The sequence below is a fragment of the Streptomyces odontomachi genome (genome assembly GCF_024435355.1).
Classification (GTDB): domain Bacteria; phylum Actinomycetota; class Actinomycetes; order Streptomycetales; family Streptomycetaceae; genus Streptomyces; species Streptomyces odontomachi.
The window spans coordinates 1-56,167 of sequence record NZ_JAMJWG010000023.1; the positions used below are offsets into that span (position 1 = coordinate 1).

At 69.4% G+C, this 56,167-nt stretch carries 51 protein-coding genes and 1 pseudogene (1 of these 52 cut by a window edge); 20 read left to right on the plus strand and 32 right to left on the minus strand.

Features of this window, described 5'->3' with window-relative positions; translation table 11 throughout:
* The first annotated feature begins 107 nt into the window (after positions 1-107).
* Complete coding sequence (locus tag NQO67_RS34635) at positions 108-656, plus strand: GNAT family N-acetyltransferase (protein WP_255954397.1); 549 nt, start codon at positions 108-110, stop codon at positions 654-656.
* A 48-nt stretch (positions 657-704) separates the two neighbouring features.
* Here the strand turns inward: NQO67_RS34635 and NQO67_RS34640 are convergent, their stop codons facing one another.
* From NQO67_RS34640 to NQO67_RS34670, 7 genes are all read right to left on the minus strand, one after another.
* Positions 705-2,615 (minus strand): type VI secretion protein, encoded by a 1,911-nt coding sequence (locus NQO67_RS34640; RefSeq protein ID WP_374119233.1) that lies wholly within the window; start codon positions 2,613-2,615, stop codon positions 705-707.
* A 1-nt stretch (position 2,616) separates the two neighbouring features.
* Positions 2,617-4,032 carry an ATP-binding protein gene (locus NQO67_RS34645; protein WP_255954398.1) on the minus strand — a complete coding sequence of 472 codons (1,416 nt, stop codon included), beginning with the start codon at positions 4,030-4,032 and terminating at the stop codon, positions 2,617-2,619.
* A 282-nt stretch (positions 4,033-4,314) separates the two neighbouring features.
* The gene (locus NQO67_RS34650; protein WP_374119238.1) at positions 4,315-5,856 is read right to left on the minus strand and encodes an SCO6880 family protein; all 1,542 of its coding nucleotides are present in this window, start codon (positions 5,854-5,856) and stop codon (positions 4,315-4,317) included.
* A 38-nt stretch (positions 5,857-5,894) separates the two neighbouring features.
* A complete protein-coding gene (locus NQO67_RS34655) occupies positions 5,895-7,208 on the minus strand; it encodes a hypothetical protein (protein ID WP_255954399.1) in 1,314 nt (437 codons plus the stop codon).
* Positions 7,198-8,109 (minus strand): DUF8175 domain-containg protein, encoded by a 912-nt coding sequence (locus tag NQO67_RS34660; protein WP_255954400.1) that lies wholly within the window; start codon positions 8,107-8,109, stop codon positions 7,198-7,200. The genes NQO67_RS34655 and NQO67_RS34660 overlap by 11 nt, the downstream gene beginning before the upstream one ends.
* A 376-nt stretch (positions 8,110-8,485) precedes the next feature.
* Complete coding sequence (locus NQO67_RS34665; protein ID WP_255954401.1) at positions 8,486-8,794, minus strand: DUF8827 family protein; 309 nt, start codon at positions 8,792-8,794, stop codon at positions 8,486-8,488.
* A 409-nt stretch (positions 8,795-9,203) separates the two neighbouring features.
* The gene (locus NQO67_RS34670) at positions 9,204-11,060 is read right to left on the minus strand and encodes a hypothetical protein (protein WP_255954402.1); all 1,857 of its coding nucleotides are present in this window, start codon (positions 11,058-11,060) and stop codon (positions 9,204-9,206) included.
* A gap of 396 nt (positions 11,061-11,456) precedes the next feature.
* Between NQO67_RS34670 and NQO67_RS34675 the strand changes: the two genes are divergently transcribed.
* The gene (locus NQO67_RS34675) at positions 11,457-12,059 is read left to right on the plus strand and encodes a cysteine hydrolase family protein (RefSeq protein ID WP_255954403.1); all 603 of its coding nucleotides are present in this window, start codon (positions 11,457-11,459) and stop codon (positions 12,057-12,059) included.
* Positions 12,060-12,163: 104 nt separating this feature from the next.
* Here the strand turns inward: NQO67_RS34675 and NQO67_RS34680 are convergent, their stop codons facing one another.
* Complete coding sequence (locus tag NQO67_RS34680; RefSeq protein WP_255954404.1) at positions 12,164-12,403, minus strand: DUF397 domain-containing protein; 240 nt, start codon at positions 12,401-12,403, stop codon at positions 12,164-12,166.
* Positions 12,404-12,685: 282 nt separating this feature from the next.
* On the opposite strand from NQO67_RS34680, the gene NQO67_RS34685 reads away from it, so the two are divergent.
* A complete protein-coding gene (locus NQO67_RS34685) occupies positions 12,686-13,681 on the plus strand; it encodes a C40 family peptidase (protein ID WP_255954405.1) in 996 nt (331 codons plus the stop codon).
* A 359-nt stretch (positions 13,682-14,040) separates the two neighbouring features.
* Positions 14,041-14,868 carry a phosphatase PAP2 family protein gene (locus NQO67_RS34690; protein WP_255954406.1) on the plus strand — a complete coding sequence of 276 codons (828 nt, stop codon included), beginning with the start codon at positions 14,041-14,043 and terminating at the stop codon, positions 14,866-14,868.
* A gap of 468 nt (positions 14,869-15,336) precedes the next feature.
* Here NQO67_RS34690 and NQO67_RS34695 read toward each other — a convergent pair whose 3' ends face one another.
* On the minus strand, positions 15,337-16,908 hold the full coding sequence (locus NQO67_RS34695; protein WP_255954407.1) for an FAD-binding oxidoreductase: 1,572 nt from the start codon (positions 16,906-16,908) through the stop codon (positions 15,337-15,339).
* Positions 16,909-17,036: 128 nt separating this feature from the next.
* The gene (locus NQO67_RS34700; protein ID WP_255954408.1) at positions 17,037-17,234 is read right to left on the minus strand and encodes a hypothetical protein; all 198 of its coding nucleotides are present in this window, start codon (positions 17,232-17,234) and stop codon (positions 17,037-17,039) included.
* A 118-nt stretch (positions 17,235-17,352) separates the two neighbouring features.
* Here NQO67_RS34700 and NQO67_RS34705 point away from each other — a divergent pair, with 118 nt between their 5' ends.
* Together NQO67_RS34705 and NQO67_RS34710 are read left to right on the plus strand one after the other, a co-directional pair.
* Positions 17,353-18,183: an SCO4651 family lipoprotein gene (locus tag NQO67_RS34705; RefSeq protein ID WP_508493693.1), complete on the plus strand. Its 831-nt coding sequence runs from the start codon at positions 17,353-17,355 to the stop codon at positions 18,181-18,183.
* A gap of 300 nt (positions 18,184-18,483) precedes the next feature.
* Positions 18,484-18,675 (plus strand): hypothetical protein, encoded by a 192-nt coding sequence (locus NQO67_RS34710; protein ID WP_255954410.1) that lies wholly within the window; start codon positions 18,484-18,486, stop codon positions 18,673-18,675.
* A gap of 370 nt (positions 18,676-19,045) precedes the next feature.
* On the opposite strand, the gene NQO67_RS34715 is transcribed toward NQO67_RS34710, so the two are convergent.
* Positions 19,046-19,483 (minus strand): metal-sensitive transcriptional regulator, encoded by a 438-nt coding sequence (locus NQO67_RS34715; protein WP_255954411.1) that lies wholly within the window; start codon positions 19,481-19,483, stop codon positions 19,046-19,048.
* Positions 19,484-19,901: 418 nt separating this feature from the next.
* Between NQO67_RS34715 and NQO67_RS34720 the strand changes: the two genes are divergently transcribed.
* Together NQO67_RS34720 and NQO67_RS34725 are read left to right on the plus strand one after the other, a co-directional pair.
* The gene (locus NQO67_RS34720) at positions 19,902-20,522 is read left to right on the plus strand and encodes a DUF47 domain-containing protein (RefSeq protein ID WP_255954412.1); all 621 of its coding nucleotides are present in this window, start codon (positions 19,902-19,904) and stop codon (positions 20,520-20,522) included.
* 6 nt (positions 20,523-20,528) lie between these two features.
* Entirely contained in the window at positions 20,529-21,527 is a 999-nt protein-coding gene (locus NQO67_RS34725; protein ID WP_255954413.1) for an inorganic phosphate transporter, read from the plus strand.
* A 333-nt stretch (positions 21,528-21,860) separates the two neighbouring features.
* Here NQO67_RS34725 and pstB read toward each other — a convergent pair whose 3' ends face one another.
* The 4 genes from pstB to pstS form a co-directional block, all read right to left on the minus strand.
* Positions 21,861-22,637: a phosphate ABC transporter ATP-binding protein PstB gene (gene pstB, locus NQO67_RS34730; protein ID WP_255954414.1), complete on the minus strand. Its 777-nt coding sequence runs from the start codon at positions 22,635-22,637 to the stop codon at positions 21,861-21,863.
* Between the two features lie 133 nt (positions 22,638-22,770).
* Positions 22,771-23,850, minus strand: a complete 1,080-nt coding sequence (gene pstA, locus NQO67_RS34735; RefSeq protein WP_255954415.1) for a phosphate ABC transporter permease PstA — start codon at positions 23,848-23,850, stop codon at positions 22,771-22,773.
* A complete protein-coding gene (gene pstC, locus NQO67_RS34740; protein ID WP_255954416.1) occupies positions 23,847-24,863 on the minus strand; it encodes a phosphate ABC transporter permease subunit PstC in 1,017 nt (338 codons plus the stop codon). Before pstC ends, pstA begins: the two co-directional genes overlap by 4 nt.
* Positions 24,864-25,014: 151 nt before the next feature.
* On the minus strand, positions 25,015-26,139 hold the full coding sequence (pstS, locus tag NQO67_RS34745; RefSeq protein WP_255954417.1) for a phosphate ABC transporter substrate-binding protein PstS: 1,125 nt from the start codon (positions 26,137-26,139) through the stop codon (positions 25,015-25,017).
* Between the two features lie 270 nt (positions 26,140-26,409).
* On the opposite strand from pstS, the gene NQO67_RS34750 reads away from it, so the two are divergent.
* Positions 26,410-26,841, plus strand: coding sequence for an NUDIX hydrolase (locus NQO67_RS34750; RefSeq protein ID WP_255954418.1), 432 nt, complete (start codon positions 26,410-26,412; stop codon positions 26,839-26,841).
* Positions 26,842-27,025: 184 nt separating this feature from the next.
* On the opposite strand, the gene NQO67_RS34755 is transcribed toward NQO67_RS34750, so the two are convergent.
* The 7 genes from NQO67_RS34755 to NQO67_RS34785 all read right to left on the minus strand — a co-directional run bounded on the left by NQO67_RS34755 (position 27,026) and on the right by NQO67_RS34785 (position 35,798).
* A complete protein-coding gene (locus NQO67_RS34755; protein ID WP_255954419.1) occupies positions 27,026-28,345 on the minus strand; it encodes a CHAD domain-containing protein in 1,320 nt (439 codons plus the stop codon).
* A gap of 279 nt (positions 28,346-28,624) precedes the next feature.
* Positions 28,625-31,057: an RNA degradosome polyphosphate kinase gene (locus NQO67_RS34760; protein WP_374119234.1), complete on the minus strand. Its 2,433-nt coding sequence runs from the start codon at positions 31,055-31,057 to the stop codon at positions 28,625-28,627.
* 178 nt (positions 31,058-31,235) lie between these two features.
* Positions 31,236-32,198 (minus strand): mycothiol synthase, encoded by a 963-nt coding sequence (mshD, locus tag NQO67_RS34765; RefSeq protein WP_255954421.1) that lies wholly within the window; start codon positions 32,196-32,198, stop codon positions 31,236-31,238.
* 172 nt (positions 32,199-32,370) lie between these two features.
* On the minus strand, positions 32,371-33,588 hold the full coding sequence (locus tag NQO67_RS34770) for an NAD(P)/FAD-dependent oxidoreductase (protein ID WP_374119235.1): 1,218 nt from the start codon (positions 33,586-33,588) through the stop codon (positions 32,371-32,373).
* A complete protein-coding gene (locus NQO67_RS34775) occupies positions 33,585-33,779 on the minus strand; it encodes a ferredoxin (RefSeq protein WP_255954422.1) in 195 nt (64 codons plus the stop codon). The genes NQO67_RS34770 and NQO67_RS34775 overlap by 4 nt, the downstream gene beginning before the upstream one ends.
* Positions 33,780-33,853: 74 nt before the next feature.
* Complete coding sequence (locus tag NQO67_RS34780; protein ID WP_255954537.1) at positions 33,854-35,035, minus strand: cytochrome P450; 1,182 nt, start codon at positions 35,033-35,035, stop codon at positions 33,854-33,856.
* Between the two features lie 202 nt (positions 35,036-35,237).
* Complete coding sequence (locus tag NQO67_RS34785) at positions 35,238-35,798, minus strand: MarR family winged helix-turn-helix transcriptional regulator (RefSeq protein WP_255954423.1); 561 nt, start codon at positions 35,796-35,798, stop codon at positions 35,238-35,240.
* 432 nt (positions 35,799-36,230) lie between these two features.
* Between NQO67_RS34785 and NQO67_RS34790 the strand changes: the two genes are divergently transcribed.
* Entirely contained in the window at positions 36,231-37,958 is a 1,728-nt protein-coding gene (locus NQO67_RS34790; protein WP_305126641.1) for a bifunctional metallophosphatase/5'-nucleotidase, read from the plus strand.
* 186 nt (positions 37,959-38,144) lie between these two features.
* Here NQO67_RS34790 and NQO67_RS34795 read toward each other — a convergent pair whose 3' ends face one another.
* A complete protein-coding gene (locus tag NQO67_RS34795) occupies positions 38,145-38,498 on the minus strand; it encodes a DUF4333 domain-containing protein (protein WP_255954425.1) in 354 nt (117 codons plus the stop codon).
* A 168-nt stretch (positions 38,499-38,666) separates the two neighbouring features.
* On the opposite strand from NQO67_RS34795, the gene NQO67_RS34800 reads away from it, so the two are divergent.
* Entirely contained in the window at positions 38,667-39,380 is a 714-nt protein-coding gene (locus tag NQO67_RS34800; protein ID WP_255954426.1) for a hypothetical protein, read from the plus strand.
* A gap of 58 nt (positions 39,381-39,438) precedes the next feature.
* Here NQO67_RS34800 and NQO67_RS34805 read toward each other — a convergent pair whose 3' ends face one another.
* The 3 genes and pseudogenes from NQO67_RS34805 to NQO67_RS34815 form a co-directional block, all read right to left on the minus strand.
* Positions 39,439-39,954, minus strand: a complete 516-nt coding sequence (locus tag NQO67_RS34805) for a hypothetical protein (RefSeq protein ID WP_255954427.1) — start codon at positions 39,952-39,954, stop codon at positions 39,439-39,441.
* Between the two features lie 48 nt (positions 39,955-40,002).
* Positions 40,003-41,307, minus strand: a pseudogene (locus NQO67_RS34810) (putative T7SS-secreted protein); the annotation flags it as partial.
* Between the two features lie 17 nt (positions 41,308-41,324).
* On the minus strand, positions 41,325-41,573 hold the full coding sequence (locus NQO67_RS34815) for a hypothetical protein (protein WP_255954429.1): 249 nt from the start codon (positions 41,571-41,573) through the stop codon (positions 41,325-41,327).
* 480 nt (positions 41,574-42,053) lie between these two features.
* On the opposite strand from NQO67_RS34815, the gene NQO67_RS34820 reads away from it, so the two are divergent.
* Positions 42,054-42,380: a hypothetical protein gene (locus NQO67_RS34820; RefSeq protein WP_255954430.1), complete on the plus strand. Its 327-nt coding sequence runs from the start codon at positions 42,054-42,056 to the stop codon at positions 42,378-42,380.
* Positions 42,381-42,455: 75 nt separating this feature from the next.
* On the opposite strand, the gene NQO67_RS34825 is transcribed toward NQO67_RS34820, so the two are convergent.
* Positions 42,456-42,794, minus strand: coding sequence for a hypothetical protein (locus NQO67_RS34825; protein ID WP_255954431.1), 339 nt, complete (start codon positions 42,792-42,794; stop codon positions 42,456-42,458).
* Positions 42,795-42,929: 135 nt separating this feature from the next.
* Between NQO67_RS34825 and NQO67_RS34830 the strand changes: the two genes are divergently transcribed.
* From NQO67_RS34830 to NQO67_RS34850, 5 genes are all read left to right on the plus strand, one after another.
* Complete coding sequence (locus NQO67_RS34830; RefSeq protein WP_308295724.1) at positions 42,930-43,862, plus strand: helix-turn-helix domain-containing protein; 933 nt, start codon at positions 42,930-42,932, stop codon at positions 43,860-43,862.
* Complete coding sequence (locus tag NQO67_RS34835; RefSeq protein ID WP_255954432.1) at positions 43,850-44,056, plus strand: DUF397 domain-containing protein; 207 nt, start codon at positions 43,850-43,852, stop codon at positions 44,054-44,056. Before NQO67_RS34830 ends, NQO67_RS34835 begins: the two co-directional genes overlap by 13 nt.
* 758 nt (positions 44,057-44,814) lie before the next feature.
* Complete coding sequence (locus tag NQO67_RS34840; protein ID WP_255954433.1) at positions 44,815-45,300, plus strand: hypothetical protein; 486 nt, start codon at positions 44,815-44,817, stop codon at positions 45,298-45,300.
* Between the two features lie 12 nt (positions 45,301-45,312).
* Positions 45,313-47,613 carry a hypothetical protein gene (locus tag NQO67_RS34845; RefSeq protein ID WP_255954434.1) on the plus strand — a complete coding sequence of 767 codons (2,301 nt, stop codon included), beginning with the start codon at positions 45,313-45,315 and terminating at the stop codon, positions 47,611-47,613.
* 3 nt (positions 47,614-47,616) lie between these two features.
* Complete coding sequence (locus NQO67_RS34850; protein ID WP_255954435.1) at positions 47,617-48,135, plus strand: hypothetical protein; 519 nt, start codon at positions 47,617-47,619, stop codon at positions 48,133-48,135.
* Between the two features lie 75 nt (positions 48,136-48,210).
* Here the strand turns inward: NQO67_RS34850 and NQO67_RS34855 are convergent, their stop codons facing one another.
* From NQO67_RS34855 to NQO67_RS34865, 3 genes are all read right to left on the minus strand, one after another.
* The gene (locus NQO67_RS34855) at positions 48,211-49,623 is read right to left on the minus strand and encodes a sensor histidine kinase (protein ID WP_255954436.1); all 1,413 of its coding nucleotides are present in this window, start codon (positions 49,621-49,623) and stop codon (positions 48,211-48,213) included.
* Positions 49,624-49,979: 356 nt separating this feature from the next.
* Positions 49,980-50,705 carry a response regulator transcription factor gene (locus NQO67_RS34860; protein ID WP_255954437.1) on the minus strand — a complete coding sequence of 242 codons (726 nt, stop codon included), beginning with the start codon at positions 50,703-50,705 and terminating at the stop codon, positions 49,980-49,982.
* A 234-nt stretch (positions 50,706-50,939) separates the two neighbouring features.
* Positions 50,940-52,199, minus strand: coding sequence for a S1C family serine protease (locus tag NQO67_RS34865; protein WP_305126642.1), 1,260 nt, complete (start codon positions 52,197-52,199; stop codon positions 50,940-50,942).
* 255 nt (positions 52,200-52,454) lie between these two features.
* On the opposite strand from NQO67_RS34865, the gene NQO67_RS34870 reads away from it, so the two are divergent.
* Both NQO67_RS34870 and NQO67_RS34875 read left to right on the plus strand, forming a co-directional pair.
* Entirely contained in the window at positions 52,455-52,700 is a 246-nt protein-coding gene (locus tag NQO67_RS34870; protein ID WP_255954438.1) for a hypothetical protein, read from the plus strand.
* 5 nt (positions 52,701-52,705) lie between these two features.
* A complete protein-coding gene (locus NQO67_RS34875; RefSeq protein WP_255954439.1) occupies positions 52,706-53,248 on the plus strand; it encodes a Clp protease N-terminal domain-containing protein in 543 nt (180 codons plus the stop codon).
* Between the two features lie 76 nt (positions 53,249-53,324).
* Here the strand turns inward: NQO67_RS34875 and NQO67_RS34880 are convergent, their stop codons facing one another.
* On the minus strand, positions 53,325-54,350 hold the full coding sequence (locus NQO67_RS34880) for a LacI family DNA-binding transcriptional regulator (RefSeq protein WP_255954440.1): 1,026 nt from the start codon (positions 54,348-54,350) through the stop codon (positions 53,325-53,327).
* A 186-nt stretch (positions 54,351-54,536) separates the two neighbouring features.
* Positions 54,537-55,313: a response regulator transcription factor gene (locus tag NQO67_RS34885; protein WP_255954441.1), complete on the minus strand. Its 777-nt coding sequence runs from the start codon at positions 55,311-55,313 to the stop codon at positions 54,537-54,539.
* A gap of 329 nt (positions 55,314-55,642) precedes the next feature.
* On the opposite strand from NQO67_RS34885, the gene NQO67_RS34890 reads away from it, so the two are divergent.
* On the plus strand, positions 55,643-56,167 hold the 5' portion of the coding sequence (locus NQO67_RS34890) for an alpha/beta hydrolase (protein WP_255954540.1). The gene runs 456 nt beyond the window's last position; only the first 525 of its 981 coding nucleotides appear in the window; its start codon is at positions 55,643-55,645; its stop codon lies off the right edge, out of view.

Here is a 56,167-nt window from a genome sequence, read left to right on the forward strand (position 1 = left end):
CTGCGTTTTACGGCGAGGTCTGCGGCGGGTGGATCCACGGGCATGGCGTGCCGTCGGCTCGGGGAAATCAGGTTGCCTCGGTCCGCCGATGCGCGGACGATCGGCCTATGGATCACGTCGTACGTATCGTCCTTCCGGAGGAATGGCCCGCGCTCAGGCAGTTGCGGCTTGCCGCACTACAGGATCCGGCCGCGCCGGTCGCGTTTCTGGAGTCCTACGAGGATGCGGCCGAGCAACCTGACGCCTTCTGGATGCAGCGAGCGTTCCGGGGCGCAGCGGAGGACTCAGGCGTACGACAGTTCGTGGCGGAGGCACCCGATGGTGGCCTGTCAGGGTCCGTGACCGTGATCGTGGAAGAACCAGGTGCCGCGACGCCGTTCGGAGGCCAGGTCCAGCAGCGTCAGGCCCAAGTGGTCGGGGTGTACGTGCGGCCTGAGTACCGCGGGGGCGGGCTCATAGAGGCGCTGTTGGAGGCCGCGTTGGAGTGGTCCTGGACGCTACGGGACGTGGCACGGGTACGGCTCTTCGTCCACGAGCGCAACGCCCGTGCGGAGGCTGCGTACCGCAAGGCCGGATTCGCCCGAACGGGGGTGACCTCGCCGATGCCGGGCGGCAGTTCCGGCCAGGAGGTCGAGATGGTGGTGGAGCGGCCCTGACCAGGGCACTATCCCTCCACAGCGGTCTTGGAGCGCTCCTGAGCCCTACTAGAGCGGCAGGTTCGCGTGGGGCCAGCGAGTACGGGCCTGTTCGCGGGAGCGGAGCAGAACGAGGGTCGGCATGCCCCGGTCGGTGCCGGTGCCGGTGCCGGTGCCGGTGGCGAGCAGGGCTGGCAGCTGGGGCAGGGGGGCGACCGCTGCCACGTCTTCGAGGACGAGGGTGAGTGGTGGGTCGAGCCGACCGGAGGATGACCGTTCGGCCATGCGCCGGCCGTGCTCGACCACGCTTGATGCCAGTGCGGTCAGCAATGGCATGGCTCCTGGGCGGGATTTGGGGTCCTCGACGGCCTCACCCACCAGATAGAGCGTGCCCCCTTCCGTGAGGAAGGAATCCAACGTTGCCGTGTCGGCTCTGTTGGGTGTGCATGCGTCCCGGATGTGGACGGAGGACAGTGCGGACAGGGCGCGCGCGGTCAGTTCCTGGGCGATGTCGCGCCGCTCGGGGTGCGCGGTGAGCGCGGCCTCCAGCTCGCCGGCGGTGCCCGAGGCGGCCTTGGGATGGCTGCGTAGCGTCCGTACCGCGTCCTGGACCTGCGTCCCCTGCGCCCAGCGGTGCACATGGCGGAACTGGCGGCCGTCCACTGCTGCGGCGTGCAGGAAGCAGCGCAGCAGGGTTTCCGCGGTGTCGGCCACCGCGGTGTCGATCTTCGCGGTGGGGCGTACGGGGGCGAGCAGTGCCCTCGCCCGCTCGGCGGCGGTGTCGCGGTCCGTGCATCCGGCGCTCGGTGACCAGTGCAGCCGGGCCGGGGTGTCGCAGCGGTGGGTCGGGTCGTAGAGGAGCACGGGCCCGAGCTTGGCCCGGGCGTCCTTGGTCTGGACCCAGATGCTGGGATCGGACGTGATGACGAGGGCGGGGCCCGTCGCGTCCGCCACGGCCTGAACGGCGATCGGGCGTCGGGCGTCCGGAGTGCCGATGAAGACGGAGGGCTGGGTGCCCAGGTCGTGTGAGGGAGTTGGTGCGCCGGGGGCGTGCGGGAATGGCGTGCGTGGGGACGGCAGCGGGAAGCCGGCGAGTCCGGCGGAGGGGTCTGCTGCCGGCTGCTCCTTGGCCAGGCTCGGGCCGTCGCCCAGTGTTCTGGCTGATGTGTCCGGAGCCGTTGGAGAAGCGTCAACCGTTGCCTGGGCGGCCGTTGCGGGCACGGGTGCCGCGTCTTGGGCGGGGGCCGGCGAGGTGTCCGGGGTTTTCGCCGGGACGTCGGCTGTGGGGGAGGCGTGTGCCGGCGCGGTCGGGTCGGTGGGCGCCGGTGTCGGTTGCTGGGCCGGGGCGTCCACGGTCTTGCTTGTCCGCCCGAGCGCTTCTGCTTCCGGGGTTGCCGCTCGGCCCGGTACCCGGCGGCCGGCGTGCGCCGTGCGCCGTTGGAGGGCTCGGTGGGCACGCCAGCGGGCCAGGGTGCCGATGGCGAAGATCACCAGGACGAACAGCACCATCAGCTGTCCGATGAACAGGCCCCACAGCAGGCCGTAGCCCGAGAGCTGGGCGCGGGGGGTCTGGGGCCAGGCGCCCGGCACGTCGTGCGGGTGGGCTATGAGGTGGTGCATGGCCAGGGGCGTGTGGGAGAACGAGACGCCGGTGGGCCAGGAGCCGTGTGCGAGGAGGCCGGCGAGTCCGGTGGAGGTCCACACCAGCATGGCCGTGCCCAGGAGGAAGGCGAGGAGGCCCACCAGGAGGCCGTCCGGGATCCCTCCAGGGCTGCCGCCGCCCCGCGTACGCGGCGCGAGCCCCGGCGCGCGGTGACCTGCTCCACGCCGGTCGGGGTCTTCCTCGCCGTAAGCACCGTCGTAGGCGCCGGAGCGGTCGTCGTAACCCTCCTGTCGCCCGCGCTGCCCGTACGCGCCGCTGTGGTCTCCGATCGGGCCCGGTCCGTCCACCGGGCCGCCGTCCCCGTTGCGCCGTGGCATGTCAGGCCACCGTCGATTCCGACTCGTCGGTGAGTCGCTGTTCGACGAAGGCGGCTGCGCGCTGCTCTGCCTCCCGTTCGGCGGCTCTCAGGGCGTCGTCCTCGTGGACGCTACTCGCGGACTCGGTCATGGCGCGGTCGGTGAAGACGAGGGGGCGCTCGGACTCGGTGACGAGGTGTTTGACGACCTGGACGTTGCCGTTCACGTCCCAGACGGCGATGCCCGGGGTGAGGGTGGGGATGATCTCGACGGCCCACCGGGGCAGGCCGAGGACACGGCCTGTGGCGCGGGCCTCGTCGGCCTTCTGGGCGTAGATGGTGCGGGTGGAGGCCATCTTGAGGATGGCGGCCGCTTCTTTCGCTGCGGCGCCGTCGACGACGTCGGACAGGTGGTGCACGACCGCGACGAACGACAGGCCGAGGCGGCGGCCGAACTTGAGGAGGCGCTGGAACAACTGGGCCACGAAGGGCGAGTTGATGATGTGCCAGGCCTCTTCGACGAGGAAGATGCGCTTCTTGCGGTCCGGGCGGATCCAGGTGTGCTCCAGCCACACGCCGACGATCGCCATCAGGATCGGCATGGCGATCGAGTTGCGGTCGATGTGCGAGAGGTCGAAGACGATCAGCGGGGCGTCCAGGTCGATGCCGACGGTGGTGGGTCCGTCGAACATGCCGCGCAGGTCGCCGTCGACGAGCCGGTCGAGGACGAGGGCGACGTCCAGGCCCCAGGCGCGGACGTCGTCCAGGGCGACGTTCATCGCCTCGGCGGACTCCGGCTTGGGGTGGCGCAGCTGCTCGACGATGTCGGTGAGGACGGGCTGGCGGTCGGTGATCTGCGTGTTGACGTAGGCGTGGGCGACCTTGAGGGCGAAGCCGGAGCGTTCGTCCAGGCCGTGGCCCATGGCGACTTCGATGATGGTGCGCAGCAGCGCCAGCTGGCCGGTGGAGGTGATGGACGGGTCGAGGGGGTTGAGGCGGATGCCGGTGTCCAGGGCGGCCGTGGGGTCGAGCCGGATGGGGGTGATGCCCATCTCCTGGGCGACCAGGTTCCATTCGCCGACGCCGTCTTCGCCCTGGGCGTCGAGCACGACGACCTGGCGGTCGCGGAAGCGCAGCTGGCGTAGGACGTAGGTCTTCTCCAGGGCCGACTTGCCGTTGCCCGACTCGCCGAGGACGAGCCAGTGGGGGGCGGGTAGCTGCTGGCCGTAGAGCTGGAAGGGGTCGTAGATGTAGCCCTTGCCCGAGTACACCTCGCGGCCGATGATCACGCCGGAGTCGCCCAGGCCGGGGGCGGCCGTGGGGAGGTAGACGGCCTGGGCCTGGCCGGTCGAGGTGCGCACGGGGAGCCGGGTCGTCTCCACCTTCCCGAACAGGAAGGCGGTGAACGCATCCGTGAGCACCGAGAGTGGATCCCGCATCGCCATCACCACATCAGCCCCTGCTCACCTCTCGTCACCTTTCTTGCCTGCCCGTCCGTCGCATCCCGTACGCCGCCCGGCGCTTGAGCGCCCGCCGTGCTCCGTGCCTTCGCTGCCATGCGCCGTCTGGTGCGCCCACCCTCCCCCACTGCCATGAGGGCGTGGGAGGTACCCCCATCCCACCACCACCCTCAACGGAGCTTCGCGCCCCTTCGAGCCCCGCTGCCCTTCGCGGGGTGCGCCGTGGGCGCTCACCACTGGAGTTGGTCCAGCGTCGGCCGGTTAACGGCGGATTCCGGTCGCAAAGGGCAGCGTATTGACGAAGGCGCGGTGGTGTTCGCGGTCGCACCACTCCAGCTTCAGATACGACTTGCCGGCCGAGGCCCTGATCGTGCGCTTGTCTCGGGCCAGGGCTTCGGGGGAGCGGGCGGAGACGGTGATGTACCCGACCAGGTTGACGCCGGCGGCGCCGCTGGCGAGGTCTTCGCCGCGCTGGTCGAGCCGTGAGTGGGCGGCGACGTCGCGGGGGTCGACCGTGCGGTTCATCTTTGCGGCGCGGCTTGCCTCCGCCACGTCGTTGGTCTTTTCGGTGAGCATCCTTTCGATGGCGACCTCGGTGGGTTCCAGGTCCATTGTGACAGCGACGGTCCTGATCACGTCGGGAGTGTGGACAAGCAGCGGGGCGAGGAAGTTGACGCCGACCGGCGTCATCGGCCACTCCTTGACCCAGGCGGTGGCGTGGCACCAGGGCCTGCGGGTGGCCGACTCGCGGGTCTTGGCCTGGAGGTAGGTGGGCTCGACCGCGTCGAGTTCGGCGGGCCAGGCGTTGCGCTGGGACATCGCCTGGATGTGGTCGATGGGGTGGTCGGGGTCGTACATGGAGTGCACGAGCGAGGCGAGGCGGCTCTGTCCGAGTGGTTGGCGGACGCGGATGTCGGCTTCCTGGAGGCGTGAGCAGATGTCGGTGAGCTCGCGGGCCATGACGATGGCGAGGCCGGCGTCGCGGTCGACGCGGCGGGTGCCCTTGGGGCGGGCGGCGCGGGCCAGGGCCTGTGCTTCGGCGGCCAGTTCGCGGGTGTAGTGCATGCAGGCGACCAGGTAGGCGCGGTGTTGCTCGCTGCTGGTGGAGACCATCGACTGCAACTGGTCGTAGGACTGCTGGAGCCAGCGGGGTGAGCGGTCGTCGCCGCGCTGGGCGACGTCCTTGGCGTGGGCGTCGGGGTCGGCGGGCAGGGTGCGGGCGAGCATCTGGAGGCGGGTGACGAAGCCGTCGCCGTTGGCCACGTGTTTCAGCAGGGTGCCGAAGCGGTCGACGAGGGCTTCCTGGTCCTCCGAGTCGCGCAGGCCCACGCCGGGGCCTTCGATCTCGATGGCGGCGGTGACGGTGCGCCGGTCGGCGTGCAGCAGGACGGCGATCTCGTCGGGGCCGAAGGGTGCGGCGAGCCAGCTGATGCGGCCGATGCCGGGCGGCGGGCCGATCTCGACCTCGCGTCCGTCGAACCGGGTGCCGGCTTCCATGGCGCTCGAACGGTAGGCGGTGCCCTGCCGGAGCAGCCTTCGGTAACTGCGGTTGATTTCGTACCACCTGTAGAAGGTGCGGTGCCGGTAGGGCACGTAGACGGCTGCGAGGGCGAGCAGTGGGAAGCCCATGAGGAGCACGATGCGCACCGGGAGTACGGGGACCAGCAGCCCGCACATCATGCCGAGGAACGCGCCTCCGATGATCAGGGCGATCTCGCCGGTCTCCCTGTTGCGGCCGACGATCGCGTTGGGGCGGGCGCGGCCGATGAGATAGGTGCGGCGTGGCGAGATGGCGTGGGACATGTGGGAGACATGACCCAAATGCGACGCGGAGTCGGTGCTCAACGCCCCTCACCTCCTGCGGTGGGCTTGCTGCCGCCGCCGCGGTTGGTGGCGTGCGGGGTGTTCACGGGGTTGCTGCGGGGTGTGGCGCCGCCCGCGCCGCCTCCGCTGTCCGATGCCGGTGTGCGGCCTGCGTGCGCGGCGACGCCGCCGCTGGCCGGGTTGGCGGGCGCCGGGCCCTGGCCGCCACCTCCGCCCCCTGCCCCGGCGTCGTCCCTGCCGCGGGCGCTGTGCGTCTTGATGCCCTGGGAGACGAGGGCGGCGGGTGAGCTGATGACGGCGGCGGCGCGGTTCTCGGCGCCCTGGTGGATGCGGTTGTTGCGGGTGTTGGCGATCTCGTCGCCGAAGCCGGGCACGAAGCGGTAGATCACGGCGCTGGCGAAGATCGCGAGCAGGATGATGGAGAGTCCGGAGACGACGGCGGAGAAGGCGCCGGGGCCGTCCTTGGATGCGCTCAGTGCGCCGGCGAGGCCGAGCACGATCACGATGATGGGCTTCACCAGGATGACGGCGATCATGATGCCGGCCCAGCGGCGTACGTGCCCCCACATGTTCTTGTCGACGAGGCCGGCGTAGACGACGGTGCCGAGGAGGGCTCCTACGTACAGCAGGGCGGCTCTGATGACGAGTTCGAGCCAGAGGATGCCGGCGGCCAGGATCGACACCAGGGAGACGACGATCAGCATGATCGGGCCGCCGCCGATGTCGTTGCCTTTGGAGAGCGCTTCGGAGAAGGAGCCGAAGAACACGTCGGTCTGCCCGCCGGTGGCCTTGGCGAGTACGTCGGTGACGCTGTCCGTGGCCGAGACGACGGTGTACAGGACCAGGGGGGTGAACGCGGAGGCGAGCACCGTCAGCCAAAGGAAGCCGATGGCTTCGGTGAGGGCGGTGCCCAGCGGCACGCCGCGTACCGCGCGCTTGGCGACGGCCAGCAGCCACAGCAGCAGTGTCAGGATCGTCGAGGCGGCGAAGACGACGGCGTACTGGCGTAGGAACGTCTGGTTGGTGAAGTCGACGTTGGCGGTGTCCTTGACGATCTTGCTGAGTTCGTCGATCGTCCAGGAGGCGGCGTCCGCGCAGGCCTTGGCGAGCGACGAGAGCGGGTCCAGGGGGGTGTCGGTGGTGGGGGGCTTCTGGGTGCCCTTGTCGCCGCTCTCGCAGAAGTCCTTGGCGGGGCCCTTGATGAGCCGGCAGGGGTCCTCGGTGGTGTCCGGGTCGGGCTTGGCGACGGCGCGGGTCGCCAGGAGCACTGCGGCTGTCTGGACGAGGGTGCAGACGGCGGTGAGTTTCAGCGCGCGGCGGCTAACGGGCATACGTGAACCCTCCGTACCCTTCGACCGCCTTGGCGATCTCGTCGGAACTGGACGCCCGGTCGTCGCCCGGCACCGGGGCCGGGCCGTCCTGCTGGGAGTGGGTGATGATCTTCCAGTCGCCGGAGGTCCACGTGAGCGTCATCCTGATCGTGAACCAACTGTCCGTCACGGGTGTGGTCGAGCGTTCCCCGGCGAGCCCGACGAGCCCGCTGCACCACACCGACACGGTCGCCTGGTCCTGGTGGAACGAGGTCGTCCTGGTGCCGATCGGGGTGGTGCGGGAGACGAACGTGTAGCCCTGGGGTGACGAACCGTCCTCCTTGAGGCCCACGCTCTTGTTCAGCTCCGGGGTGTACGCCTTGTCGAGGTCGGTCTTGAAGGCGTCGACGCGGGACGGGGCGACGATGGTGTCGAGGATGGTGTCCCGGGCGCTCTTGGCGAACATGTCGGCGGAGCCGAGCGCCACCGCGTAGTTCGCGGCCGCGCTCTGGGCCCCTTGCTCGTCGTGGCCGAATCCCGAGGGGATGCCGGCGGTGCTCTTGGCGCCGACCGGTTGCCGGCCGCTTGCCGCCGTGGCGGAGGTTCCTGGCTTGCCGTCGCCGCCGTCCGTGCCGGAGGCGGAACCGGAGTCGCTGCCACCGCGGTTCGCGAACGCGATCGCTGCGATGAGGACCACCATGACGCCGACGACCGTGACGAGGCTTCGTGAGCTGCGCCCGCCACCGCGGCCGGGGCGCCGGGCGCTGCCGTACGGCCCGTCGTCGTCCGGGAGCCGGGTGCGGGTCTGCCGTGTGGTGGTGTCGGGGCGCCCGCCGCCGCGGCCTGTGCGGCCGCCGGGTCCGCCGCGGCCGGGGTCGCCGTATCCGCGGTCGCCCCCGTACCCGTGGTCGTCCTGGCTCATGCCGCGTACGCTCCCTCGTCCTCGTGCCGGCCCGCGTGCGGGGCCGCTTCGTACGACGGTAGTGGCCGTGCTGGTGTCCGCGTGGGTGCGGTGGGATGACTCGACATCAGGGGGACGCAACCTAAGACGGTGGGCACGACGGATAGGTGTGACGGTGGGGATTCAGGGGCCGGGTGGTGCCGGTGAGTGAGGTCGGGTGGGGTTGCGGGAGTACGGGTGAGTCGGGGACGGCCATGGAATGTCGGTGGGAACGGGGACATCGGGACGACGACGGCATGGGGAACGTCGGGACGAAGGCTGACGACTTGGTCGGGGCGGCCCGGTGCGAGGGCGGGCTGCGGATGCCTGGCCCGCCGGGGCGCCGGGGTCTCGGCCGCTAGACCGCCATGCCGTACACGATCGTGAAGAGCGTGCCGAGCGAACCGATGATGAAGACTCCGGTCAGACCCGCGATGATCAGGCCCTTGCCCTGTTCCGCGCTGAAGGTGTCGCGCAGCGCCGTGGCGCCGATGCGCTGCTTGGCCGCGCCCCAGATCGCAATGGCGAGGCAGAGCAGGATGGCGACGGCCATCACGACCTCGACCATCACCCGTGCCTCGTTGCCCAGGGTCCCGAAGGGGCCCCAGTCCGGGGCGATCCCGCCGATGATGGTGGAGATGTCGCCCTTGTCGGCTGCCATAAGCATGTAACTCACCGCCCCTGTTCGGGTAGTACGCGTGCTCGTAGTGCTTCCGTCGGTTGCGGCGGTCGGTGGTGCCGTGACTGCCGCTGTGGGTGCTGCTGTCGGTACCTTCCTACCCCTGCGGCTGAGCAGAGGTCACTTTCATTCTCGCCGACAATGATGCCTGTCGATGCCTCCGCGGCGATGCCGCTTGGCGGGTTTCGTACGGACCCACAAGGGGGCGGGGGGCTCCGTGGGCTGATTCATCGTCTGTCGTGACTGCTTCTCAGGCTGCTGGGAGCGGTGTTCGGTGTGCTTTGAACGAGGTCTCATGGAAGCCGCTGAACGAAGCGATGGAAGCGGCGGGCGGCGGGCTCCCCAGGGAGGGTGCTCCCCGGGGAGGCCGCCGCCCGCCGCCTCTGGTGAAGGACGGTTACGCGCTTCCGCTGCCGCCGGAGCCGCCCGTGCCGTAGGTCTGCACGACGTAGGCGCACTCCGTGTAGGTGTAGCCGGGTTCGAGCTTGGCGGTGTCGGTGCCGTTGCTCGACGTGCCTTCGGCGGTCTTGTGGAGGAAGTACGTGGTGCCCACGGGCAGGTAGATCGTCTTGGACGGGTAGTGCGTGCCGCTGTCCTTGCAGGCGGACAGGGCGGCCAGGCTCTCGCTGCCGTAGGTGGAGCAGCTGCCGCACGCACCGAGCGTGAAGCTGCCGGTGACCGGGCCGGTGTAGAGGATCTCGATCTCGTCGGGGCTGTCATTGCTGACGGTGACGGCGATGCTGCCGCCGGAGCCGGCACGGGGCAGGTGCTTGCCCGCCGCGGGGACGTCCTGGGCGATCTCCGCGGCGATCGCGATCCGCTTGGCGCTGGCCCGGTTCTTGTCGTGTTTGTACTGGTCCATGAAGTCGTTCATGGTGGACAGGGCGCTGTCGAAGTCGCCGTCCCGGTACTGGTCGACTCCGCAGGCGTAGGTGCCGGACTGCACCTTCTGGTCGGCCCGGTCGGCGTCCTTGGAGAGCGCGTCGGCCACTCCGGCCTTGTCGCCGGGGAGTTGCGAAGCCTGGCTGCTCAGGGTGCGCAGCCGGTCGTTGGCGGCGCAGGGCTCGTCGCCCTTGAGGTCCTTGGCGACCGAGTCGATGGCCGCGCTGACGGCCGGCTCGACCTTCGCGGCCTGCGGGGACTTCGGGAACGTGGTCAGGAGTTCGGCGAGGTTGCCGCCCTCGGTGTCGGACTGCTTGTCGTAGCCGAGGTCGTCGAGGCCGCACTCGTAGAGGGAGGTGGCGAGCCGGTCGTCGGGCCAGGTGGTGAGGGAGCCGAGGCGCTGCTTGTCGATGCTGTCGGGCACGGTGCGCAGGTACTTCAGGGGCGCCACCGCGTCGCAGTACTTCTTCTGGGCGTAGGGCGTGGCGACCGTCGTGTAGTACGCCTTCAGGCTGTCCGGTACGCGGTGGCCGGCGCGTGAGTCGGCGTGGTGGGCGTCGAGATCGTGGTAGGTCGCCAGGGCTTTGCGGTACCGGGACTCGGATGTGCTGAATGGCTCATTCTTTGCTGCCTGGACGAGCCGATCGGCCGTGTCGAGGCGGTCTTCGAGGGCTTGTTCGATGGCTTCGTCCCGGGCGTTGCCGTACAGGACGGCTCCCGAGGCGGGCACGGCGAGCAGGACGATGCCGAGCACCAGGGCGAGCGGTGCCTGTGGCGGCCAGGACAGCGGGCTGCGCAGCCCGCGGAACGCGCCGTGCGCGGCGGCGAGCGCCAGGAAGGCGAGGTACAGCGAGAGGGTGCCGGTGGAGACGCCGTCCGGATCGGCGGGCAGCGCGGCGAGCAGCAGGAGTGCCGTCGCGATCCAGCAGACGACCATGGCGAGCCAGCGCCGGACGAGGGCGTATCCGATACCGAGGCCACTGAGGTTGAGCACCGCTACGGCGATGGCCCGCAGCGGGTTCGCCGGACCCGGTGGCGGCGCGGCTGGGGCCAGGACCGCCCCGGAGGGCGTGACGAAGGGGCCGAGCGGGGTCGACGGCGGTGGTGCCGACCCGGACGGTGCGGAGAACCCCGGGGGCGTGCCGTACTGCGGGGGCGCTGCCGGTGACTCGGGGGACGGGGGCGACTGGGGTGATGCGTAGGGCCGGGATCCGTGGGGCTGGGATCCGTAGGGCTGGGATCCGTAGGGCTGCGGTGCGGGTGGCTGGTCGGGTGCCGGAGCGGACGAGGGCGGGGTCGCCGGCGGATGTGCGGGCGGGGGTGGCGTGCCCTCTGTGCCCTGTCGGTCCTGCTGCGGCTGGTCCCAGGCCATCGCGTCTCCCCCCGCTCGCGGACGACGCGCGAGGCGCGCGTCCCCCCCTGCACTGTGCCCCGCCGTGGAAACCCACGGCTGACCTGCCCGGTACGCGCGGGCTCACAGTATTTTGACAGGATTATTTTATCCGGATGTGTCGGTGCTCCGGATCCGTTTTCTCTGGCGAATCGGCCGGTTCGGCACGGTGACGTCGACGGGACAGGGGTACCAGGAGCCGGGCGGGACCCGTCCCGAGGATCCGGCCGGCCGCCGTGGTGTCGCACCGGCCTCTTTCGTTCCATCGCGGCCGCCAACACCCCCTGCGGAGCGCCGCCTTGCTGCCCGTCGAACCGTTCCGGGCCGGTCCGCGGGGAGTAGGGTCGGGCCGAATGACCGGCTTGAGGGAGGGGTCCCATGACGACGTCCGAACCGGTGGTCGACGCGCGGCGCATGGCGCTGCTCGTGATGGATTACCAGGTGTCCCTCGTGCCCATGCTGCCCGCGGCGGTCGGAGCCGAGGACCTGGTGCGGCGGGTGGCGGACGCGATCGGGACGGTGCGCCGGGCGGGCGGCGCCGTGGCCTACGTGCGCACGGGGCTCGTCGCGGCGGAGCGCGCGGCGGTCCCGGCCGAGAACGCGCACGTCAGGGCGTTCATCGAGCAGACGGGACCGGCCATGGACGCCGACGGCCCGGGGACCGTCATCGTCGACGCGCTGGCGCCGCAGGCGGACGACATCGTGGTGCGCAAGATCCGTGTGGGCGGCTTCTCCACCACCGACCTGCACGACCGGCTCGCCGAACGCGGCGTCACGACCCTGGTGTTGGCGGGCATCGCGACCGGCGGCGTGGTGCTCTCCACCGTCCGGGAGGCGGCCGACCGCGACTACCGTCTGCTGGTGCTGTCCGACGGCTGTGCCGACCCGGACCCGCAGGTCCACGAGACCCTCATGGAGAAGGTCTTCCCGCAGCAGGCGCAGGTGCTTCAGGTCGCGGAGCTGGCCCGGGTACTGGCCTAGCGACAGCGAAACGCCGGACGACGTCGTCATCGGACTACCTCATCCCGGACTACCTCGTCCTGGGCCTCCTCATCAGGCCTTCTCGTCAGGATCAGGCCTCCGCATCAGGCTTCGTCGTCGACGCCCGCCACGAAGTGGTCGAACTCACCTGCCTGGACGCCGAGTACGAAGGCGTCCCACTTGCGGCGCGTGGTGGTGACGATGTTGCCGGGATCGCTTGTCTCGCGGAGGTAGACGTGGTCGTTCGGGCCGAAGGCGATCTCGATCCACGGACCGGGGCCGGTGGCGTGTTCGGGAGCGGCGCGGATCCAGTCGAGGTCGGCGGGGACGGTGTGTTCGGGCATGGCGCCTGGGTTCCTTGAAGAGTCGGGGAGACGGGCCGTGTGGGGGGCGGCGGCCGGGGCACATGCCTGGCTCTCCACTGCGATTCTCCGGATGTGATCGGAAACTTTCGGGGATTTCTGTATTCACCGTATCGCTGACCGGATTGGGGTCCTGGCGATGCTCGGAGCCCCTTTACCGGAGGTTGGCGCCAGAGTTATCCACAGGCTGTGGGATGTGGACCCCCGCGGCGGGCGCGGCCCGCTTACACTGGCTCGGACGGATTACGGTGGGCCGATGGGGGGTTGACGGTGCGTAAGGCATGGCTGGTCGCGGGGCTGGCCGGGGGCGGAAGTCTGTCGTTCCTCGCGCTGCTCGTCGTCGGTACCTACATGGCGGCGGGAAACCTGGGAACGGGGTCGGCTGGCTCGGTCGATCTGGCGGAGGGGACCGTTCCGGCCGCGTACCAGAGCATCGTGCAGGACTGGGGGAATCTCTGCTCGGCCCTCAATCCCGCCCTGCTGGCAGCACAGCTGTACCAGGAGAGCGGCTTCAATCCGAACGCGCACAGCCCGGCGGACGCCCAGGGCATTGCCCAGTTCATACCCGGCACCTGGGCCACCCACGGCCTGGACGGCAACGGCGACGGCAAGCGCGACGTCTACGACCCCGCCGACGCCATCCCGTCCGCCGCCACCTATGACTGCAAGCTCGCCTCCTACGTCAAGAAGGCCGCCGGCAACCAGACGGACAACATGCTCGCCGCGTACAACGCGGGCGCCTACGCCGTGATCAAGTACAACGGCATCCCGCCGTACCGCGAGACGCAGAACTACGTGAAGACGATCAGGTCCCTGGAGAAGAGCTTCGCCAAGCCCGCCGGCCGGGTCGACCCCTCGCAGCAGGCAGCGGGAGCCATCTACTTCGCCCAGAAGAAGCTCGGCACCCCCTACCTCTGGGGTGGCAACGGCACACCGGAGCAGGGCGGCCGCTTCGACTGCTCCGGACTGACCAAGGCGGCTTACGAATCCGTCGGCATCACCCTGCCCCGCGTGGCCAACGACCAGTACAACGCGGGACCGCACCCGCAGCGCAGCGAGCTGCTCCCCGGCGACCTGGTCTTCTTCTCCGACGACCCGACCAATTCCCGTGCCATCCGGCATGTGGGCATTTATGTCGGCGGCGGCTACATGATCGACGCGCCGCGATCGAACACGGTGATCAGGTTCGACCCGATAGACACCCCGGACTATTTCGGGGCCACTCGGGTCACCCGGGACGGGGCGCAGGCCGTGTCGTAGGGGCGCGGCGTGGCTGCCCCTCGGTAAACAGCCGCGTGGAAACCGGCACTCTCTGTGAAACCTGGCCCTGAGCTGCGGCGATTGAGTCTCTCTTCGATAACGTCTGCGTCGTCATTCGATAGAGAGCGGAACGTGTGGAAAGTGTCTGTGCGTTCCTCGGAGGGTCGGCGCGGCGGGCCCGGGCACTGCCCGGGCGCCGAGTGACGGGGGCTCCGGCCGAACGGGGTTGTGATCACGGGGGTGATAGACGGGGGCGCACAACGACGTGCGTCCTCGAGGCGAAGTGAGAGCGTCCTTGAGCAGGGACGTGGCGAACGATCCCTGACCAGGGTCGAGAAGGACGAAGGGGCCACTGTGTGATGGCTGGACTCGAAACCTCCGGGTCGAACCCCGACGTCAGCATGCTCTACGACATCAACGGACTGGCGCACGACGCACCCGGCTGGCTGGACCGCACCGTCACCTTCCTCGGTGAGTACGGGCTGCCACTCGGCATGGTGATCCTGATCGGGGCCTGTTGGTGGACGGAGCGCAGGCGGGCCGAGTCGCTCGACGAGGCCGCGACCTCCGTGGCCACCGTCGTCTGGGCACCGCTCGCGGCCGTCCTCGCCGTCCTGGTGAACACACCGATCCGTGGCTTCGTTCAGCGGCCACGGCCGTTCGCCGACCACGAAGGGCTCGACGTGCTGCTGCACGGCCAGCACGGGTACTCCTTCGTCAGCGATCGGGCGACGCTGGCCATGGCCGTCGCCGCCGGGCTCTTCGTCGCCAGCCGCCGATTCGGGCTCATAGGCATCGCGATGGCCCTCGCTGAGGGCTTCTGCCAGGTCTTCCTGGGCGTGCACTACCCGACCGACGTCATCGGCGGCTTCGCCCTGGGAACGGCGGTGGCGCTGCTGCTGTCACCACTGGCGACCATGACACTGACCCCGCTGATGAAGGTCCTGGGCGGCTTCGAGCGGGCCGGCCTGCTGGTACGCCCCCGACACCTGACCGCGTCGCACAGCGGGCGAGGCCTCCGCCTCCAGGAAGGTGCCGGGCAAGCCGGGCGGGCTGCCGGGCGGTCGGACACCGGTGCGCCCGGGCCGGCGTGCGGCGCGGACGCATCCGAGACGGTGCAGAAGCCGGCGGCTCCCGGCGCGCCCCGCGACCCGCAGGGCCCACAGGAACCCGACCTCGCCGCGTAGCCGACCCGCGCGACGCCGGCCCGGCTGCGCATGACGCCGGTCCGGCTGCACGCGACGACGCCGGCCCGACTGCGCGCGACGCCGGTCAGGCTGCGCATGACGCCGGCCCGACTGCACACGACGACGCCGGCCCGGCTGCACACGATGCCGGCCCGAGTGCGCGCGACGCCAGACGCCAGCCCGGCTGCACACGACTCCGGCTCGAGTGCGCATGACGCCGGCCCGGCTGCACACGATGCCGGCCCGAGTGCGCGCGACGCCGGCCCGACTGCGCGTGGCACCGGCCCGGCTGCGCGCGACTCCGGCCCGAGTGCGCATGACGCCGGTCCGGCGACCTCGGTGTAGGCCCGGCCGCCTCGGTGCAGGCCCGGCGGTCGGCGACGCAGGCCCGCCGTTCCGGGTGCGGGGCACCTCAGGACGGGCGTCCCGGGCGCGGGCTCCAGGCCGGTCCCGGGTTCGGGCCCCGGGCTACAAGTCCTGGGGATAGGTGAAGAAGCCCGCAGGGTCATAACTCTTCTTGATCTTGGCGAGGCGGGACGCGGCCTCGCCGTAATAGGCAGAGCGCCAGTCCTTGAGGGTGGGGTCCGTGTAGTTCTGGTACGCGGCGCCGGAGGCGTAGGGGCGCATGGCGCGGTGGGCGCCGTCCAGCCAGGCCTGGGCGGAACTTCCGGAGGTGCCCGCCGGCCAGGACACGAGGTACTGCGCGAGCATCCGCGAGCGGCGGTGCACGAAGGCCGTCGCGGAGGGATCGACGCGGTTGACGGCGCCGCCGAGCGCGGTCAGGGCGACGCTGCCCGAGCCGGCCGACACCGACTGGAGCCGGGACAGCAGCGTCTGGATGCCCGCGTCGGACAGGGAGCGGTCGAAGAAGTCGGAGCGCGCCGCGTAGGTCTCCCGGCCGAGCGCGCCCTCGGGGGCCCGGCCGGGCGTCGGTCCCGGCAGGTGGCACTGGGCGTCGGAGTACGTGGCGCAGTTCGCGTACACCTCCATGGACGCCAGGTACGAGCGGCGCCGCAGCGAGACGCTCCGCGCGGAGGAACCTACCCGGTCCGCCAGGCGGTCCACGGCGTTCTGCAACCCGCCGTAACTGCCCAGGGAGAACGCGGAGACCGACACGCTGGGGACGCCGCCCGCCGCCTTGTCGAGGTGCGCCGCCGACCAGATCTCGTCGGGCTGGTCGGGGCCCCACTCCTGCCAGGCGCTCAGGACGTGCGAGGCCAGGCTCCACGGCCACGTCATGTAGGCGGCGACGCCCTGCGGCGCCGGATGGGTACGGAACCGCAGCTCGGTGACGACGCCGAAGTGGCCGTTGCCCGCGCCGCGCAGCGCCCAGAAGAGATCGTCGTGTTCGGATGCGTTCGCGGTGAGCTGTGTGCCGTCGGCCGTGACCAGGGTGGCCTGGGTGAGGCTGTCGCAGGTCAGGCCGTAGGCGCGGGAGACCACGCCGTGGCCGCCGCCGAGGGTGAGCCCGGAGACGCCGACCGTGGGGCAGGAACCCGCGGGTATCGTCACGCCCTTCGCGGCCAACGCACGGTAGACGTCGATGAGTTTCGCGCCGGCTCCCACCACCGCCTCGGAGCCGCTCGCGCGCACGCCCGCCATCTTCGAGACGTCGATGATGAGCCGGTCGTCTCCGGAGGACCAACCGGCATAGGAGTGACCGCCGTTGCGGATGGCGACCCTGACCTTGCGGGCCCGGGCGTAGGAAAGGGCGGTGCGGATGTCGTCGGCGTGTGCGACGTAGGCGACGGCGCTGGGTTTCAGGGCGTCGAAGCGGGTGTTGTACAGCTGGCTGGCCGTCCGCCAGTTGCTGTCGCCGGGGCGCAGCAGGCTGCCGTCCAGGTCGGAGGCGAGCGCCTTCAGATCGGCCGGCGCGGCGGCCTGGCTGCTGGAGCCGGTGGCGTGCTGCCCGGAACCGGCGCCGCTGCTGCCCGGTTTGTCGTCCGCCGAGGTGCCGGACCCGGCGTCGGAGCCGGTGCATCCGGTGGTCGCCGCGGCGAGCCCCAGGGCTCCCGCGCCGATGAACGTGCGCCGTTGCATGGTGCCGTTGCCTCCCTCGTTGCCGCCTCAACGACTTCCGACCGCCTCAGGAGCCTGCCCGAGACCTGTCGCCCGTCGGTCGATCTTCTCGGAGAACGAGACGGGGGACCAGGGGGGTGGGTTCCGTCTCAGGGGGTGCCGGAAGCGGTGGCCGTGGCGCTCGCCGCGTGGTCCTGGGCGTCCGTGCGGGCCAAGCTGCGCGCCCTGCGGGCCGGGCCGCGCCAACCGCAGTCGCACCGTGCGAAGCAGAAGCGCCCCTGCTCGGTGGTGATCGTCCGGTGTTCGCGGGGCGCCCTGGCCGGTGTCGCGTCCTGGTCGTGGGCCACGGGCGCGACGGTACTCGGCGTGGGTGAACAGCAGGTGCGTGACACGTGCGCGTACCGGTCGTTAACCGGACAAGCGGGAGGCCACCGGCGGACGGGTACTAGGGGTTGGCAGGCGATGGTGGTGCAACGGCGCAAGCGGGCCGAAGGTGCGGTCGTCACGGCTGTCGCGATGGCGGGCCTGATGGCCGCCGTCGCCGGGTGTTCGGGCCGCGGTGTCGCCGACACCGGGCGGGCCGGCAACCCGGTCGACGCGATGCACCGGGCCGCCGGCGTCCTGATCACGCAGGGCAGTTCCAAGGCGAGCACGGCGATGGAGATGGCCGCGGGCGGCACCCGGGTCACCATCCGCGGCGAGGGCGTCTACGACTACCGGGCCCGGCTCGGCCGGCTCAGGGTGACGCTGCCGCGGGACCCCGCGGGCGCCGAGGAGCACCAGCCGATCACCGAGCTCCTCACCCCCGGCGCCCTCTACATGAAGAACCGCGGTGCCGGAGTGCCGTCGGACAAATGGGTGCGTATCGCCACGGCTTCGCTCTCCGACGGGAACCTGGTCACCGGCGGTGCCACCGATCCGCTCGCCGCCGCGCAGATCCTGCGGGGCGCACGCACGGTGACCTATGTGGGTCCGACCACGGTCGGGGGCACGCCGGTGTGGCACTACCGCGGCATCGCCGACCTGGGAAGTGCTGCGCGGGCCGCCGAAACCGGGCAGGACGCGCTGGCCGCGGCGGCACGTGGCTTCGCCACGCCGCAAGTGCCCTTCGACGTCTACCTGGACGACGAGGGCCGCATCCGCAAGCTCCGGCACCGGTTCAGCTACGACAACGACCGGATGGGCAAGGCCGTCTCGGTCACCTCGGTGACGCTGCTCTACGACTTCGGCGCGCCCGCGACCGTAAGCCTGCCGAACGCGGCGGACATCTTCGCCGGGAAGATCGCCGAGCAGTAGGGCGTGGGTGGCGGGAGGGGGGAGCTTTGGCCGGTGGTTGGGCCGGGTGCCGTTTTTGGACTCGGGTCGGTGCTGGCTGGATGCGGTTGCTGCGCCGGCCGCGGTCCGATGCGTACCCCGTCGCCGGTGAACGTGCTTCTGCCGCCGGTCGGAAGGCTACGGGCGCTTGGTCCGGGGTGCGGAACGGGGTGCGCGACGCGGGGGTGAGGGGTGTGGGTGGGGCTGGAAATGGTCCATCCGTGCCATGCGCCGTGCGTCACCGCTGCCTACTCTAGGAAGCGGTGACGGCAGAAAGGGGTGATGTGCGTGGCTCTGGTGCGGGGAACGGCAGTTCAGGACCACGTCGCCCTCGCCGAGATCGAGCTCTGCGGCGAACTGATGATCGCGGCCTCGGCCGCGCACGGCGAGCGGCTCAGCGCCGATCGCATCGACGAGGTGCTGAAGGTGGCCGACGAGAAGCGTTCGCGGGGGCGAGGCGACCACACCGGCTGATCGCCTGGGCCTCGCGGGCCACGGCTACCCGGGCCTCTGGGCCTGCGGCCCACGGCTTCCCCCTTCGGGCCGGTGGTGATCCGACGGTTTCGTCGGGGCCGGTCGCGCAGTTCCCCGCGCCCCTTGAGCGGGCGCTTCGTGCCGAATGCGGCGGTCGCAGGGGCGTGAGGAACTGCGCGAGCAATCCACCACCTGGCGGTGGCCCGGATACGACAGAAACAGCCCTACCCGGCAGAAACGGCCCTACCCGGCCGGTGGCGATCTGACGGTTTCGTCGGGGCTGGTCGCGCAGTTCCCCGCGCCGCTTGAGCGGGCACTTCGTGCCCGATACGGCATTCCTGGGGTGCGGGGAATTCTTCCCCGAAGTCGATCAGGTGCGCAGCAGGCGGCCGATCGCCTTCGTGGCCTCCTCCACCTTCGTGTCGATCTCGTGGCCGCCCTTGACGGCCGCGTCCGCGACGCAGTGCCGCAGGTGCTCCTCCAGCAGCTGGAGCGCGAAGGACTGGAGGGCCTTCGTGGAGGCGGAGACCTGGGTGAGGATGTCGATGCAGTAGACGTCCTCGTCGACCATCCGTTGCAGGCCCCGGATCTGGCCCTCGATCCGGCGGAGCCGCTTCAGGTGCTCGTCCTTCTGCTTGTGGTAGCCGTGCACCCCGCGGTCATGGTCCGTGACGATCTCCTGGTCGCGCGGCGCGGTGGATGTCGCCTCGGTGGCGCCTGCGGGCCGACCGCCGGGCGCCGTGCCGGCCGCCGGGCCGGTCTCCCCGCCGGCGGTTCCGGCGCCCGGGCCGGCTCCTGTGGTCGTCATCGCGTCCTCCCGCTGCCGTGTGCCAAGGTGCGCACGTATCTCACATACGCCGCGTGGTGTCGAATCCCACACCGGTGGAACCGGTGCCGCCCGAGCCGCCCGACGGGCCGCCGCGGGACCTGCCCGGAATCGGCCGTGATCACAGCCGCCGGGCTGGAAATGATCGCCGCTGTCGAGGTCACGGGCCTGGAATCACGGGGCCGCGGCCACCACACTCCATACCCCCGACGGGTATATGGTACCGAATTCTCCAGGGTGGCGAACGGCGCACAAGACCGGCTCCCGTCCACGGTGCACCATGGGCGACACTGGTGGACGCCGGTCAGTAGTGGCCGGATGATGTGCCTAGCATCAGGCTGACCCTCCCCCGAGCGTTCAGGGCAGTGGGGGAACCGACCAGAGCATCCGAGGACCCTACGTGCGCTTTCGTCTGACCCCCAGGGAGACGAGCTTCTACGACATGTTCGCCGCGTCCGCGGACAACATCGTCACGGGCTCGAAGCTCCTGATGGAACTGCTCGGCGCGGAATCCTCCGCCCGGGCCGAAATCGGAGAGCGGATGCGGGCCGCCGAGCACGCGGGGGACGACGCCACGCATGCGATCTTCCACCAGTTGAACTCCTCCTTCATCACGCCGTTCGACCGCGAGGACATCTACGCGCTGGCCTCGTGCCTCGACGACATCATGGACTTCATGGAGGAGGCCGTCGACCTGGTCGTGCTGTACCAGATCGAGGAGCTTCCCCGCGGTGTGGAGCAGCAGATCGAGGTGCTGGCGCGGGCCGCCGAGCTGACCGCCGAGGCGATGCCCAACCTGCGCACCATGTCGAACCTCACCGAGTACTGGATCGAGGTCAACCGCCTGGAGAACCAGGCCGACCAGATCCACCGCAAACTCCTCGCCCACCTCTTCAACGGCAAGTACGACGCGATCGAGGTGCTCAAGCTCAAGCAGATCGTGGATGTGCTCGAGGAGGCGGCCGACGCGTTCGAGCACGTGGCCAACACCGTGGAGACCATCGCGGTCAAGGAGTCCTGAGGCTTCGTGGACACCTTTGCCCTGGTCGTGACCATTCTGGTCGCGCTCTTCTTCACGTACACCAACGGTTTCCACGACTCGGCGAACGCGATCGCGACATCGGTCTCCACCCGGGCGCTGACCCCTCGGGCCGCGTTGGCGATGGCGGCGGTGATGAACCTCGCCGGTGCCTTCCTCGGCAGCGGGGTGGCCAAGACCGTCAGCGAGGGGCTGATCTCGACGCCCCACGGCGACAAGGGAATGGGGATTCTCTTCGCCGGTCTGGTCGGCGCGATCATCTGGAACCTCGTCACCTGGTACTTCGGATTGCCCTCCTCGTCGTCGCACGCGCTGTTCGGCGGCCTGGTCGGGGCGGCGCTCGCCGGTGGGACGACGGTGATCTGGTCCGGGGTGGTGGACAAGGTCGTCATCCCGATGTTCCTGTCCCCGGCCATAGGCCTGGTCGTCGGCTATCTGGTGATGCTGGCGATCCTGTGGCTGTTCCGGCGGGCCAACCCGCACAAGGCCAAGCGCGGCTTCCGCGTCGCCCAGACCGTCTCGGCGGCCGGCATGGCGCTCGGACACGGTCTCCAGGACGCCCAGAAGACGATGGGCGTCGTCGTGATGGCGCTGGTCATCGCCGACGTCCAGGACCGCGGTGACGCCATCCCGGTCTGGGTGAAGCTGGTCTGTGCGGTGATGATGTCGCTCGGTACGTACGCGGGCGGCTGGCGCATCATGCGCACCCTGGGACGCAAGATCATCGAGCTGGACCCACCGCAGGGGTTCGCGGCGGAGGCCACGGGAGCGTCGATCATGTTCGGCACCGCGTTCCTGTACCACGCGCCGATCTCCACGACGCATGTGATCACGTCCGCGATCATGGGTGTCGGGGCCACCAAGCGGGTCAACGCGGTGCGCTGGGGAGTGGCCAAGAACATCATCCTGGGCTGGTTCATCACCATGCCGGCGGCGGGCGCGGTGGCTGCGCTCTGCTACCTGGTCGTGTGGGCCGCCTTCGGCTAGCCCCTTTTTTTGTGGCTCGGTTCGCCTCCGGGCGCCTCAGCCGGTGTCCAGGAGCCGTCCGTGCTCGACCCTCCTTCGTCGGGCGCTCCGCGCGGGCGGCTCCTGGACACCGGCGCGCCCTTCGGCTCACTCGCCGCCGCCGGGGTGGCCGGAGAGCGGGTTCACAAGATGCCGCCGCCGGAAACGGCGGGGCCCGCCCCCCTCAGGAGTCGGGGGCGGGCCTTCGGCCTCACGGTGGCACCGCCATGCAGCACCGCGAGGGGATTGGGTTCGCTGGCGTCCCCTCTTTTGGCTTGCTTCGTCGCCACGGAGGCGAACCGAGCCCTAAAAAAATCAGCCGAAGCGACCCGAGATGTAGTCCTCCGTCGCCTGGACCGACGGGTTGGAGAACATTCGCGCGGTGTCGTCGATCTCGATGAGCCGGCCGGGCTGGCCCACCGCGGACAGGTTGAAGAACGCGGTGCGGTCCGAGACACGGGCGGCCTGTTGCATGTTGTGCGTCACGATGACGATCGTGAACCGCTCCTTCAGCTCCCCGATCAGGTCCTCGATGGCGAGTGTCGAGATCGGGTCGAGCGCCGAGCAGGGCTCGTCCATCAGCAGGACGTCCGGTTCGACGGCGATCGCACGGGCGATGCACAGCCGTTGCTGCTGGCCGCCGGAGAGGCCGGAGCCGGGCTTGTTCAGCCGGTCCTTGACCTCGTTCCAGAGGTTCGCGCCCTTCAGGGACTTCTCGACGACGTCGTTCAGCTCACTCTTCTTGTACGAGCCGTTGAGCTTGAGGCCCGCCGCCACGTTGTCGTAGATCGACATGGTGGGGAACGGGTTCGGGCGCTGGAAGACCATGCCGACCGTGCGGCGTACCGCGACCGGGTCGATGTGCGTGCCGTACAGGTCCTCGTCGTCCAGCAGCACCTTGCCCTCGACGCGGCCGCCGGAGGTGACCTCGTGCATGCGGTTGAGGGTGCGCAGGAAGGTCGACTTGCCGCAGCCCGAGGGGCCGATGAAGGCGGTCACGGAGCGTGGCTCCACCGTCATCGAGATGTCCTCGATCGCCTTGTGGGAACCGTAGTAGGCGGTGAGCCCGCTGACGTCGATGCGCTTGGCCATGTGAATCACTGCTCCTTCCACCGCGTCGGCGGTTGGTGGTCTGGTCGGTCGGGGTCGGAACGACGCCCGGCCGTGGCTGTGGCCGGGTGCCGTCCGTGGGGTGCGGGCGGCCGGGCCCGGCCGCTGCCGCGGCTCAACTCCGTCCTCCCTTGGGCGCCTTCCAGCGGGCGAGACCGCGGGCCACCAGGTTGAGGATCATGACGAAGGCGATCAGGGCGAGGGCCGCGGCCCAGGCGCGGTCGTAGGCCGCGGTGGAGCCGGCGCTGTTCGCGTACTGCTGGTAGATGTACAGCGGCAGCGACGCCTGGGCGCCTTCGAAGGGGTTGTTGTTGATGAAGCCGGTGCCCCAGACGAGCAGCAGCACGGGCGCTGTCTCGCCGGTGATACGGGCGACGGCGAGCATCACGCCGGTGATGATGCCGCCGATCGAGGTCGGCAGGACCACCTTGAGGATGGTGCGCCACTTGGGCACGCCCAGGGCGAGGGAGGCCTCGCGCAGCTCGTTCGGGACGAGCTTGAGCATCTCCTCGGTGGAGCGGACCACCACCGGCATCATCAGGATCGACAGGGCCAGCGAGCCGGCGAAGCCGGACGGGCCCATGTCGAGGATGAGGATCCAGAAGCTGAGCACGAACAGGCCGGAGACGATCGACGGGATTCCGGTCATCACGTCGACGAAGAACGTGACGGTGGCGGCCAGCTTGCCCCGCCCGTACTCGACCAGGTAGATCGCGGTGAGCACGCCGATCGGCACGGCGATCACGGTGGCGAGCCCGACCTGCTCGACGGAGCCGATGATCGCGTGGTAGATGCCGCCGCCCGGTTCGGTGTCGGCGACGACGCCCATCGAGTGGCTGAGGAAGAAGCCGTTGAAGACCTTCACACCGCGCTTGACGGTCGCGTAGATCAACGAGGCCAGCGGGATGACGGCGATGATGAAGGCGACCCAGACGAGGCTGGTGGCGACCCGGTCCCTGGCCTGCCGGACGCCCTCCACCCGGGTCGCTATGGCGAAGGTGCCGAGCACGAAGAGGACGGCGGCCATCAGGCCCCACTGGACGTGACTGCCGAGGCCGAAGCCGAGCCCGAGCCCGACGGCGACGGCCACGGCGCCCACCGCGATCGCCCACGGCGACCAGCGGGGCAGCCGCGCACCGTGCAGCGAGGTGCCGGGTCGGGTCCTGGTCGTCTGCTGGCGGGTGGTGTCGGTCATGCGCTTGCCCCCGAGTACTCCTTGCGACGGGCGATGACCGCGCGGGCCGCGCCGTTGACGAGCAGGGTGATGACGAACAGCACCAGACCGGAGGCGATCAGCGCGTCCCGGCCCTGCTCGGTGGCCTCGCCGAACTTGCTGGCGATGTTCTGGGCGAAGGTGCCGCCGCCCGCGTCGAGCAGGCTGGCGTGGATCTTGAAGTCGGGTGACAGGACCGTGGCCACGGCCATCGTCTCGCCGAGCGCGCGGCCGAGGCCGAGCATGCTCGCCGAGATCACGCCGGAGCGGCCGAACGGCAGCACCGAGAGGCGGATGACCTCCCAGCGGGTGGCGCCGAGCGCCAGCGCCGCCTCCTGGTGGGTCTGCGGGACCTGCCGGAAGACCTCACGGCTCACGTTGGTGATGATCGGCAGGATCATGATGGCCAGCAGGATGCTCGCGGTGAGCAGGGAGCGTGGTGGGCCGTCCTGCCAGGAGAGGATGCCGGTCCAGCCGAAGTAGTGGTCGAGCCAGCCGAAGAGGCCGTTCAGGTGCGGCACGAGGACCAGGGCGCCCCACAGGCCGTAGACGATCGAGGGCACCGCGGCCAGCAGGTCGATCACGTAGGCGATCGGCCCTGACAGCACCCGGGGCGCGTAGTGGGTGATGAACAGCGCGATGCTCACGGCCACCGGGACGGCCAGGGCCATCGCGATGATCGAGGAGACCACGGTGCCGAAGGCCAGGACCGCGATGCCGAAGACCGGCGGGTCCATGGTCGGGTTCCACTCGAAGGTGGTGAAGAAGTTCCCGTGGTTCTTGCTGAGCACGGTGGCTGCCCGGTAGCTGAGGAACGCCGCGATGGCGGCCATGATCAGCAGGAGCAGGATGCCGGAGCCACGGGACAGGCCCAGGAAGATCCGGTCACCGGGGCGTGCGGTGCCGCGCGCGGCCTGTCGCTGCGGTGTCGCGGCGGGGCCCGGCGGGGGTGGGGGAGTGGTGGTGTGCTGCGGCTTGGTGTCGGTGGTATCCATGAGGTCTCCGGTCTGCGGGCCCCTCCCGCTGCCACAGGCTTCGGGGCAGCGGGGGCGGCGCCGGGCGGCGGTGCACCGGACGGTGTGGGGGTGGCTCCCCCACTGCCCAGAGGTAGGGGGCAGTGGGGGAGGTCTCCCCCGCACTCTCAGGTCAGCTCAGGCCCGCGATCGTGGAGCGGACCTTGGACGCGATCTCGTCGGGGAGCGGCGCGTAGCTGGCCTGCTTCAGCAGGGCCTGGCCGTCCTCGCTCGCGATGTAGGTCAGGAACGACTTGGTGGCGGGCAGGGTGTCCGCCTTGTTGCCCTTCGCGCAGGCGATCTCGTACGTGACGAGGGTGATCGGGTAGGCGCCCTCGGCGCTCGGCGTGTAGTTCAGGTCCAGCGCGAGGTCCTGGCCGGTGCCGACGATCTTGGCCTCGGCGATGGCCTTGGAGGCGTTGTCGACGGTGGCCTCGGCCGGCTGGGACGCCTGGGTCTTGACCTTGACGGTGTTGATGTCGCTGCCGGCGTAGGAGAGCTCGAAGTACGAGATCGCGCCGGGGGTCTGCTTGACCTGCTGGGCGAGCCCGGAGGAGCCGGTGGCGGACTGGCCGCCCTGGGCCTGCCAGGACTTGCCGCCCGAGTACTTCCAGTCACCGGGCGCTGCGGCCTTCAGGTACTTGGTGAAGTTGTCCGTGGTGCCGGACTCGTCGGTGCGGTGGAAGGGCTGGATCTTGGTGCTGGGGAGCTTCGCGTCCGGGTTGAGCTTCTTGATGGCCGCCTCGTCCCAGGTCTTGATCTTGCCGTCGAAGATCTTCGCCAGCGTCGGGGCGTCCAGCACCAGGTCGTCCACGCCCGGAACGTTGTAGCCGAGCGCGATCGGGCCGCCGACCATGGGCAGGTCGATGGCCTGGCTGTTCTTGCAGACCTTCGGGGACTGCTTGATCTCCTCGGGCTTCAGCGCCGAGTCCGAGCCCGAGAACGCGGTCTGCCCCTGGAGGAACGAGGTGACGCCGGCGCCGGAACCGCTCGGGTTGTAGTTGATCCGAACGTCCTTGCAGGCGGCGGTGTAGTTCTTCACCCAGGCGTCGATGGCGTTCTTCTGCGCGCTGGAGCCGGCGGCCAGCAGCTCGCCCTTGGCGTCGTCGCACTTGATCGAGCTGGTCTTCGTGGTGTCACCGCCACCGCTGGTGCCACCGGTGTCGTCCGAGCCGCACGCCGTCAGGGCCAGGGCGCCGGAGACGGCCACGGCGCCGAGTGACAGAGCGCGAAGCCGATTCTTGCGCTGAAGCTTCACTGAGGAGTCCTTCCGGGAGCCGCCCTTGCCTCGGGCGGCGTGCCTAGTCCTTTGACATGTTCGTGAAAGAGGCGGTGTGAGGCCGCCTGTGGGGTGCGGCGAGCACCGTTCGTAGGGCCGAAATTAGGCAGATGAGATGAAGCTGCCAAAGGACGCAAGTGAACGGCGGGTGAACCTCGGCGGGCGGCCTGGTTAGGTCACGGAATGCTTACGGGATGTCGACGCCAGGAGTCCACCTGGTGCGGTCGGGAATCGGGCAACACTGGTGTCATGGAACACACCTCCGTGGTCCGTGCGGCGGGCTGCGTCCTGTGGCGCCGGTCGGCGGCCGACGGCGGCATCGAGCTGGCGCTGGTCTACCGGCCCAGGTGGGCCGACTGGTCCTGGCCCAAAGGCAAACTCAAGCGTGGCGAGACGTTCCGGGCGGCGGCCTGCCGTGAAGTCCTGGAGGAGACCGGACACACCTGCCGTCTGGGGACGGAGCTTCCTTCCGCTCACTACGTCGACGCACAGGGCCGCCCCAAAGAAGTCCGGTACTGGGCCGCAGAGTCAACCGGCGGAAGCTTCCGGGAAAACAGAGAAGTCAGCCGCATCGCCTGGCTCGCGCCGGAGCAGGCCCGCGATCAGCTCACCCATGCACGGGACCGGGCCATGATCGACATCGCGCTCATCGCGATCAAGGCGGACAAGCGGGAATCATAATGCCGAAAACGCCACCGAAGCGCTGCTGGGGCGGATCGTCGGGCGTGGCTCCTGGGGTTGCCCCGTTGCCACCACGCGGATTCCCTGTGACCGGCGCGTCGACGTCGGACCCGCGTGGGACCCGCGGGGGACCCGCGTCGGTCCCCCGCGCCGGCGCCGTCCGATGCCACCGTGAAAGCACCGGTCAGCGTGGGCTCACCGTCTCCTGCAACCAGATGTCCTGGAACGCGAAGCGTGCCGCTTCCACTTCGTGCCGTTGGTCGGCGTGCAGCACTCCGAGTGCGTACGCGGTCGACGGCGCGATCCGGGGCGTGCGGGCCGCCGCGGCAGCCGCTGCGGCGGCCTCGGACGCGTCGCGGTGGCGGTCCAGCGCCAGCCCGGCCTCGGCGAGTCGTAGATCGATCGGGTCCGCGCCGGGCGCACTCGTGCCGTGCGCCGCCTCGGCGGGGCGGGCCTCCTGGGCGCGCTCCCGCGGGGTGCCGCGCCCGTCCCGCGCGCCGGCGTCATGGAACGCGACGGACGCCTCCGTTGCCTGCTGGCACGCGCCGAACAGCACCTCGCGCGCATAGCGGTGCAGCCGCAGCAGCAACCGCACCTGGTGCCAGGGGGCGTCCTGCGACTGCGGCACGGGCTCGGCGGCGAGGCCGTACATCAGCGCGTCCGCGTTGTAGGGGCGCCCGGCCCGGCAGAGCGGTAGCGCGGTGACCGCCTCGGCGAGCCGGGTCTCCGCCTGGGCGGCCAGTACCTTCAGATCGGTCTCCGGGGCGCCCGGCGCCAGCGGCACCTCGCTGGCCAGCACGGCGACCCGGTCGGCGACCGCGTGGAAGCGGGACGATCCGAGGGCCTGCAAGGCCGTCGAGTGGGCACGGGTCCGTACCAGCGTCAGCTGCCGTTCCAGCAGGGCGCCGGCCTTCGCTGCACCGATGGTGAGGCTCCCCGCCGACGGTGCCCCGCCGCCCGGGAGACGCACCGGATTCGGGGGACCCGCAGAACTGCTCCCGGGGCTTTGCTGACTCGCCTGACCATGCAACGTGTCGGGACCTCCGAGGCCTGCGGGACCTCCCGCCGGCCGTCCCGCGCCGCCCGCTCGTACCGCCACCGCCCCGGGCCCCGTTGCCCCACCGGTCGCCGGATCGCGTGGTCCCGGCACCAGTACGGCGCCGGACAGCCGGTGCAACGCCGCCAGCAGCCTCTCGAGCCGTGCCGCGCTGGCGTGCTCGTGGCCCAGGGTGCCGGAGAGCCAGGCCAGCTCGGCACGGAGCGCGTCGGACCAGTCGGGTTCGAGCAGCGGGCGGAAGGTGTGCAGGGTGCCGCCGATCCGGCGCGCGGCGTGCCGCAGGTCGCGCGCCGCCTGCGCGGACTCCTCGGCGCCGCTGCCCACGCCCCCGCTCTCGCGGTGCAGTCGCAGCGCCCGTAGGAACGCCGTTGCCTGCTGCTGCAAGTACGTGCTCAGGGCGTTCCCGGAGTCGGCGTCGACTCCGGTGCTGCCGGTGCTCTCGCTCATGGTCCGTCCCCCTGTGCCGCCCACCTGGCCTTTGGCGGATGTACCGCCCAACCGATCCCTGGCGGGTGTACCGCCACACCGGCCCCTGGCGGGTGTGCCCCACCGATCCCTGGCGGGTGTGCCGCCCACCCGTTCCGTGGTGGACGCGCCGCGCACCTGCCGTCGGGGGCGTGCGCCGCGCGCCTGATCCCCCACGGCCTGCGCGGACACGGCCTGCGCGGACCCCGTCGGCGCCCATCCCCCTCGGCACCTGCACGATCACGGCGTTGCTCCGCAGGATCATGGTGTTGCTGTGCCACGCCGGCGCCTCCGGGCGTCTATGAGCATCTCCTGCACGTTGCGCAGGGGACGGCCGGCCGGGGGCATCTCCCAGCCCTTCGGGGTCCCCCCACGCGGGCGGTCCCCCGAGGCGGAGTCGGATTCGTCCGTGGTGTCCGTGGTGTCCGTGGCCGTTGCGTGCCGGGTCCAGTTGCCGTCCGGGCCCAGGTGCCAGGACGCGGTGGAGTCGCTCATGCCCATGTCCAGCAGGCGGCACAGGGCCGCCCGGTGGGCCGGGTCCGCGACCTTGACGAGGGCCTCGATACGGCGGTCGAGGTTGCGGTGCATCATGTCGGCGCTGCCGATCCACACCTCGGGGTCACCGCCGCTGCCGAAGGCGAAGATCCGCGAGTGCTCCAGGAAACGGCCCAGCACGGACCGCACCCGTATGGTCTCGGACAGGTCCGGCACGCCCGGTCGCACCGCGCAGATGCCGCGCACCCAGATGTCGACGGGCACACCGGCCCGGGAGGCGAGGTAGAGCGCGTCGATGACGGCCTCGTCGACCATCGAGTTGACCTTTATGCGTACCGATGCGGGCCGCCCGGCGCGGTGGTGCTGCGCCTCCTTCTCGATGCGCGAGATCAGGCCGTCCCGCAGGGACCGCGGCGCGACCAGCAGCCGGCGGTAGGTCTCGCGGCGCGAGTAGCCCGAGAGGCGGTTGAACAGGTCGCTCAGGTCGGCGCCGACCTGGGCGTCGGCGGTGAGCAGCCCCAGGTCCTCGTAGAGCCGGGCGGTCTTGGGGTTGTAGTTGCCGGTGCCGACGTGCGAGTAGCGGCGCAGCATCTCGCCCTCCTGGCGCACCACCAGCGACAGCTTGCAGTGCGTCTTCAGGCCGACCAGGCCGTACACGACGTGGCAGCCGGCCTCCTCCAGCTTCCGCGCCCACTTGATGTTGGCGACCTCGTCGAAACGGGCCTTCAGCTCGACCAGCACCAGCACCTGCTTGCCGGACTCGGCGGCGTCTATCAGCGCGTCCACGATCGGCGAGTCACCGGAGGTCCGGTACAGGGTCTGCTTGATCGCCAGCACGTCCGGGTCGGCCGCGGCCTGCTCCAGGAACGCCTGGACGGAGGTGGAGAACGAGTCGTAGGGATGGTGCAGCAGCACGTCGCGCTCGCGCAGCGCAGCGAAGATGTCCGGCGCCGACGCGGACTCGACCTCGGCCAGTTCGCGGTGGGTGCCGGCCACGAACTTCGGGAACTTCAGCTCGGGGCGGTCCAGCGACGCGATGCCGAAGAGGCCGGTGAGGTCGAGCGGGCCGGGCAGCGGGTAGACCTCCGCCTCGCTGATCTTCAGCTCACGCACCAGCAGGTCCAGGACGTACCGGTCGATGGTCTCCTCGACCTCCAGGCGCACCGGCGGCCCGAAGCGGCGCCGCATCAGCTCCTTCTCCAGCGCCTGGAGCAGGTTCTCGGCGTCGTCCTCCTCGACCTCCAGGTCCTCGTTCCTGGTCAGCCGGAACATGTGGTGCTCCAGCACCTCCATGCCGGGGAACAGCTCCTCCAGGTGCGCGGCTATGACGTCCTCCACGGGGACGTACCGCTGCGGGGAGGCCTCCAGGAAGCGGGAGAGCAGCGGCGGCACCTTCACCCGGGCGAAGTGCCGGTGGCCGCTGACCGGGTTGCGCACCACCACGGCCAGGTTCAGCGAGAGGCCCGAGATGTACGGGAAGGGGTGCGCGGGGTCGACCGCGAGCGGGGTGAGGACCGGGAAGATCCGGTTCCTGAAGAGCGTGAAGAGGCCCGCCTGCTCCTTCTCGGTGAGCTCGCTCCAGCGGACCAGGTGGATGCCCTCGTCGGCGAGCGCCGGGGCGACGTCCTCCTGGTAGCAGGCGGCGTGCCGGGCCATGAGCTCCCGGGCGCGGGCCCAGATCATCTCCAGCACCTCGCGTGGCTGGAGGCCGGAGGCGGAGCGGGTGGCCACGCCGGTGGCGATGCGCCGCTTCAGGCCCGCGACCCGGACCATGAAGAACTCGTCCAGGTTGCTGGCGAAGATCGCCAGGAAGTTGGCCCGCTCCAGGAGCGGGGTCTGCGGATCCTCGGCGAGCTCCAGCACCCGCTCGTTGAAGGCGAGCCAGCTGCGCTCCCGATCGAGGAAGCGCCCCTCGGGCAACTCCGTGCCCCCTGCACCCTTCCGCTCTTCCTCGTAGACGTCGAGGTCGGCGTCGAGATCCGGCTCGAGACCCGGGCTGGACGTGGCCACGGTGTGTGGCCGGTGCGCAGCCAGGGAGCCCACGGAGGGCTGCGCGTGCTGGACCGGGGCCGGTGTCTGCGCGTCGGGGTGCTTCATGAACCCATTGTTCCGCGCAGGCCGCCTTGCGGGCTCGCCAGACGGCACGGAGGTCGGCCGGGACGTCCCGTTCGGTGGCGGTTCGGACACAGCGGGCTGCATTCCGCGAGGGTCGCAAGCCAGTCTGAATCGATGGTTACGGCGATATGACGTGCAGGACATCGTGGGACGACTCCCCGGCATCCATATGTATGCCGAATGCGTGCAGGGCGACGTATGTCGATGGTGCATACAGCATGCGATTACCATGCATAACGGGCATGGCTCCCGTGCGTCGCCGTCAGGTCTCCGTCCTGTACATCAGGTCCGTCTCGTACGTGGTGAACCCGAGCCGTTCGTACACCCGCACCGCGGCGGTGTTGTCCGCGTCCACGTAGAGCATCGCCGTGGGCAGCCCGGCGGCGGCGAGGTGCCGTAGCCCGATGAGGGTGAGCGCGCGCCCGAGGCCGCCGCCCTGCGCGCCGGGGCGCACCCCGAGCACGTAGACCTCGCCCAGCTGGTCCTCGGCGTGCACCTTGGTCCAGTGGAACCCGATGATCCGGCCCTGCGCGGGCTGTCCCACCGCACCCGCGGCGGCCGGCCCAGCGGTCCGTTCGGCGAGGAAGAACCCCGCGGGGTCGAACCATGGCTCGGCCTTGCGGTCGTCCAGGTCACGCTGGGTGAGCGACCCCTGCTCGGGGTGGTGGGAGAACGCCTCGGCGTTCACCGCGAGCCACTCCGCGTCGTCCGCGCCGGGCACGAACGCGCGCACCCGCACATCCGGCGGGAGCACCGGCTCCGGCAGGGCGAGTCCGGTCAACGGGCGGCGCATCTGGCGCAGTTCGCGAAAGAGCGTCATGCCGAGCACCTGCGCCAGGTGCCGGGCCGCCGAGTGCCCGCCGTGCGCCCAGATGCGCAGCCGCTTGCCGGTCTCCGCGAGCAGCGCGGTGCCGAGCGCCCTGCCGTGCCCGCGGCCGCGGTGGGCGGGCGCGACGACCAGCTCGGCGGCGGGGGCCTCCACCGGGTCGGTCTCCTCCAGCTGGGCGTAGCCGAGGAGTTCGCCGTCCATCGAGAGCAGCAGGTGCCGCACGCCCGCGCGCGGGCCGCCGCGCAACCGCAACCGGCCCTGTTCGGAGACCGCCGTCTGCCCGTCGACCTGCGCCGCCTCGGCGATCAGCGCCAGCGCGGCTTCGGCCTGCGCAGGGGCGAGTTCGTCGACGGTCTCGATGCGCCGCAGGGGCGGGGGCGTGGGGATGTTGGTCATGAGTACGAGATTACGGCGGGTGGCGTCGTGAGAGGGGATGGGCTGCCTCGGTGCCGGGCGGTGGTCACCCGGCGGGGCTGCGGTCCGGCCACCGCTCGGGGCGGCGGCCGGACCGCGGTGGACCGCTGCTCGAACCGTGGCTCAGAAGTGGTCAGAAGTGGTCAGAAGTGGCTCAGACCGTGGCCGCCGTGGGCCAGGGGGCGTGTTCGGTGATCAGCCGGCGCATCGTGCGTACCTCGCGCGGGCTGTTCCAGCCGAGCACGCCGACCACCCTGCCCTGGTACCCGTAGCTGGCGACGAACCGGTGCTCGTCCGGGTCGCCGTGCGTGATCTGGCACGGGGCGCCGGCCGGGAAGATGCCGTACGCCTGGATCTTGGTGTCGTACTGGTCCGTCCAGAAGTAGGGGACGGGTGCGAACGGGCGGTCGTCGCCCAGCAGGTTCCCGGCGACGGCCATCGCCTGCTCCGTGGCGTTCATGCGGTGCTCGACCCGCATGCGGGTGCCGAAGAGCGGATTGTGCCAGGAGGCCACGTCGCCGGCGGCGTAGACGTGCGGCGCCGCCCGGCACCGGTCGTCGCAGACGACGCCGTCGGCCAGCGGCAGACCGGAGTCGGCCAGCCAGCCGGTCGCCGGGGCGGCGCCGACCGCGAGGACGACGACGTCGGCGTCCAGCGCCGAGCCGTCGGCAAGTTCGAGCCCGATCACCCGCCCGGCGGCCGACCGGAAACGGGTCACGCCCACCCCGAGGCGCAGCACCACCCCGTGGTCGCGGTGCAGTTCTGCGGCCCGTGCGCCGATCCGGTCGCCGAAGAGGCGGTGCAGGGGCGCGGGGGCGGGGTCGACCACCGTGACGTCGCGGCCCATCGTGCGGGCCGCGGCGGCCACTTCGCAGCCGAGGAAACCGGCGCCGACGACGACCACCTTCGGATCGCCCAGCAACCGGGTGCGCAGCGCCAGCGCGTCATCGAGGGTGCGGAGCAGGTGCACACCGGCCAGATCGGCACCGGGCAGGCTGCGGGGCCGCACCCCGGTGGCGATGACCACGGCGTCGTAGTCGACGTGACCGACGTGACCGACGTGGCCGTCGTGGCCGTCGCCGTCGAGCAGCACGCGCCGCCGGTCGACGTCCAGGCCCACCGCACGCCGGCCCAGCAGGAACTCGGCGTCGAGGGCGTCGAGCGCCGTGTCGTCGCGCAGCGCGGCCCGCTCGGGTTGCCAGGAGCCGGCGAGGACCTGCTTGGACAGCGGCGGACGATCGTAGGGCGGATGGGGTTCGTCGCCGATCAGCGTCACCGTGCCGTCGAAGCCGCGGCGGCGCAGGGCCTCGGCGGCGGTCAGACCCGCGGCCGAGGCCCCCACGACGACCACCCGGTGCAGCGGCATGCTCATTCCTCGACGGTGATGGCGAGTGCCGGGCACAGCAGGGCGGCCTGCCGGACGTCCTCGGCCCGCTCCGTGGGCGGGTTGTCGTCGAGCAGTACGACGACGGCGTCGTCCTCACGCTGGTCGAACACGTCGTCGGCCGCGAGGACGCACTGGCCGGCGCCGACGCACCTGTCCTGATCGATCGTTACTTTCACCGGAGGTTCCTCCTCGGACGATTCGGGCGGTTCGGACGACGGGGGCGGGCGCAACGGGTCACCGAGCCTCCGGGTCACCAGGTCACGGGCAGTTCGTACACGCCGTAGACGAGCGCGTCGTGCTTGAACGGCACCTGGTCGAGGTCCACCGCCAGGCGCAGGCCGGGGATACGGCGGTAGAGCGTGCCGTAGACGACCTGGAGTTCGACGCGGGCCAGGGGCTGCCCCAGGCACTGGTGCACGCCGTAGCCGAAGGCGAGGTGGTGCCGGGCTTCGCGGTCGACGTCCAGCCGGTCGGGGTCGGGGAAGGCGGCGGTGTCCCGGTTGCCGACGTCGGTGGGGAAGACGACGCCGTCGCCGGCCCGGATGGTCTGCCCGCCGATCTCGATGTCCTCCAGCGCGACGCGACGGCGTCCGGAGTGCACGATCGTCAGATAGCGCAACAGCTCCTCCACGGCCCGGGCGAGCTGCTTGGGGTCGTCGGCTTCGCGGACCCGGGTGAGCTGGTCGGGGTGCTGGAGCAGGGCCAGGGTGCCCAGGGCGATCATGTTCGCGGTGGTCTCGTGCCCGGCGACGAGCAGCAGCCGGCCCATCTTCGCCGCCTCGTGCCGCGTCAGCTCACCGGTCGCCACGCGCTTCACGGCCAGGTCGGAGAGCAGGTCGTCGCCGGGATGGGCGAGCTTCTCGCCGACCAGGTCCTCCAGGTAGTCGATGATCCGCCGCTGGGCCGCCAGCGACTCCTCCGCCGTGGAGTTGCGGTTGATCGTGATCTTGCTGTTGGCCTGGAAGAACTCGTGGTCGGCGTACGGCACACCGAGCAGTTCGCAGATCACCAGCGACGGCACCGGAAGCGCGAAGGCGTTGACCAGGTCGACGGGTTTCGGGCCGGCCAGCATGGCGTCGATCAGATCGTCCACGATCTTCTGGATGGCCGGCCGGAGCGCCTCCACCCGCCTGATCGCGAACGGGCTGGTCACCATCCGGCGCAGCCGGGCGTGCTCCGGGTCGTCCATGGCGATGAAGGACGTCGCCTGCGTGCGGGCGGCCTTCTGCCCCGCGGTGGTGTGCGGGTACGCCGGCAGGGTCACGTCGGCGCTGATGCGCGGGTCGGACAGCAGCGCGCGCTGGTCGGCGTGGCGCGTGACCACCCAGGGCGTCTTGCCGTCCCACAACCGGACCTTGGTGATCGTGCCGTCGGCCAGCATCGCCCCGAGCGCGGGCGCCGGGTCGAACGGGCAGCCGGCCGCTCGGGGCATCGGGAACTCCGGTAGGCCGGAGGTCGATTCGTCGGACAGTTCGCCGGACAGCACGGAGACGTCGCTCACGGTTCAGTACCTCCTGGGGGTGGGGGTGCCGCGGACCGGGGGGATCGGGGTCCGCGGGTCGGCACTGGTCAGAGCAGGTGTCGGCACGGGGCGGGGCGGGTGTCGGCACCCAATCAGGGCAGATGTCGGCAGGTCAGGGCGGGGGGTTCGGGCCGGGCGGGGAGATCCGGTCGGCGTTGTCGATCAGCCTCTCGACGATGGGCAGGGCGACGTGCATGGCGAGCGCGAGGGCGGCCTCGTCCTCGGCGGGCAGGGTCTCCAGCAGCGCCGCCAGCCGGCTCCGCCGGGCCTGACGCAGCTCGAACAGCAGCGCGCGGCCCGCGTCGGTGATGTCGACCAGCGCGGCACGACCGTCCTCGGGATCGGGCACCCGGGTGGCCAGCTCCTGCCGTACCAGCCGTTGGACGAGCTGGGTCATGGACGGCTGGCTGACGCCTTCCGCGGCCGCCAGTGCGGTGAGGCGGACCGGGCCTTCACCTTCGAGCGTGGAGAGCACCGCGCCGGCGATGAGGCTGAGGTCCTGCCGTGCGCTCACATGGCGCACCATCAGCTTGGCCACCCGCTCGATCGACTCGGCGATGCGCTCGCGATCCCGTTCGTGGCCGTGCCCGTGGCCGTGCCCGTGGCCGTGCCCGTGGCGAGGCTCGCGGTCGTGCTCATCCCTGTGCTCGTGCTCGTACCCTGCTCGTTCCACCCTTGATTTATATCCTTGGCCTATACAACCAAACAATCAATCTGGGGGAACGGCGAGACTTGGCCTGATTCTCTTCACATTTTGCATAGGGATATGAAGTTACTGCCACCGGAAGGTCGGATCGTGACGGTGCCGCCCCGGCGGCCGGTCAGCCCTTCCCCGTGGATATTCCCGGCAAAGCGGAAGCGAGGGTCACAGTAATCGGACCGTCATCTGCAAGCCCCTGTATGACTACGCGCGTTGACCATAAGCTGCCGTACGGCGGAATTTGGCCTGCGGACCCGCAGCAGCGGTTCGGAGCCGGCCGTCGAGGCTCCAGAACCAGCGTCACACCCAGGGGGAAACGTGTCATCGAGGGCTCGCCATCGGCGCAAAAGCCAACGTACGCAGCGACTTCTCACCGCTCTCGCCGGTCTGGCCACGGGGGGTGCGATGCTCGCGACGCTGCCGAACGGCGCGCAGGCCGGCCAGGTCGAGCACAGCCCAGCGGGTGCCGCGTCCCGCACGGTCGACGTGCAGATGCTGTCGTTCAACGACTTCCACGGCAATCTCCAGCCCCCCACCGGTTCGTCCGGCCAGATCGCCGAGACCGGGCCGGACGGCACGACGAAGCAGGTCGCGGCGGGGGGCGTCGAGTACCTGGCCAGCTCGCTGCGGACGGCACGCGAGGGCCACCCGTACTCGGTGACCACGGCGGCGGGCGACCTGATCGGCGCCAGCCCGCTGCTCTCCGGCCTCTTCCACGACGAGCCCACCATCGAGGCGATGAACGGCCTCGGGCTGGACGTCACCAGCGTCGGCAACCACGAGTTCGACGAGGGCGCCACCGAGCTGGCCCGCATGCAGAACGGCGGCTGCCACCCCGAGGACGGCTGCTTCGAGCAGGGCAAGACGTTCGAGGGCGCCGACTTCCCCTACCTCACGGCCAATGTGACGGACGAGAAGACCGGCAAGCCGATCCTCAAACCGTACTGGGTGTGGAAGCACAACGGCGTCAAGATCGGCTTCATCGGTGTGACGCTGGAGGGCACGCCGAACATCGTGTCGGCCGAGGGCGTCAAGGGCCTGAAGTTCCACGACGAGATCGAGACGGTCAACAAGTACGCCAAGGAACTGGACCGGCAGGGCGTGAAGTCCATCGTCGCGCTCATCCACGAGGGCGGCATGCCGGCCTCCACCTCGTACAACTACGACTGTGACTCCCCGGGCGCCGGCGACGGCGTCTCGGGACCGATCGTGGACATCGCCAAGGGCATATCGCCCAAGGTCGACGCGCTGGTCACGGGCCACACCCACCAGGCCTACGTGTGCACGATCCCGGACCCGTCCGGCCGGCCGCGCATGGTCACCTCGGCGTCGTCCTTCGGCCGCCTCTACACCGACACCACGCTGACCTACGACCGCCGCACCGGTGACATCGTGCGCACCAGCGTCGAGTCGGCGAACCACGTGGTCACCCGCGACCAGCCCAAGGCCGCCGACATGACGGCCCTCATCGACCGCTGGAACAAGCTGGCCGAGCCCGTCGCCAACCGCCCCATCGGCTACATCGCGGCCGACATCAGCAAAGGTGACGCCCCCGAGGAGCCGCTCGGCGACCTGATCGCCGACGCCCAGCTCGCGCACGCCAAGTCGCTCGACGACAAGTCCGTCATCGCGTTGATGAACCCGGGCGGCGTCCGAGCCGACCTGACGTACGCGGCGAGCGGCAGCGAGGGCGACGGGGTGGTGACGTACGGCGAGGCGTTCACGGTCCAGCCGTTCAGCAACACGGTCAACCTGGCCGACCTCACCGGCGCCCAGCTGATCACGGTGCTCCAGCAGCAGGTCAGCGGGGCCAACGAGGCATCACCGAAGATCCTCCAGATCTCCGACGGTCTCACGTACACCCTCGACATGACCAAGTCGGGCGCGGACCGCGTGGTCACCGACTCCGTGAAGCTGAACGGCGTGGCGATCGACCCGGCGGCCACCTACCGGGTCGCGATGAACAGCTTCCTCGCCGGCGGCGGCGACGGCTTCCCGGAGCTGGCCAAGGGCACGAACCCGCTGGTCGGCGAGGACGACCTGGCCGCACTCGCGGACTACCTGACGGCGAAGTCATCAGCGGACGCACCGCTGCCGGTACCGGCAGCGGACCGGATCACGGTGGTGGGGTAGCGGTAGCCGTAGCAAGAGCGGCACCGGTAACGGTTCTGGTTCCGGTTCTGGTTCCCGCTCTGGTTCCGGTAACGGTTCCGGTTCCCGCGGTGGTACGCGGGACTTCGGGGGCGGTGGGCTTGGGCCTGTCGCCCCTGATGGGTTGTCAGGGACGCTGGTGTGACCAGGGAACGTCCACGTGTGTCGTCAGCCCGCCGCCGGCGTGGGCGTGTCGTCGGCCTGGATGTCGAACTTGATGTTGTCCCCGTCGACCGAGGTCACCGTGACCGTCACACCCAGGGTGCTGCCGTCGGACGCCGTGAGCGTGCAACGAGTGGTGGTGCCCTTCTTCCCTTCGAGGTCTTCGGGGCAGGCCATGTCCGGCTTGGGCTGATTCATCTTGGCGGCGAGCCGCTCGGCGACCGTGTCAGCCAGCTTTTCCTTGGACATCTTCGGGGTGGTCTCTCCCACGCTGACTGATGCCGAGCAGCCGGCGAGCAGCGCGGCCGTGGCCACGGCCGAGAGGCCGCATTTTGCCGCGGACGGACGGGTCTTGATCATCGTGAGTTCCTTTTCTGTTCTTCCGGAGAAACCGGGAGCCGTGGGCGTGCGCTCATTCTCTGCCGCCTGGCGGACGGACGCCTGGCGACGCGTCCGTCCGCCAGGGGCCTTGACCGCTGCCGGTCTTCGGTTCACAGCGGCACATGATGTCCGCAATAATCTCAAGTCATGGACCAACTGCTGGGAATTTTGCTGAATGTGTTCTTCTTCGCTGCCATCGCAGGAATGTTCGTCCTGGTCATCCGGATGTTCATCAGCTCGAACAAGGAGGACAAGCGCATCCGACAGGGCTGGTCGGAGCTCGGCCGGTTCACCGCGGAACATGGCTGGACACATGAGCAACGCGCGCGGGGACAGGCCACTCGGTACTGTGGCGTGGGGCCCATGCCTGGCAGCGGGTCGGGCCTGAGCGCCTGGCACCACATCACGGGGGAGTTCCGTGACCGCGCCTTCGCGAGCTTCGAGTACCGCGCCGTCAATGCTTCTGGTGATCTGGGCGAAGGTAAGAAACGGCCCATCATCCACACGTTACTCATGGTCTCGGTACCTGGCTCGGGGCCGGCCACGGAGATTCTCCAACCGAGCAAGCTGAACGTGCTGCTGGACCGGAGGCCCAGCATACGGCTCGGCATCCCCGAATTTGATGAGAAATTTCGCGTTGTCACCGGAGACGAAGCATGGGTCCGAAACCTCCTGAGTGACTCCGTGGTGTCTTTCCTGCTCACTGATCCACGCGCCAAGAGGTTCGAGCTTGAACTTCGCCAGGACGAGTTGTTCACGTGGTACAAGGGCACCCTGTCTCCACACGCCCTCGAAGAGGGCTTGAACTACCTGTGCGACGTGCTGGACCGGATTCCCACGCAGGCATGGACTGCGGCCTGAACGAAACCGAGTGCCTCCTGGATCGGCGCCAGGACGGCGCGAAGCGGATGACGAGACGCTAGGCAGGGGCCTCGTTCTCCGGACGTACCGTGCCAAGGAACTCCTGGAAGTCGCCGACGACCTCGTCGAGTTGGTTCCGCTTCGCGGTGAGTACGATCTCGATCACCGCGCGCTGCGCCGGATGGTTGACGTCCTCCATGCCGAGGTACACCTGGCTCTGGCACAGCTCTATGGGCTCTCCCCGCAAGGTGGTGGAGAGAATGACGTTCTGGACCACCCCAGGCGAGTCCGTCAGACCTGGGATGTCCGGTGTGCCCACGTTGGTCTTGCTGACGACCCGCACGGGCCCACCCTGCGCCAGCCTGGGCACGGCCTCGTCGGCGATCTGCGACATGGTGGCGCCGTCGTTGCGCATCGTGCCGGAGATGGTGATGTTCGCCGTGAACCCGCCGTCGATGGAGGCGGGATGGATGGCGACAAAGGCGACGTTGGGCGCTCCCACCTCGTCCGGCGGTGCCGCCTGCCAGCCGCCCGGCAGTGCGAAGGAAAGCTTGATCGGCAAGGTGGCTGTCATGGTGAATCCCCATCTTCCAGTGAACGTCGACCGAGGTCAGGACAGGACTTAGAGCAAGCTGCCGACCGTGTGGTCCCAGGCGCCGCCCACGGCATGTCCCGCGTCACCGAGCGTGTCGACCACCTTGCCAGGATCGACGGTGATGTTGCCGCCGACCTTGCCGCCGAGTCCCAGCCCGATCCCGGCTTCTCCGCCGATGGTGAACTTGCCGTCCTTCATGCCCAGGTCCGCATTGGCCTCGGCGCCCACACCCGCCCATCCCTCCGCGGTCCCACCGACGCCAATGCCTCCGATGTCGGCGGATCCCGACCCGGAGACCTTCCCTCCCGCGAACGCCTCAGCACCGGCGTGCAGTCCGTCCTTGCCGACGGACGCCTTCACCGACGCGTCGGCGCCGACGTAGGCCTTGCCCTCGCCTTGGAGAGCGAAAATGCCTTTTTCCATGCTGCCGTTTGCGTAGGCCTGTGCCAGGTAGGCGGACCCCGAGGCGCCGACCTGTGCCCGGCCGTTTGTGACGCTCGCACCGACGGAGCCGTCGGCGCCGAGCACCGCGATGCCCGCCCCGCCCTTCAACGTGATACCGCCTGCTTTCGTCTCACCAGAGACGCCGGCCTCCCAGGCGTTGGCCTTCCCCGACCACTCGGCCAGCTTGATTTCCACGTCGGGTTTCTTGCCGGGGGTGGCTCCGTCGCCGTCCTCGGACTCGCCGGGCTTGTTCCGCAGGTACCAGTTACCGTCGTCGTCCTTACCGAACTGCTTTTCCCTGCGGCGCCAGTGGCTGGCCTCGTCCTTTTTCCACTTCTTCTTCTCCTTGGTCCATGCCGAGGGAGAAATGGCACTCTTGGCGACGTTGTGGTCTTCCCACCACTTCTTGGCGTCGACGCCGCTCCTGGTCGCCACGAGCCAGTCGGGGCTGTCGGCTGCGCTCCCCGCGAGGTCGTCAAGCTTCTTGGTCAGCGCGTCGGCCGCCTCCTTGAGCTGCTTGCGCGCGGAACTCAGCAGGTGTTCGGCGCCCTCGTGGTCCCCGTCCTTCCACGTGAGGATCGCCGTCCGGGCCTGACCCTGTGCCCAGGTCAGAGTGGAGGCGTAGGTCTTGACCGCCGCGGAGGCTCCGGACATCGCGTCGCTCGCGAAGTACCAGTTCTTCTTCTCCTTGGCCAAGGTGGGCCAGAAGACATTGCTGGCCTCGCCGATCCAGCCCTTGATGCGCAGGTCGCGCAGGGCGTCGCCGATGTCATTGAACTTCTTGGCCCACTTGTTGAGGTCGCTCTCGAGGTCGTCCAGCTTGCCGGGCTCTCCCGGGATGAGGTCCTTTGGGTCGTCCGTCGACCCGAGGCTGCTTCCCATGGCTGCGCTTCCCCCGCCCGCGCCTAGACCAGCACCGTCTTGACGGACTTGACTGCCTGCTTGATCGCCAAGTCCGTGTCCTCGTAGTCACCGTTGGCCTTGTGCAGGCCCTCGGCCAAGGTCGCCGCACAGTTGGCGAGGAACGCGGACCCCGACTCCCACGTCGCGCAGAAGGTCACCAACGCCGCTGCCGCGTCGTCGTCCCCGAGCTTCGGGGCACCTTCCGCCGGATCGCCTAAGTCCACCTTCTTGACCGGTTTGAGAATTTCCAAAATGTCCGCCCCACCCTTTTTGAGAGTGCCTGGACTTACTCCCAGATCGCCAGCCACGGCAGATCCCCCCGTTTTATTAACTCCGCCTTGTGCGGAGCCACTTCTTTGTCGAGCAGCGCACGCTAGCACCCGACATGCACTGGAAGTTGTCGTTCTGGGCGGGTCACAGCCCTGGTCACCTGCCGCTCAACCGTTCCTTTCTGTATTGGCTACAGAACTAATCCGCTGGTCGGCGCGTCGTCCCGGGGGCGGCCGGGCGACTACTGATGGCGCAGTCGGTGGTGGACGCACCGCTTTCGGCCGCGTCGGTTGACCGGATCTGAGCGGTGCAATGACTCTTTCGCCCGGCGGACAGCGCCCCCGCGAGCGCGGGAGGGCGGACTGCAACCGCGCGCCCCTGACGCGACGTCATATCGTCCGATGAGGCGTCACTAGACGTTCGTGATCGGGTGGGGACACCCCGGTGTGACAGGAGCGACCATGGCCAAGGCCACCACCAAGCGAACCGCCTGGTTCGTGCTGTGGGCGGTCGTCGCCGCGATTTTCGCGCTCGCCAACGTGCGGGTGTTCGTGCCGGGCGCCTCCGACGACTACCGGCCGAGATGCGACCACCAGTGGATGCAGCCCGGCGACGCCTGCATTGGCAGCGGCGGTGGCTCCTACGACGAGATGGTCCACGACCACGAACGCAACCAGGAGCTTCTGTTCCTAATCAGCTGCCCGCTGACGTTCGTCTTCACCGGCCTCGCCATCGGCGAGCGACGGCGCGCCAGGCGCATGAAGCGGCGGGTGGGGAAGGCGTCCTGACCGGCTTCGCCCGCGCGTTGGCCTGGTCGGTATGACCACTCTCGTGTTCATCGTCGGTGACGCCTCCGCGTCAGGTCACGTCTCGCCCAGCTGGCCGGCCACCAGCCGTCCGCCCCGGCTGTCCGCAATGCGCAGCACCTCCTCCAACGACTCCGTGGACCGGATGAGGGCGAACCGCACGGCGCGCTCACCCGCCTTCGCGTCGCCCAGCACCGCCCGCGCGCCCGCGAGCACCCGCGTCCCCGAGTCCAACTGCGCCGCCTCGATGTCGTCGGCGAGCTGGGACATGAGGCTGTCCTCATCGTCGGTGTTGAGGTAGCACGGCTTGCCGTTCTCTCCGGTCCAGGGGAGCAGGCGGAGTGGGGGGTGTTGCGGTGTCACGCCGCCGTTGCGGCCGGACCCTCGGTCGATCATCCGTGATGCTCCTTGCGTGGTCTCTGCGGCTCTCGTTCCGTAATTTCCGTTTGATGATTCATGGTTACGCATTCGGCGTACGCTGCTACAGAACGTGATAACTGCCGGTGGGCAGGACAACGGGAGGGGTGTGCGGTGACGGGTACGGGCCAGGGTGACCGGGGCGTTCAGGGCAAGCAGGGCGAGCAGTCCACCGAGGGCGACAGCCGCCCCCGCGGCGACCGGACCAACGAGGAGTCGGGCCGCGCGGCCCTGGGACGGACCCTGGCCTACCTACGCGCGAAGGCCGGGAAGTCCCTGGCCCAGCTCGCCGAGGAGACGGCTTACGACAAGAGTTACTTGTGGCGCCTGGAGGTGGGGCAACGGCTCTCGAAGAGGGCCGTGATGGAGGACCTGGACCGCTACTACGGGACCGGGGATCTGCTGGTTCGGCTGTGGACGCTGGCGCGGAAGGATGTGTACGAGGATCGGTATAAGGAGGCCGTGCGCCTGGAGGCGTCGGCGACGATGATGCAGATCTATACGCCGGGCATGCCGGGCTTGTTGCAGACCGAGGATTTCGCCAGGGCGACGATGTCACCTCCGTGGTTCAGCTACGAGGAAGCTGAGTTGGCCGAGGAGCAGGTTGCTGGCCGGATGGCCAGGCAGCAGCGGCTGGCGGGAGGCTCCCCGCCTGATGTGCGCTTCCTCATCGACGAAGCGGCGCTGCGACGCCCCCTACCGGACGCCAGGATCTGGGCTGGCCAGTTGCGCAGGCTTGTCGAAGCCACGGCCCAACCGTCGCTCGTCATCCAGGTACTCCCTTTCACCTCGGGTGCCCACCCGCTAATGAACGGAGGAGGCTCGTTGACCCTGCTCTGGCAGGCGGACGGCAGTGCGGTGGCCTACATGGAAGGCAACGCCTGTGGCGAGGTGTTCGAGGAACAGGCAGTGGTCACCCGGTACCGCCGGATCTACGATCGGCTGAGGGACCAAGCGCTGTCCCGGAGGGACCAAGCGCTGTCCCCGGAGGACTCGGCGGCCTTCATCAAGGGCATGTGGGAGGGGCATCAGTCGTGGAGCGCATAGACCTGAGCACGGCCATATGGCGCAAGTCGAGTCACAGCGACGGCGGTTTGAACAACTGCGTCGAGGTCGCCGACAACGTCCCCGACCTCGTCCCCGTCCGCGACAGCAAGGCCCCTGACGGCCCGGTGGTCGTCTTCGCCACCGGGACATGGAGGACCTTCGTCGGAGCCGTTCGGGAGCAGAACGCGTCGTAGCAGCCAGTAGTCTCAGCCGCTCGGGCAGCCTGGCTCATGTATGCGGGCTATGAGCCGAACCGGGGCGGGCGACGAGCCTCTCATTGGGTGGGCAGGGCGCGGTTACTGAGCCCCTGTCCACCCTTTTTGCGGCGTGTCGCTGGGTCACCGCTGTATGACCCGATTCAGACCCGCCCACCTCCCTCGTTGCCTTACTCGCATGACAACGCAACGGTACGTAACTACGGTTGACTTCGAACTGTGACGTAACGATCGCTGACGGTAGGCGTAGGGGGGCTGGTGACGCTTGACAGCGGTGGCCACCTGGTCGAAGGGGTGCCGCACGAGGAGCAGTTCAGGTTGTTGATCCTGCCCGACAGCGGCTCTGCTGGGAGCCAGCGAGGCAATGGTCACAAGGCCTTGACCCTGGACCCCACTCCACTGTTTACGGTGAGCCGGTCCCACACAAAGATCCGAGCGCTCGTGGGGCGGACCAGCGTCACCCTCAAGCCCTGGAGGCTCCACTGCGAACCGAAGCGCCCGATAACCCGGACCATCACGCTCGTCCAAGCCGTTCTCAACCTGCAACTGACCAATCGGGGTGAGGTTGGGAAAGGCTTAGTTTCGGACATTGAGGGATGCCAGCGCCTCCCGCCGACACGCCGTCGACGGGACCGCGTTCGACGCCGTCGCTACCCGAAGACCAGGCTCGCCCCCGAGGCTCTGCTGCCCACAGGCTGCACCGATCCAAGAGCTCGACTAAGTAATGAGGCACTCACGTGGCATGGGATGAATGGGAAAAATTAAAGGCTGAAGCAGCGGAGAAGAAGTCGGCGAGAATGGAGATCAACCATCTCCAGGACACTAGTTCCGGCGGAGGATCCGCCGGCAGCGGTGGCGACTTGGTGGTCCACCAGGACGACTTGGGCGCGGTCGGACACGAGGCCTTCATCCTCCACGACCATCTACGCAAGCAGACGGACATCGCCGGAGCTGGGGCTGGCAAGGGACACGCGGGTTCCAATATGCAGGCAGCTGCTTCGCTCAAAAGCCATGGCTTTGACATGGGTCCCGCAATCGAGAAGACCGTCGACGTGTGGACGACTCAGGTGAAAACGGTCCTCCAAGCCTGCGCTCACATCTCGAACCACCTCGACTTCAGCAAGAAGCTCCACAGCAAGGACGATGAACGAATCGCGGCTGATCTTCGCGGCAGAGACGGCTCGGCCATGCCCGTTTCGCGAATCAACGAGTATTTCAAGTAGGAAGGCCCGAAGGTGGCGCTCACTTACACAGACTTAGTCGAGGTCGACCTGGGCCATCTCGGCACGGCGGTGTCCGATTGGAAAGCGACCGTCGCCCATCTCAAGACCTTGGCCCACGATGCCAAGACCGGAATGCAGGCGAAGTCGGAATCTGCACGCTGGGCAGGTGTGAATGCCACGGTAACGCAGGGATTCATCAAGAAGACCGCCAAAGAGATCGGTGACCTCCACACTGAGGCGAAAAGTATTTTTCAAGTTCTCGACGACGCCCATCAGGAACTGGTCAAGCTCCAGCGTAGTACTCGGCATCTGGTGTCTGAAGCCCAGGGCAAGGGATTCGTCATCACCGATGAAGGTGACAGTACAGTCAGCGTCGCCGACCATGTTGCACCTGGTGAACCTGCCAAGCCGGAGCAACTGGAAAAGGCAAAACACTACGCCAATCAAATCAGCTCCAATCTCGGCAGGGCCAACGATATTGATCAGTCAGTTAAGTTGGCGCTAGCCAAGGTCCATGGAAACGATCAGCACAACGCGGGCCATCACACGTACAAGTCACTCAACGACGCGCAGGCCGAGCGAGCAGTGGAACTGGCTCGCAAGGGCGATCACATGACCGACAAGGAGCTGGCTGAACTCAATCGCATCCTGAAGTACAACAGTCGGGAGAAATCGCCCGACGACCCATCCAAGATGGATGGTGAGTTCGCCACCGAATTTTATAAAGGCCTTGGTGGTCCGAAGAAAGCTCTGGAATTCTATGCTGAGATGGCGACGGACGGTACGGAGAAGGATGCCGGTAAGACTCGTCTGGATGGCGTAGCAGAACTCCAACGCAACATGGGCTTCGCGCTGGCTAGCGCTACCGATCCAGATTCTCGGCGTCACCTACCGGCGAGCTGGGGTACCGATTTTCGCCGACTGGGGACTCAGAAGATCGAGTGGCAACAAGGCCTCATGTATCAGCCTTACGGATACCAAGTGCTCGGCGGAATTCTGCGGTACGGCGAATATGACCCGCGATTCCTTGATCCGATTGCAGAACATGTCACCCAGCTGCATCAGAAGGATCCTGATAAGTTCATGACGCATATTGGTTCTGGGCAAGGGGACCGGTACGGTTTTAATCCTTCGGGGAAGGTGGGATCCGGGGAGGACCCCCTGACCAGCGTGCTGGAGGCATTGGGACACAGTCCGGAAGCCTCGGAGAGGTTCTTTACGGATACTCCGACAGCGTATCTGGAGGATGGAACTCCGGATCGGAGTGGGAAAGTCAAATTCAATTCGTATTTCGATCTCTTCACGGATAAAGATTTCCAGTGGAATGCGGATTCCAACGATCCGGACATCTACGGGAATCTTGACAAGCAAGAAGAAGCTCGAAATTTTGGCCCCGCAGCACTTGGGCACGCACTCGAATCTGCCGCAACGGGAAGCCCGTATGGCGATGAAAGCGGACCGGCTCTTCCGCACTCGAGGGAACAGGCAGATTTGGTCAGTCGTATTGTTAACAAATTTGGTGCGGAGCCAGAGTTGCTTCACCATAACGAGAATGGCGATATCGAAGAAGCCTCGGGCCCGCTTTATGCCATGCGCGACAGCCTCGGCGGAATCGTTGCCGACTATATGGGCGACTTCCAGGGCACGTTGGCGAAGGAGAATGGCGATCAGTTTGAGCCCTTTGGCGCGCCTGTCGCTATGAGAAATGCGCAGGTGCAGGCATTTCTTTCGGAAGTTGGTCAGGATCCAGATGCCTATGCGTCCATCACGAGCGCACAACAAGCGTACACCGCCCACGCCGTGAGCGACGTGGTAAATGGGCAAAGCGACTCAACTGTGCCAGACGCAGAGCGCATCAAGAATGCGGTGCGGCCGGGTGGAATTATTGCAGGAATCATGAGTGAATCGCGGGCCGATGCCGTTCTGGACTATCACACGGCTGCCGACAAGGACTTCAATGAAGCCGCTTCGGATAAACAAAAATGGGTCAATCGAATCCTGGGTTTCGGAACGGATAAGGCAGGGCAACTACCCATTGTAGGCGCCCCCATTGGCTGGGCTTCGGAAGACATTCAAGAGAGCATTATGAAGAGTATCGAGCACGACAGTGCGGCTGAGGCGCAGCGTGATGCAACGGATGCCTACTCAAACGGGCGCGATGCGGCGATGGAATCGGCCAGGACTGCGGTCGAAGTTGCTACACGGGGAAAGTATAACTGGGATACGGTTAGTGATCTCATGAATTCTGCTGCCGGTGCGGCAGATGATGGTCATTCAGCGGGAGTGGCAATGGGTACTGCAACGGATGGATAGGAAATGAAGAGGCAGGTTGGGGTAGGAATAGCAATTATGCTTTTTCTGGTCTGCGAATCTGGATGCTCAGGAAAAGGAAAAAATTATGAGGTACCCGCGGCGATCTGCGGTATCTCGATCGAGCGATCCACTCTGAAGCAGCTGCTCCCCGATGGTGACAAGCTGCGCACTGTGAGCGATCACACGGCAAGGGTTCCGGAACATCGCTTCTGCGACGTGTATGTGGATGATCATACGGCGCTGTCAACCGAAGGCGTCTGGGAAAAGGCGGGGTTCACGGCGCAGCAAGCCGCTAAAGACAAATTAATCTTCCAGACGCGCTCGGAAAAAGGTGGAAAATATGCAGTCTGGGAATATGGTGCTGCCACCGTAATTGACTGTGCGAATGTGAAACAAAAAGCCGCACGATTTTCGATCGAAGTTGAGCTCGTAGATCATGAGGGTGACAAAGGAGAAAAGATAGCAAAATTCTTGAGCGGCTTTGCTGCGGGATACAAAAAAACTCTCCCGTGTGAGAACTGATCCGGCGATGCCCGGGCCCTCGCGGCCCGGGGCCGTGCGTCTCTCCCCGAGCCGCATCGACCCCGTTCCCTTGACTCACCCGAGCCGCGCCGCCCCCGCCACCCCCGGCGGTGGCGTAGTCGCCCCCGGTAGGCGGACCGTCACCAAGGTGCCGCCTCCCGGGGCGGGGTGGAGGGTGACTTCGCCGCCGCTCTGTTGGACGGTGCGGGCGACGATGGACAGGCCGAGGCCGGAGCCGGGGAGGCTGCGGGCCGAAGGGGAGCGCCAGAAGCGGTCGAAGACATGGGGGAGGTCTTCCGGGGCGATGCCCGGGCCGTGGTCGCGTACGGTCAGGACGCCATGTCGCAGGGCCACCTCGATGGTGCCGCCGGACGGGCTGAACTTGACCGCGTTGTCCAGGATGTTCACCAGGGCGCGTTCCAGTGCGGGCGGCTCCGCGCGTACGTACCACGGGTTGAGGTCCGTCGTGATCGTCAGCTCGGGGCCGCGTAGCCGGGCCCGGCCGAGTGCCGTCTCGACGATGTCGTGCAGCGCGACCACCCGCACCTTGTCGGGGTGCTGGCCCGTGTCGGGGCGGGCCAGTTCCTGGAGGTCGCCGATGAGCGCGGCCAGCTCCGTCATCTGGGCCTTGACCGAGGCGAGCAGCGCCCTGCGGTCGTCGGGCGGGATGGCCCGACCGGTGTCCTCGCTGCGGGCCAGCAGTTCGATGTTGGTGCGCAGGGACGTGAGCGGGGTGCGCAGTTCATGGCCGGCGTCGGCGATGAGTTGCGCCTGCCTGTCCCGTGACGAGGCCAGGGCCGCCGTCATCGAGTTGAACGAGCGGGACAGTCGCGCGATCTCGTCCTCGCCGTCCACCGGGATGCGCACCGTCAGGTCCTCGGTGCGGGCCACGTGCTCGACGGCGCCGGTCAGCTCGTCCACCGGGGTGAGCCCGGCGCGGGCGATCCACAGCCCGGCGGCGCCCGCGCCGATCACGCCGATGCCGGCGACGGCGGTGAGCAGCAGGGCGAGCCGGTCGAGGGACTTGTCCATCTCGTCCAGTGGCCGGGAGATGGAGACGGCGCCGGCGGGCTGCCGGGGCGCGGGCTGGGTCCACACCCGTACCCGCTGGCCGTCATCGGTAGTGGCGTCGTGCAGTGTGCTGGTGCGGGCGCCGACCGCCACCTCCTGGTCGGCGCGCTGCACCGGCACGGCCTTGGAGCCGTCGCCGACGCACCGCGATCCGTCCGGCTGTACCACCTGCACGTAGACGAAAGCGGGTGGGGCGTTGCCGCCGGTCTGCGAGTCGTGCTGGCAGCGCGCGAGAAGCAGCGCCACGTAGTTTTCGTTGGCGCTGGAGTTCCGCAGGGAGTTGTCCAGCTCGTCCTGCAACTGGGTGCGGGTGAGCAGCCAGCACGCCACCGCCGCCGCGGCCACCGCGATCGCCACGGCGGCGGCGACCAGCATCGCGAGGCGGGAGCGGAGCGGGAGCGCGCGGAACCAGGACATCCGGCGGGGTCCGTCGCCGCCGGGGGTGCCGTGACCGCCGGGGCCACCGGGACCGTCCGGCTGCCCCGGGCTGCCGGGGTGACCGGGGCCGCCCGGCTGGCCCGGACCCAGGCTGGCGCCCGCCGGAACTCCGCCGGGCCCGCCCGGGACCCCACCGGACCCGACCACGACGCCCGGATCGCCCGGCATCCCCGAGCCGCCCGGCATCCCCGGACCGCCCGGCATCACCGGGCCGACGCCGCCGCCAGGGCCAGGCGCGTAACCGTGCCCCGCACGCCCGCCGCCGCCGGGACCGTAAGCGTGTCCGGCGTCCCCGGGGACGCCCTCGGCCTGCCATGTCCCCCGTCCCGTACCGCTCACTCGGACCCGCCCGGCCGCAGCACGTAGCCGACGCCGCGCACCGTGTGGACCAGGCGCGGCTCACCGCCGGCCTCGGTCTTGCGGCGCAGGTACATCACGTACACGTCGAGGGAGTTCGATGACGGCTCGAAGTCGAAGCCCCAGACCGCCTTCAGGATCTGCTCGCGGGTGAGCACCTGGCGTGGATGCGCGAGGAACATCTCCAGCAGGGTGAACTCGGTACGCGTCAGCTCCACCCGCCGGCTGCCCCGGCTGACCTCGCGGGTGGCGAGGTCCATGCGCAGGTCGGCGAAGGCGAGCACGTCGTCCTCCTCGGCCTGGCCGGCCGTCGCCGCGTAGGTGCTGCGGCGCAACAGCGCGCGGATCCGGGCGAACAGCTCGTCCAGCTCGAAGGGCTTGACCAGGTAGTCGTCGGCTCCCGCGTCGAGTCCGGTGACCCGGTCGCCGACGGTGTCGCGCGCGGTGAGCATCAGGACCGGCACGGTGCTGCCGGACGCCCGCAGCCGCCGGGCCGCCGTGAGCCCGTCCATGCGCGGCATCTGGATGTCGAGGACGAGCAGGTCCGGCCGGTACACGGCGGCCTTGTCGAGCGCGTCGGCGCCGTCCACGGCGACCTCGGTGCCGTAGCCCTCGAAGGCAAGACTGCGCTGGAGGGCCTCGCGCACGGCGGGCTCGTCGTCGACGATCAGGATGCGCTGTGGTTCGCCGTCGGCGGGGCTCATGGGTGGGTTCCTCGGGTCGGATCGGGTCGGGTCGGATCGGGGTGGGGCTGGCTGGTATCAGCCTCGCATGTCATGCAGGGGAGCCGACCGGTATCGGGCCGGTGGGGGAGGAAGGTGGAGGGCAAGAGGGAGAAGTAAGAGGGTGGAGCAAGAGGGAGGAGTGGGGGAGAGGGACGTGGGGAGGGGCGTGCGCCCCGGGGGCGCATGATCCCCGGGGCGCCGGTCCCGCGGGCGTCAGCTGTTCGATCCCCCGCTCCTCAGCTGGTCCAGGTCCGCCTTCACCGTGTTGATCGGTATGGCGAAACCGAGCCCGATGCTGCCCGCCTGCGACGACGAGCTGCTGTCCTGGGAGGACGGCGAGTACATGGCCGAGTTGATGCCGATGATCCGGCCGGCCATGTCGATCAGGGCGCCGCCGGAGTTGCCGGGGTTGAGCGAGGCGTCGGTCTGGATGGCCTTGTACGTGGTCGTGGAGGACCCCGTGTCGCCGTTGAACTGCCGCCCGCCGAACTCGAACGGCCAGCTTCCGTCACCGCCCTGCCCCTGGCCTGAGCCGCCCTGCTGGTCCTCCACCGGCACGGTCACATCGCGGTCGACGGCGGAGATGATGCCGCTGGTCACGGTGCCCGTCAGACCCTCGGGTGAGCCGATGGCGACGACGTCGTCCCCCACCTGGAGGGCGTTGGAGTCACCGAGCGTGGCGGCCTTGAGGCCGGACGCGTTGTCCAGCTTGATCAGTGCCAGGTCCTTCTCCGGGTCGGTGCCGACCACCTGGGCGGTGTAGGACGTGCCGTCGCTGGCCTTGGCCTTGATCTCGGAGGCGCCGGCGATGACGTGGTTGTTCGTGACGACCTCGCCGTCGCGGGAGACGATCACGCCGGAGCCGGTGGACTGCCCGCCGCTCACCGCTGCGCTGACCTCGACGATGCTCGGGCTGACCGCTGAGGCGACCCCGGCGACGGTGCCCCGGCTCGCCTTCGACACGGGCGTGCCGGCGACGGCGGACGCCGTGCTGCTTGACTGGCCGGTGAGCTGCTGCACGGCGTATGCGGTGCCGCCGCCGACGGCGGCCGCGACCAGGGCAACGGCGGCCAGCAGGGCGACGGGTCGACGGGCCCGGCGCGGAGCGGCAGCGGCGGCGTTCGGGTCGCCCATGCCGCCCACGCCGCCCGCGCCTCCCATGCCGTTCATGCCGTCCAGCGGCGGTACCGGGGGCGGGCCCGCCGGCGGCATCGGGTGACCGCCCGCGGCGGCCATGGCCGGGAACCGGGTGGTCGTCGCCGAGTCGTACGGCGGCGGGAACGAGGGTGTGGCCGGCGCCGGGGCCTGGCCGATCACCGAGCCCGACACCGCGCCGGACATCGGTGCGGGGGCCGGGTACGTCGACGGGGCTTCGGGCTCGTACGCGGAGCCCTGGTGCCCGGGGTACACGGTGGCGGACTGCTGGGAGGAGTCCTGAGGATACGCGTCGCTGCCGCGGAAGCTCTCGGTCATGGCACCACCTTGTCCGGCCATCATGAGAACTCCCTGAGGGCCATGTGAGAAGCCCGGCAGAAGCGCGTATGCCCGCAGAAGCGCGTATGCCCGGTATTGCCACGCCCGTCCCGCTTCCGCGCACTGTCATCACGGGGCGTCCATCGCCCCACCCTCGCGCCCTACGGCCACCACAGCGCACCCGGAGTCAGAAGCAGGCTGAGCCTGCTGTCAGGGTTTCTTGACATGGCGAGGCTGTCAGGGAATCCTGACGGCATGAGCGCTGAAGAGTCGCCAGCCGCAGCGCTGGCCGCACAGGTGACCAACAAGGACCCCGCCGTCGGGCTCCAAGCCGTCGTGGCGCTGCGGCGGCTGCTGGAGGAGCTGGAACGTCTGCACGTGGACAGCGCACGGGACCAGGGCTGGACGTGGCAGAGCATCGCAACGGCGCTGCGGGTCAGCAGGCAGTCCGTGCATGAGAAGCACGCGAGCAGGCGCAAGGCCATGGGCAAGGAGGACTAACCGACATGTTCGACCGATTCACCGCACTCGCGAAGCGCGCCGTGGTCGCGTCCCAGGACGCGGCCCTGTCGATGGGGCACGACTTCATCGGCACCGAACACATACTGCTCGGCCTGGCCTGCACCGCCGGCACCGCGAGCGAGGTGCTGCGGGAGCACGGCGTCGAGCTGGAGCGGATGCGCGACGAGACCGTACGCATCCTTCAGGAGGCGGGGGTGCCGGCCACCGGGGGACAGGCAGCCAAGGACGCGCTGTCCACCCTCGGCATCGACGTCTCCGAGGTGCAGCGTCGCGCCGACGAGACGTTCGGCCCGGGCGCCTTTCAGTTTCCCCGCCCGGCCTACACGCCACGGGCCAAGAAGGCCCTGGAACTGACCCTGCGTGAGGCGATGGCCCTCGGCCACCAGCAGTTCGACACGGAGCACATGCTGCTCGGCGTCCTCGCGGAGGGGGAGGGCGTGGGCATCCAGGTCCTGAACGCACTGGACGTGGACGTCAGCGCGGTACGCCAGTCGATCCTCGACCGTGTGACGCGCCAGGCGTCGTAGGCGGCAGGCGTCGTAGGCGCCAGGTGTCGTGATGGGCAGGCGTCGTGAGCGGCAGGCGTCGACGCGCGTGTCTTCGTCAGCCGCAGCCGCAGGAGCGCCGTATCACCAGCCGCGACGGGAACAGCTTCAGCCGTTCGCGGCGTGAACCGGCCACCCGCAGGCTGTCGTCGAGGACGAGGTCGATCGCGGCACGGGCCATCGCGGGCCGGTCGGAGGCCACCGTGGTCAGCGGCGGGTCGGTCAGCGCGGCTTCCTTGACGTCGTCGAAGCCGGCCACGGCCAGCTCGCCGGGGACGTCTATGCGGAGTTCGCGCGCGGCCCGCAGTACGCCGATGGCCTGGTCGTCGGTGGCGCAGACGATCGCGGGCGGGCGGTGCGGGCCGGCCAGCAGGGCGAGGGCGACCTGGTAGGCGTCGTAGCGGTTGTACGGGGCCTGGAAGAGGCGGCCTTCGGTCTCGCGGCCGGCCTCCTCCATCGCCTTGCGCCAGCCCGTGACGTGGTCGGCCACCGGGTCGCCGACGACGGGGGTCTCCTCCGTGCCGCCGAGACAGGCGACATAGGGGTGGCCGTGGTGCTCGAGGAGGTGCCGGGTGGCGAGCCGGGCACCTCCGACGTCGTCGGTGACCACGGCGACGTCCTCGATGGCCTCGGGGCGGCGGTGCAGCAGGACCACGCGGGCGTCCCAGGCGTCGATCTCCGCCGCCGCCGTCTCGCTCGGGCCCTGGCTGACCAGGATCAGGCCGGAGACCCGCATACCGAGGAACGCGCGCAGGTAGTGGACCTCGCGCTCGTCGAGATAGTCGGAGTTGCCGACCAGCACCATCTTTCCGCGGTCGGCGGCGGCCTGCTCGACCGCGTGCGCCATCTCCGCGAAGAACGGCTGGCGGGCGTCCGGCACGATCATGCCTATGAGGTCGGTTCTCCGGGAGGCCATGGCCTGGGCGACCCGGTCCGGGCGGTAGCCCAGCTCCTTGATCGCGGCGAGCACACGCTCGCGGGTGGCCGGGGCGACCGGCCGGGGTCCGTTGTTGATGACGTAGCTCACGACCGCGGTCGAAGTACCCGCCAGTCGTGCCACGTCGTCCCGCGTCACCTTGGCCACGCGCGAAGTCTACGCGGATGGAACGGGCCGGTGTCTCCAGGTGTGCAGGTGTTCGTCTCGGCCGGTGTGCACGACGGCCGACATGAGCCGCGGTGTGCGCGCCACGCGCCCCTGCGACGGCTGGTGCGCCCCCGTCGCGCGGTGGGGGTGCCCGCGGTGCCCGCGGACGGCCGCGGGCACCGTCGTCTAGTTCCCGGTCCGGGAGCGGGCGGGGGTGCTGCCACGGGACGCGGCGGACCCGGCGTCGGAAGCGGCGCCTTTGGCCTCGGCCTCCTGGGCGGCCCGCTCCACCTTCTCCGGGACGACGAAGCGGTAGCCGACGTTGCGGACGGTGCCGATGAGTGACTCGTGCTCGGGGCCCAGCTTGGCCCGCAGGCGCCGCACGTGGACGTCGACGGTGCGGGTGCCGCCGAAGTAGTCGTAGCCCCAGACCTCCTGGAGGAGCTGGGCGCGGGTGAAGACCCGACCCGGGTGCTGGGCCAGGTACTTCAGCAGCTCGAACTCCTTGAACGTGAGGTCCAGCACGCGGCCCTTCAGCTTGGCGCTGTACGTGGCCTCGTCGACCGACAGGTCGCCGTTGCGGATCTCCATCGGGGAGTCGTCGCTCACGATCTGCTGGCGGCCCATGGCGAGCCGCAGGCGCGCCTCGACCTCCGCGGGCCCCGCGGTGTCGAGCAGTACGTCGTCGATGCCCCAGTCGGCGGTGACGGCCGCGAGACCGCCCTCCGTCACGACCAGGATCAGCGGACAGCCGGGTCCGGTGGAGCGGAGCAGCTGGCACAGGCTGCGCACCTGCGGCAGGTCGCGCCGTCCGTCCACGAGGATCACGTCGGCGCCGGGGGTGTCGACCAGCGCGGGGCCTTCGGCGGGGGCCACCCGGACCTGGTGCAGCAGCAGGCCGAGGGCCGGCAGCACCTCCGTCGACGGCTGGAGCGCATTGGTCAGTAGCAGGAGGGAACTCATCGCAGCCCACCTGCTCCCATGGCCCTGAGGGCGTGGCCGCTACCCCCGGTCGCCCAGCTGATGTGCGTGGTGGTTCGCTCGCCCATTGCCTCGGTTCCTCCTCGGTCCCTTGCCGGCGATACCCCATGCGCTTTAGGAAAGCGTTAACCACTTCCAGAAAGCACAAAAGGACCCGGGGGCTTCGCTGCCCGGATCCTCCTGCCAGCACAATAGCTCACATGAGTGCAGGTCGGACAGATCCAACGGGGCGGGCCGAGGCCGCCGGGGCGCTCGGCAGCGGAAATGCGCCGGCTTTTCGTGCCGTGCGCCCTGGCATGCGCCGGGCACTGTTGCGTACGTCCGACGGGGTGGCGATCGATGCCCTGTACGAGCCGCGTAGGGCCTCGGATGAGTCGTTCCGGGACGCCGCGGCGGGCGACGGGACCGGCGCGGAGGTGGCCGTCGGAGGGGCGGCCGCAGAAGGGGTGGCCGGGGCGCGGGGCGGCGCCGCGATCGTGCTCGCCCACGGGTTCACCGGCGACCTGGAGCGCCCCCACGTGCGCCGGATAGCGCGATCCCTCGCCCGGCATGCGGCCGTGGTCAGCTTCTCCTTCCGGGGCCACGGCCGGTCCGGCGGGCGCTCCACGGTGGGCGACCGCGAGGTGCTCGACCTGGCGGCAGCGGTCGCCTGGACCCGGCGGCTCGGACACGACCGGGTGATCACCGTGGGCTTCTCCATGGGCGGCTCCGTGGTGCTGCGGCACGCGGCGTTGCACCGGGCCGACGAGCCCGCCGGGGCGCCGCCCGGGGCGCAGCCCTGTGCGGCGCGCGAGGAGCGGGACGGGGCGCCGTTCGTGGGGCGCGGAGTCCGGGTG

Bases quoted from the DNA above. Each gene is read 5' to 3' on its own strand.
- NQO67_RS34870 (WP_255954438.1), top strand. From the start codon at position 52,455: ATGAGCGCTGAAGAGTCGCCAGCCGCAGCGCTGGCCGCACAGGTGACC.
- NQO67_RS34780 (WP_255954537.1), bottom strand. From the start codon at position 35,035: ATGCCCCGAGCGGCCGGCTGCCCGTTCGACCCGGCGCCCGCGCTCGGG.
- NQO67_RS34805 (WP_255954427.1), bottom strand. From the start codon at position 39,954: ATGACAGCCACCTTGCCGATCAAGCTTTCCTTCGCACTGCCGGGCGGC.
- NQO67_RS34670 (WP_255954402.1), bottom strand. From the start codon at position 11,060: ATGGCCTGGGACCAGCCGCAGCAGGACCGACAGGGCACAGAGGGCACG.
- pstB (WP_255954414.1), bottom strand. From the start codon at position 22,637: ATGGCCAAGCGCATCGACGTCAGCGGGCTCACCGCCTACTACGGTTCC.
- NQO67_RS34690 (WP_255954406.1), top strand. From the start codon at position 14,041: ATGGCTGGACTCGAAACCTCCGGGTCGAACCCCGACGTCAGCATGCTC.
- NQO67_RS34790 (WP_305126641.1), top strand. From the start codon at position 36,231: ATGCTCGCGACGCTGCCGAACGGCGCGCAGGCCGGCCAGGTCGAGCAC.
- NQO67_RS34675 (WP_255954403.1), top strand. From the start codon at position 11,457: ATGACGACGTCCGAACCGGTGGTCGACGCGCGGCGCATGGCGCTGCTC.
- NQO67_RS34665 (WP_255954401.1), bottom strand. From the start codon at position 8,794: ATGCTTATGGCAGCCGACAAGGGCGACATCTCCACCATCATCGGCGGG.
- pstA (WP_255954415.1), bottom strand. From the start codon at position 23,850: ATGACCGACACCACCCGCCAGCAGACGACCAGGACCCGACCCGGCACC.
- NQO67_RS34825 (WP_255954431.1), bottom strand. From the start codon at position 42,794: ATGATCGACCGAGGGTCCGGCCGCAACGGCGGCGTGACACCGCAACAC.
- NQO67_RS34755 (WP_255954419.1), bottom strand. From the start codon at position 28,345: ATGAGCGAGAGCACCGGCAGCACCGGAGTCGACGCCGACTCCGGGAAC.
- NQO67_RS34750 (WP_255954418.1), top strand. From the start codon at position 26,410: ATGGAACACACCTCCGTGGTCCGTGCGGCGGGCTGCGTCCTGTGGCGC.
- NQO67_RS34860 (WP_255954437.1), bottom strand. From the start codon at position 50,705: ATGAGCCCCGCCGACGGCGAACCACAGCGCATCCTGATCGTCGACGAC.
- NQO67_RS34715 (WP_255954411.1), bottom strand. From the start codon at position 19,483: ATGACGACCACAGGAGCCGGCCCGGGCGCCGGAACCGCCGGCGGGGAG.
- NQO67_RS34660 (WP_255954400.1), bottom strand. From the start codon at position 8,109: ATGAGCCAGGACGACCACGGGTACGGGGGCGACCGCGGATACGGCGAC.
- NQO67_RS34855 (WP_255954436.1), bottom strand. From the start codon at position 49,623: ATGTCCTGGTTCCGCGCGCTCCCGCTCCGCTCCCGCCTCGCGATGCTG.
- NQO67_RS34645 (WP_255954398.1), bottom strand. From the start codon at position 4,032: ATGCGGGATCCACTCTCGGTGCTCACGGATGCGTTCACCGCCTTCCTG.
- mshD (WP_255954421.1), bottom strand. From the start codon at position 32,198: ATGACCAACATCCCCACGCCCCCGCCCCTGCGGCGCATCGAGACCGTC.
- NQO67_RS34695 (WP_255954407.1), bottom strand. From the start codon at position 16,908: ATGCAACGGCGCACGTTCATCGGCGCGGGAGCCCTGGGGCTCGCCGCG.
- NQO67_RS34655 (WP_255954399.1), bottom strand. From the start codon at position 7,208: ATGCCCGTTAGCCGCCGCGCGCTGAAACTCACCGCCGTCTGCACCCTC.
- NQO67_RS34635 (WP_255954397.1), top strand. From the start codon at position 108: ATGGATCACGTCGTACGTATCGTCCTTCCGGAGGAATGGCCCGCGCTC.
- NQO67_RS34800 (WP_255954426.1), top strand. From the start codon at position 38,667: ATGGACCAACTGCTGGGAATTTTGCTGAATGTGTTCTTCTTCGCTGCC.
- NQO67_RS34795 (WP_255954425.1), bottom strand. From the start codon at position 38,498: ATGATCAAGACCCGTCCGTCCGCGGCAAAATGCGGCCTCTCGGCCGTG.
- pstC (WP_255954416.1), bottom strand. From the start codon at position 24,863: ATGGATACCACCGACACCAAGCCGCAGCACACCACCACTCCCCCACCC.
- NQO67_RS34640 (WP_374119233.1), bottom strand. From the start codon at position 2,615: ATGCCACGGCGCAACGGGGACGGCGGCCCGGTGGACGGACCGGGCCCG.
- NQO67_RS34875 (WP_255954439.1), top strand. From the start codon at position 52,706: ATGTTCGACCGATTCACCGCACTCGCGAAGCGCGCCGTGGTCGCGTCC.
- NQO67_RS34650 (WP_374119238.1), bottom strand. From the start codon at position 5,856: ATGTCCCACGCCATCTCGCCACGCCGCACCTATCTCATCGGCCGCGCC.
- NQO67_RS34885 (WP_255954441.1), bottom strand. From the start codon at position 55,313: ATGAGTTCCCTCCTGCTACTGACCAATGCGCTCCAGCCGTCGACGGAG.
- NQO67_RS34760 (WP_374119234.1), bottom strand. From the start codon at position 31,057: ATGCAGCCCGCTGTGTCCGAACCGCCACCGAACGGGACGTCCCGGCCG.
- NQO67_RS34710 (WP_255954410.1), top strand. From the start codon at position 18,484: ATGTGCGTGGCTCTGGTGCGGGGAACGGCAGTTCAGGACCACGTCGCC.
- NQO67_RS34820 (WP_255954430.1), top strand. From the start codon at position 42,054: ATGGCCAAGGCCACCACCAAGCGAACCGCCTGGTTCGTGCTGTGGGCG.
- NQO67_RS34865 (WP_305126642.1), bottom strand. From the start codon at position 52,199: ATGACCGAGAGCTTCCGCGGCAGCGACGCGTATCCTCAGGACTCCTCC.
- NQO67_RS34850 (WP_255954435.1), top strand. From the start codon at position 47,617: ATGAAGAGGCAGGTTGGGGTAGGAATAGCAATTATGCTTTTTCTGGTC.
- NQO67_RS34680 (WP_255954404.1), bottom strand. From the start codon at position 12,403: ATGCCCGAACACACCGTCCCCGCCGACCTCGACTGGATCCGCGCCGCT.
- NQO67_RS34770 (WP_374119235.1), bottom strand. From the start codon at position 33,588: ATGAGCATGCCGCTGCACCGGGTGGTCGTCGTGGGGGCCTCGGCCGCG.